The 57671-nt window shown below is 69.2% G+C and carries 48 protein-coding genes and 1 pseudogene (2 of these 49 cut by a window edge); 18 read left to right on the forward strand and 31 right to left on the reverse strand.

The window, feature by feature from the left end; genetic code table 11:
* A protein-coding gene (locus tag IPN47_21785) for an ABC transporter permease (GenBank protein MBK9410629.1) crosses the window boundary here: on the forward strand, nt 1-946 show its 3' portion. Its footprint begins 329 nt before the window's first position; 946 of the gene's 1275 nt are visible here — the last part of the coding sequence; its start codon lies beyond the left edge, outside the window; the stop codon is at nt 944-946.
* On the opposite strand, the gene IPN47_21790 is transcribed toward IPN47_21785, so the two are convergent.
* The 15 genes from IPN47_21790 to IPN47_21860 form a co-directional block, all read right to left on the reverse strand.
* Entirely contained in the window at nt 930-1490 is a 561-nt protein-coding gene (locus IPN47_21790; GenBank protein ID MBK9410630.1) for a hypothetical protein, read from the reverse strand. The two genes, IPN47_21785 and IPN47_21790, sit on opposite strands and share 17 nt — an antisense overlap.
* A gap of 88 nt (nt 1491-1578) precedes the next feature.
* On the reverse strand, nt 1579-2025 hold the full coding sequence (locus tag IPN47_21795) for a BrxA/BrxB family bacilliredoxin (GenBank protein ID MBK9410631.1): 447 nt from the start codon (nt 2023-2025) through the stop codon (nt 1579-1581).
* A gap of 56 nt (nt 2026-2081) precedes the next feature.
* Nucleotides 2082-2480 (reverse strand): co-chaperone GroES, encoded by a 399-nt coding sequence (locus IPN47_21800; GenBank protein ID MBK9410632.1) that lies wholly within the window; start codon nt 2478-2480, stop codon nt 2082-2084.
* Between the two features lie 79 nt (nt 2481-2559).
* Nucleotides 2560-3960 (reverse strand): M24 family metallopeptidase, encoded by a 1401-nt coding sequence (locus IPN47_21805; GenBank protein ID MBK9410633.1) that lies wholly within the window; start codon nt 3958-3960, stop codon nt 2560-2562.
* A 230-nt stretch (nt 3961-4190) separates the two neighbouring features.
* Nucleotides 4191-5207: an aldo/keto reductase gene (locus tag IPN47_21810; GenBank protein ID MBK9410634.1), complete on the reverse strand. Its 1017-nt coding sequence runs from the start codon at nt 5205-5207 to the stop codon at nt 4191-4193.
* A gap of 15 nt (nt 5208-5222) precedes the next feature.
* Complete coding sequence (locus IPN47_21815; protein ID MBK9410635.1) at nt 5223-5765, reverse strand: hypothetical protein; 543 nt, start codon at nt 5763-5765, stop codon at nt 5223-5225.
* 129 nt (nt 5766-5894) lie between these two features.
* The gene (locus IPN47_21820) at nt 5895-6908 is read right to left on the reverse strand and encodes a prolyl oligopeptidase family serine peptidase (GenBank protein MBK9410636.1); all 1014 of its coding nucleotides are present in this window, start codon (nt 6906-6908) and stop codon (nt 5895-5897) included.
* Complete coding sequence (locus IPN47_21825) at nt 6905-7387, reverse strand: RidA family protein (protein ID MBK9410637.1); 483 nt, start codon at nt 7385-7387, stop codon at nt 6905-6907. The genes IPN47_21820 and IPN47_21825 overlap by 4 nt, the downstream gene beginning before the upstream one ends.
* A gap of 127 nt (nt 7388-7514) precedes the next feature.
* On the reverse strand, nt 7515-8585 hold the full coding sequence (locus IPN47_21830) for an aromatic ring-hydroxylating dioxygenase subunit alpha (GenBank protein MBK9410638.1): 1071 nt from the start codon (nt 8583-8585) through the stop codon (nt 7515-7517).
* Between the two features lie 69 nt (nt 8586-8654).
* Nucleotides 8655-11042, reverse strand: coding sequence for a penicillin acylase family protein (locus IPN47_21835; protein MBK9410639.1), 2388 nt, complete (start codon nt 11040-11042; stop codon nt 8655-8657).
* A gap of 175 nt (nt 11043-11217) precedes the next feature.
* Nucleotides 11218-12000, reverse strand: coding sequence for a signal peptidase I (gene lepB, locus IPN47_21840; protein MBK9410640.1), 783 nt, complete (start codon nt 11998-12000; stop codon nt 11218-11220).
* 193 nt (nt 12001-12193) lie between these two features.
* On the reverse strand, nt 12194-12568 hold the full coding sequence (locus IPN47_21845; protein MBK9410641.1) for an SWIB/MDM2 domain-containing protein: 375 nt from the start codon (nt 12566-12568) through the stop codon (nt 12194-12196).
* 399 nt (nt 12569-12967) lie between these two features.
* Complete coding sequence (locus IPN47_21850; protein MBK9410642.1) at nt 12968-14623, reverse strand: alpha/beta fold hydrolase; 1656 nt, start codon at nt 14621-14623, stop codon at nt 12968-12970.
* A gap of 194 nt (nt 14624-14817) precedes the next feature.
* Nucleotides 14818-15708 carry a deoxyribonuclease IV gene (locus tag IPN47_21855; GenBank protein MBK9410643.1) on the reverse strand — a complete coding sequence of 297 codons (891 nt, stop codon included), beginning with the start codon at nt 15706-15708 and terminating at the stop codon, nt 14818-14820.
* A 179-nt stretch (nt 15709-15887) separates the two neighbouring features.
* Nucleotides 15888-18500, reverse strand: a complete 2613-nt coding sequence (locus tag IPN47_21860) for an Ig-like domain-containing protein (GenBank protein MBK9410644.1) — start codon at nt 18498-18500, stop codon at nt 15888-15890.
* A 255-nt stretch (nt 18501-18755) separates the two neighbouring features.
* Between IPN47_21860 and pruA the strand changes: the two genes are divergently transcribed.
* From pruA to IPN47_21875, 3 genes are all read left to right on the forward strand, one after another.
* Nucleotides 18756-20414, forward strand: coding sequence for an L-glutamate gamma-semialdehyde dehydrogenase (pruA, locus tag IPN47_21865; protein ID MBK9410645.1), 1659 nt, complete (start codon nt 18756-18758; stop codon nt 20412-20414).
* Nucleotides 20415-20628: 214 nt separating this feature from the next.
* The gene (locus tag IPN47_21870) at nt 20629-21546 is read left to right on the forward strand and encodes a PhzF family phenazine biosynthesis protein (GenBank protein ID MBK9410646.1); all 918 of its coding nucleotides are present in this window, start codon (nt 20629-20631) and stop codon (nt 21544-21546) included.
* Nucleotides 21547-21589: 43 nt separating this feature from the next.
* Nucleotides 21590-22042, forward strand: coding sequence for a DUF2721 domain-containing protein (locus IPN47_21875; GenBank protein MBK9410647.1), 453 nt, complete (start codon nt 21590-21592; stop codon nt 22040-22042).
* A 122-nt stretch (nt 22043-22164) separates the two neighbouring features.
* On the opposite strand, the gene IPN47_21880 is transcribed toward IPN47_21875, so the two are convergent.
* The 3 genes from IPN47_21880 to IPN47_21890 form a co-directional block, all read right to left on the reverse strand.
* Nucleotides 22165-22611 carry an MscL family protein gene (locus IPN47_21880; GenBank protein MBK9410648.1) on the reverse strand — a complete coding sequence of 149 codons (447 nt, stop codon included), beginning with the start codon at nt 22609-22611 and terminating at the stop codon, nt 22165-22167.
* A gap of 137 nt (nt 22612-22748) precedes the next feature.
* Nucleotides 22749-25232: a hypothetical protein gene (locus tag IPN47_21885; protein ID MBK9410649.1), complete on the reverse strand. Its 2484-nt coding sequence runs from the start codon at nt 25230-25232 to the stop codon at nt 22749-22751.
* A 36-nt stretch (nt 25233-25268) separates the two neighbouring features.
* Nucleotides 25269-26657 carry a hypothetical protein gene (locus IPN47_21890; protein ID MBK9410650.1) on the reverse strand — a complete coding sequence of 463 codons (1389 nt, stop codon included), beginning with the start codon at nt 26655-26657 and terminating at the stop codon, nt 25269-25271.
* Between the two features lie 196 nt (nt 26658-26853).
* Here IPN47_21890 and IPN47_21895 point away from each other — a divergent pair, with 196 nt between their 5' ends.
* The 4 genes from IPN47_21895 to IPN47_21910 all read left to right on the forward strand — a co-directional run bounded on the left by IPN47_21895 (nt 26854) and on the right by IPN47_21910 (nt 30331).
* Nucleotides 26854-27789, forward strand: coding sequence for an ABC transporter ATP-binding protein (locus IPN47_21895; GenBank protein MBK9410651.1), 936 nt, complete (start codon nt 26854-26856; stop codon nt 27787-27789).
* A 1-nt stretch (nt 27790) separates the two neighbouring features.
* A complete protein-coding gene (locus IPN47_21900; protein ID MBK9410652.1) occupies nt 27791-28903 on the forward strand; it encodes an ABC transporter permease in 1113 nt (370 codons plus the stop codon).
* On the forward strand, nt 28900-29859 hold the full coding sequence (locus tag IPN47_21905) for an EamA family transporter (protein ID MBK9410653.1): 960 nt from the start codon (nt 28900-28902) through the stop codon (nt 29857-29859). Before IPN47_21900 ends, IPN47_21905 begins: the two co-directional genes overlap by 4 nt.
* A gap of 88 nt (nt 29860-29947) precedes the next feature.
* Nucleotides 29948-30331, forward strand: a complete 384-nt coding sequence (locus IPN47_21910) for a response regulator (protein MBK9410654.1) — start codon at nt 29948-29950, stop codon at nt 30329-30331.
* Between the two features lie 74 nt (nt 30332-30405).
* On the opposite strand, the gene IPN47_21915 is transcribed toward IPN47_21910, so the two are convergent.
* The 6 genes and pseudogenes from IPN47_21915 to IPN47_21940 all read right to left on the reverse strand — a co-directional run bounded on the left by IPN47_21915 (nt 30406) and on the right by IPN47_21940 (nt 38641).
* Nucleotides 30406-31032 carry a VTT domain-containing protein gene (locus IPN47_21915; GenBank protein MBK9410655.1) on the reverse strand — a complete coding sequence of 209 codons (627 nt, stop codon included), beginning with the start codon at nt 31030-31032 and terminating at the stop codon, nt 30406-30408.
* A 6-nt stretch (nt 31033-31038) separates the two neighbouring features.
* The gene (locus IPN47_21920) at nt 31039-31647 is read right to left on the reverse strand and encodes a hypothetical protein (GenBank protein ID MBK9410656.1); all 609 of its coding nucleotides are present in this window, start codon (nt 31645-31647) and stop codon (nt 31039-31041) included.
* Between the two features lie 348 nt (nt 31648-31995).
* Entirely contained in the window at nt 31996-35181 is a 3186-nt protein-coding gene (locus IPN47_21925; GenBank protein MBK9410657.1) for an efflux RND transporter permease subunit, read from the reverse strand.
* Nucleotides 35182-35193: 12 nt separating this feature from the next.
* Entirely contained in the window at nt 35194-36300 is a 1107-nt protein-coding gene (locus tag IPN47_21930; protein MBK9410658.1) for an efflux RND transporter periplasmic adaptor subunit, read from the reverse strand.
* Between the two features lie 50 nt (nt 36301-36350).
* Nucleotides 36351-37985 (reverse strand): TolC family protein, encoded by a 1635-nt coding sequence (locus IPN47_21935; protein ID MBK9410659.1) that lies wholly within the window; start codon nt 37983-37985, stop codon nt 36351-36353.
* A gap of 31 nt (nt 37986-38016) precedes the next feature.
* A pseudogene (locus tag IPN47_21940) lies at nt 38017-38641 on the reverse strand (TetR/AcrR family transcriptional regulator).
* Between the two features lie 565 nt (nt 38642-39206).
* Between IPN47_21940 and IPN47_21945 the strand changes: the two are divergent.
* Entirely contained in the window at nt 39207-39629 is a 423-nt protein-coding gene (locus IPN47_21945; protein MBK9410660.1) for a prepilin-type N-terminal cleavage/methylation domain-containing protein, read from the forward strand.
* Between the two features lie 91 nt (nt 39630-39720).
* Here IPN47_21945 and IPN47_21950 read toward each other — a convergent pair whose 3' ends face one another.
* Nucleotides 39721-40200, reverse strand: coding sequence for a DUF3052 family protein (locus IPN47_21950; protein MBK9410661.1), 480 nt, complete (start codon nt 40198-40200; stop codon nt 39721-39723).
* A gap of 297 nt (nt 40201-40497) precedes the next feature.
* On the opposite strand from IPN47_21950, the gene IPN47_21955 reads away from it, so the two are divergent.
* The 8 genes from IPN47_21955 to IPN47_21990 all read left to right on the forward strand — a co-directional run bounded on the left by IPN47_21955 (nt 40498) and on the right by IPN47_21990 (nt 50997).
* The gene (locus IPN47_21955; protein MBK9410662.1) at nt 40498-43023 is read left to right on the forward strand and encodes a protein kinase; all 2526 of its coding nucleotides are present in this window, start codon (nt 40498-40500) and stop codon (nt 43021-43023) included.
* A 198-nt stretch (nt 43024-43221) separates the two neighbouring features.
* Nucleotides 43222-43395 (forward strand): hypothetical protein, encoded by a 174-nt coding sequence (locus IPN47_21960; protein MBK9410663.1) that lies wholly within the window; start codon nt 43222-43224, stop codon nt 43393-43395.
* A 68-nt stretch (nt 43396-43463) separates the two neighbouring features.
* Nucleotides 43464-44387 (forward strand): hypothetical protein, encoded by a 924-nt coding sequence (locus IPN47_21965; GenBank protein MBK9410664.1) that lies wholly within the window; start codon nt 43464-43466, stop codon nt 44385-44387.
* Between the two features lie 865 nt (nt 44388-45252).
* Nucleotides 45253-46143: a TonB-dependent receptor plug domain-containing protein gene (locus IPN47_21970; protein ID MBK9410665.1), complete on the forward strand. Its 891-nt coding sequence runs from the start codon at nt 45253-45255 to the stop codon at nt 46141-46143.
* Nucleotides 46140-47297, forward strand: coding sequence for a TonB-dependent receptor (locus IPN47_21975; protein ID MBK9410666.1), 1158 nt, complete (start codon nt 46140-46142; stop codon nt 47295-47297). Before IPN47_21970 ends, IPN47_21975 begins: the two co-directional genes overlap by 4 nt.
* A gap of 192 nt (nt 47298-47489) precedes the next feature.
* Nucleotides 47490-48380: a lysophospholipid acyltransferase family protein gene (locus IPN47_21980; protein ID MBK9410667.1), complete on the forward strand. Its 891-nt coding sequence runs from the start codon at nt 47490-47492 to the stop codon at nt 48378-48380.
* A complete protein-coding gene (locus IPN47_21985; GenBank protein MBK9410668.1) occupies nt 48358-49797 on the forward strand; it encodes an MFS transporter in 1440 nt (479 codons plus the stop codon). Before IPN47_21980 ends, IPN47_21985 begins: the two co-directional genes overlap by 23 nt.
* Nucleotides 49798-49857: 60 nt before the next feature.
* Nucleotides 49858-50997 (forward strand): glycosyltransferase family 4 protein, encoded by a 1140-nt coding sequence (locus IPN47_21990; protein MBK9410669.1) that lies wholly within the window; start codon nt 49858-49860, stop codon nt 50995-50997.
* 24 nt (nt 50998-51021) lie between these two features.
* Here the strand turns inward: IPN47_21990 and IPN47_21995 are convergent, their stop codons facing one another.
* The 6 genes from IPN47_21995 to IPN47_22020 form a co-directional block, all read right to left on the reverse strand.
* The gene (locus IPN47_21995) at nt 51022-52149 is read right to left on the reverse strand and encodes a glycosyltransferase family 4 protein (protein MBK9410670.1); all 1128 of its coding nucleotides are present in this window, start codon (nt 52147-52149) and stop codon (nt 51022-51024) included.
* Nucleotides 52146-53606: a CHAD domain-containing protein gene (locus IPN47_22000; GenBank protein ID MBK9410671.1), complete on the reverse strand. Its 1461-nt coding sequence runs from the start codon at nt 53604-53606 to the stop codon at nt 52146-52148. The genes IPN47_21995 and IPN47_22000 overlap by 4 nt, the downstream gene beginning before the upstream one ends.
* A 3-nt stretch (nt 53607-53609) precedes the next feature.
* On the reverse strand, nt 53610-54122 hold the full coding sequence (gene sixA / locus IPN47_22005) for a phosphohistidine phosphatase SixA (protein ID MBK9410672.1): 513 nt from the start codon (nt 54120-54122) through the stop codon (nt 53610-53612).
* A gap of 69 nt (nt 54123-54191) precedes the next feature.
* Nucleotides 54192-55166: a ChaN family lipoprotein gene (locus tag IPN47_22010; GenBank protein MBK9410673.1), complete on the reverse strand. Its 975-nt coding sequence runs from the start codon at nt 55164-55166 to the stop codon at nt 54192-54194.
* 122 nt (nt 55167-55288) lie between these two features.
* Nucleotides 55289-56062 (reverse strand): ZIP family metal transporter, encoded by a 774-nt coding sequence (locus tag IPN47_22015; protein MBK9410674.1) that lies wholly within the window; start codon nt 56060-56062, stop codon nt 55289-55291.
* The gene (locus IPN47_22020; protein MBK9410675.1) at nt 56059-56598 is read right to left on the reverse strand and encodes a transcriptional repressor; all 540 of its coding nucleotides are present in this window, start codon (nt 56596-56598) and stop codon (nt 56059-56061) included. The genes IPN47_22015 and IPN47_22020 overlap by 4 nt, the downstream gene beginning before the upstream one ends.
* Nucleotides 56599-56716: 118 nt before the next feature.
* Here IPN47_22020 and IPN47_22025 point away from each other — a divergent pair, with 118 nt between their 5' ends.
* On the forward strand, nt 56717-57671 hold the 5' portion of the coding sequence (locus IPN47_22025; protein MBK9410676.1) for a DUF4403 family protein. Its footprint extends 563 nt past the window's final position; the window shows 955 of its 1518 coding nt (coding positions 1-955); it begins with the start codon at nt 56717-56719; its stop codon lies off the right edge, out of view.

Here is a 57671-nt window from a genome sequence, read left to right on the forward strand (position 1 = left end):
CGTCGTCGACCTGGTGACGAAGGCGGGCGAGCGGGCGCGCTACGCCGGGCGCAACGCGAGTACGCTCCCCGACGTCGACAAAATCCAGGATGCGGTGAAGACGGCCGTGCTGGAGCTGCGCTTCGAGGCCGCCGGCCTGGATGCGCAGAAGGTGCAGGCACTCTCGACGCTCAAGGTCAAGGTGGACGCCGAGCGGCTCACCGAGTCGGGGCGCGGCGGGGGCGGCAAGGGGAACGCGGCGCTCGCGTACGCGGTGGCGCTGCTGCTGTACATGAGCATCGTGCTCTACGGGCAGTCGATCCTCATGGGGGTCATCGAGGAGAAGTCGCAGCGCGTTGCCGAGGTCGTGGTGGCCGCGGTCCCGGCCGACACCCTCCTGGCCGGCAAGGTCATCGGGGTGGGGGCGGTCGGCCTCACGCAGCAGCTGGTGTGGATCGCGAGCGCGATCGGGCTGATGCGCTTCCAGCAGCCCATCATGGCCTCGCTGGGACTGCCGGCGACGCCGATCAACATGCCGCAGGTCACGTTAGGCACGGCGGTGGCGTACTTCTGCTTCTACATCCTCGGCTTCGTCTTCTTCACGTCGCTCTTCGGCGCCGTGGGGTCGATGGTGAGCAGCACGCAGGATGCACAGCAGGTGTCGACGCCGCTCACGATGCTCATCGTGCCGAGCATCCTCCTGCTCATGCCGGTGCTCATGGCGCCTAACGGTGGACTGGCACGCGCCGTCTCCATCATCCCGTTCACCGCGCCGATCCTCATGCCGGTTCGCATGAGCCTCACCTCGGTCCCCTGGTACGAGCTGGCCGCGTCCATCGGGCTGCTCCTGCTCTCGTGTGCCGGGGCGATGTGGCTGGCCGCGCGCATCTACCGCGTCGGGGTGCTGATGTACGGCAAGAAGCCGTCGTTCGCCGAGGTGGCGCGCTGGGTCAGGTTCGCGCGCTGAGGCGCTCGGCGAGTCCGGCGTAGGACGAACGACGAACCTCCCCGGCGGCGCCGCCGCCGGGGAGCACCCAGAAGATCTCGCGCCGCAGCACACCCGCCGCCTCGCCCGGGGCGAGCGGTGCGTCGTCGGCAAAGCCGTGCAGGACGACCGAGACCTTGTCGATCCCGTAGCCCAGCGATGTGCACAGCTTGAGCGCGCGCTGCGTGGCGCGCAGCGACGCGACCGACGGATCGCTGACGATGAGGACGCGATCCGAGGCATCGCAGGCCGCGAGCATCTGCTCATCCGGCGCCCCCGACCAAGCGACGAGGATGACCGGGTACTGCGTGACGAGCTGCTGCAGCGCCTGCGTCACCTCGGCAGGCCGTCCCCCGTCGGCGATGATCACGCGCGACACATCGTCGCTCAGCTGTTGGGCGAGCGCGCGGGGGGTCGCGACGACCACGCCGGGCGAGGGGACGCGCGGCGCCAGCGCGAGCGCGAGACGTCCGGCGATGTCGGCGATGTCGAGGGTGCGGCGGTCGGCGAAGAGCGTAATGACCATCGCGACGTGGGCCGCCGGCCTGGGCGAGTGGGCCGGCGACCTTTCAGGAGGGAGTCAGCAGGAGGGGGCGAACGAACTCACAACGAACTCACGTCCTCGGGGCGCAGTGGGTCTCGAAGGCGGCCACGAGGTCGGCGCTGATCGCCTCGGCGTCGCGGCTCTCGATCTGCCAACGCTCCATGAAGTAGACCAGCTTGCCGTCCTTCATGAGGGCGATGGAGGGTGACGACGGGGGATACCCCACGAAGTACGAGCGGGCGCGCTCCGTGGCTTCGGCATCCTGGCCGGCGAAGACCGTCGTCAGGTGATCGGGCTTCACCTTGGCCTGCTCGACGGCGTGACGGACGGCGGGGCGCGCCATACGGGCCGAGCAACCGCACACGGAGTTCACGACCACCAGCGTGGTACCGGTGCTGTTGGGAACAGCCGCATCGACATCGGCCGCCGTGCGAAGCTCGGTGAAGCCGACGCGGGTGAGGTCCTCGCGAATCGGCGCGACGAGGCGTTCATCGTACATCATGCGGGGCATCGACATCTGTACAACCTCTGGAGACAGGAGACGGGTGAGGGGAGACGGGCGGACAGGCCAGTCTACTCGTCGTCGAACTCGACTTCTTCCCGCACGAGTGCGAGGATCGCGCTCTGCGGGACGACCAGGTAGCGCTCGTTCTCGAACGTGATTTCGACCGCGGCCTTCCGGAAAAAGAGGGCGTAGTCGCCGGTGCGGGCCTGCATGGGGACGAAACGCGTCTCGCGTGAGGCGCCGGTGGCTTGGCGCCATGGCTCGTCGCTGGCATCGGCAAGGTCGGGCATGGGGAGCCCGGGTCCGGTCGCCACGATGTTTCCCCCCTGCACTGCCTGCGAATCGATCGCGGTCGACGGCAGGTACAGGCCGACCTTCGTACGCTCCTCGCCCTCTTCGGACTTCACGAGGACGCGGTCACCGACGACGATCAGTCGCTTGTGCTCTCTCTTCACGTGCACTCTCATCCCGGGGTGCAGCCCCACGGAGAACCGTGGAGGGGCCGATGGTTCTCGCACGAATATATCGTGCTGAAGACGGGAAGACTCACTGCGTGACCTTCGGCCGCACGAGGTGGTACTCGCTCTGCCGCTTGAAGGCCCAGCGCGGCTTGCCGTCGGCGCCGAGGATGAAGTCCTCTTCCTGGGCCAGGCTCACCTTCTGGTTCCCCCATTCGGGGACGGTGGAGGTGGTCTGCAGCTCCGACGAGAACCACATGCTGGGGATGACGGTGGCGTCTCCGCGGCCCGGGACCCCGTCCTGGTAGTCCCAGAGTCCGAAGATGGGGCCGGCGCCGTGGCCGTGCATGCCGATGGGGTGCGAGTACATCGTCCCCTCGACCCCTTCGGCCTTGAGCTTGGCGCGCGTGGCGCGGAGGATCTCGTTCCCGCTGCGACCGGGTCGCGTCTCCTCGAACAGGATGTCCTGGAAGCGGTTCGAGTTCGCGAGCGCCTTGATGAGTCCCGGCGACGGGGCGGTCTCGCCGTCCTTGAGGACGTAGGCGTTGTGCTGCGTGTCGGTGTTGAGGCGCATGGCGGTGATGCCGACATCGCAGTGCAGGACGTCACCCGGCTGGATGACCGGGTTCTCGCCTAACGTGGCGCCGGTGGCGCCGCGGCGCTGGATGGAGACCGACGGCTGGAACCAGGTGCCGAGCCCGAGGTCATTGACCTGCTGGCGCCACCACCAGACGAGATCGTCGGTGCGCGTGACGCCGGGGGTGATGACCTCGTTGGAGAACATGCGGGCGATGAGCGAGTGGACCAGCTCGTTCATCTTGCCGAAGACGACCTCCTCCTCGGGGAGCCGGGCGGCGATCAGCTGCAACGGGAGTGCTTCCGCCTTCTTGAAGCGCGACGTCCACTTCTTCCCGAGCATGGCGGTCATCCCTTCGAGCTCGCCAGCCGAGAGGCCATCGGAGAAGGCATGCGTGCGGGAGACGTCGATGCCGATGACCTTGGGGTTGCGCTCCTCGAGCACTTCCTTGAGGAGGAGCCACTGCTGGTCGCCCCACAGCTCGGCGTTGCGCCCGCCGGCGGGGTTGTCGATCACGGCCTTGGCCGTGTAGGCCTTGTAGATCCCGCCCTGCGAGGTGCCGCCTAACGCCAACCGCTCGACGCAGGAGCCGTCGCCGGGGTCGGCCTTGCCCGAGGCGGCGCACTTGTCGAAGAAGACATAGATCGTGCGCCGACGCGCCGCGAAGGTGGTGGGCGAGACGATGGACGAGAAGACCGGATCCTCGTTGTACTCGCGCATGGACACGACCCAGAGGTCGATGCCGTGCGTGCGCAGGAGCTTGGGAAGGACGGTCTCCATGCGCTGCTTGAGCCAGCGCTGTTGCGTGGCGGCCTGCTCGCGGAGCGTGCCGAGGGGGCGCGACTGGGCGTCGCCGGGGGCGGCGGCGAGGGTGAGGGCGGCGAGCGTGGCGAGGGCGGCGCGGGACGTCATGAGACGGGAGACGGGGGTCGGGGGGGCGAGCGGCGGAGCTGCTCGGGGGGGGGGGGACGAGGCGGAGGGCGGAGCGCGTCGAGGGTGCGACGGGGGTGGAAACGAAATGGTACGCGGTGCGGTGGAATGATGCTGCGAGTTGGGGCGGCAGGTGAGATGTTGTGGTTCGGGGGGGGCCCCCCGCCACGACCACGTCGCTCCCCCCGCTCGCTCGTCGCCCTGCCGCGTCGCTACCGCTTCATGTTCGTCAGCACCAACCCGCCGTCCAACCAGCCGCGCACCGGGTGTGGCTGGTACGGCGACTCCAGCTCCGCACACTCCTCCGCCGTCAGCACCAGGTCGCACGCCGCCGCGGCCGCGTCGAGCTGCTCGAGCTTCGTCGTCCCGACGATCGGCGCGGTCACCCCGGGACGCGAGAGCAGCCACGCCAGCGCCACCTGCGCCGGCTGCACCCCTCGCCGCGCGGCCACCCGGATCGTCGCCTCGACCACGTCCCAATCGGCCGGATGGTCGTACAGCTGGTCGGCCAGCACGCCATCGCCGTCGTCGCGCGGCGACATCCCGTGTCCCCCGCGCTGGCGCTTCCCGCCTAACAAGCCGCGTGCGAGCGGCGACCACGGGATCACGCCGAGTCCCTGGTCGAGACAGAGCGGGATCATCTCGCGCTCCTCTTCCCGGTACACGAGGTTGTAGTGGTTCTGCATGCTCACGAACTTCGCCCATCCGTTGCGCTCGGACACCGAGAGGGCCTTCATCAGCTGCCAGGCGAACATCGAGCTGGCGCCGAGGTACAGGACCTTCCCCTGCCTGACGAGATGATCCAGCGCGGCCAGCGTCTCCTCCACCGGCGTCTCGGCGTGATGGCGGTGGATCTGGTACAGGTCGATGCGCTCCACCCCAAGCCGCCGCAGCGAGTCCTCGCACGACTGGATGATGTGCTTGCGCGAGAGCCCGATCCGGTTGGGACCGTCGCCCATCTTGAGGCGCACCTTCGTTGCGATGACCACTTCGTCGAGGCGCGCGTACTCGCGCAGCGCCCGCCCGGTCACCTCCTCGCTCACCCCGAGCGAGTACACATCCGCGGTATCGAAGAAGTTGATCCCCAACTCCACCGCCCGCCGGAAGAAGGGGCGTGCCTCCTCCTCCTCGAGCACCCAGGGGCGCCATTGCCGGGTGCCATAGCTCATGCACCCCAGGGCGATGCGCGAGACGACGAGGCCGGTCTGGCCCAACCGTGTGAACTGCATGAAGACGAGAGGACCTCAGCCCTTGTGGTGCGTCGAGGCGTCGTGATGCACGGCCGAAAAGGTGTGGTCGCGGTGCGCCCGCTTGAGTAGTTGGTAGCGCACGAGCTGCACCACGCCAGCGAGGACGAGGGCGAACGCCCCCACGGCGATCACGCGCCAGAACAGCGTCGAGCTGGCCATCGACGGCCAGTCGTCGAAGGTGGCACGCGCCGACCCCATGGGCTCGGCACGCATGGCGATCAGGGCGAGTGAGGCCAGCGACTCGGCCACCGCCTCGAGGACCGCGAACAGCGGGGCGCGCCAGAGCCAGTGCCGCAGCGTGTAATTCCCCAGGTGCAACGCCGTCATCCCGAACAGGAGGATGAGGCGCACGGCGAACATCGCGCCGGCAAAGACGAGCGAATCGTTAGGCCCCTGCGTGAACACCACCGCCCAGAACAAGCGCAGGAAGACGCCCGTGACCAGCGCCATCGCCACGATCGACATCGAGAACCGCCGAATCGCCGGCGGTTCCTCGAGCTTGAACGTCCCGGTGATTGCAGGAAAGAAGGGAGCCATGTCGGGGAAGCTAGGGCTCGGAGCGAGGCTCCGACAGCGTGGCGGCGCACACATTCCGTGTGCGCCGAGGGACACCGCGGCAGCGGCGGAAGATCGGCCGTCGCCACGCCTGTCGTCCGACAACCGTCGCTAGCGCACCGCGACCTGCTGCGCGAGCCAGGCAAGGCTCTCACGCGCATGCACGCGCCAATAGTCCCAATCGTGCTTGCCGGGCCACTCGGCATATGCCGGCGCGAACCCCAGCCGGGTCAGCTCGGCGCGGAGCACGCGACTCTGGTCGATGAGCCCGTCCTCGGTCCCGCAGTCGAGGAAGATCGCGGGCACGAGGTCGCGACGTGTCGCCGCCAGGCGTTGCGCCCGACGGAGCGGGTCGCGGGCATACCAGGCGGCGGTGTCGGCACCGAACGCCGGCGCGATGAGCGGCCACATGCGATCGCCCCAGCTTTCGCGCAGCGCGGCGTCGCTCTGCGCGTACCGCGGCACCCCGTCGAACGGATGTGCGCCCGTGTACGCCGGGGAGACGACGCCGGAGTGGCTTGCCGCGGCGCGAAAGACCTCGGGATACTGCAACGCCATCGTCAGCGCGCCGTAGCCACCCATGCTCAACCCGGCGATCGCGCGCTGCGCGCGGCTGGCCACGGTGCGGTAGCGCCGATCGACCGCCGTCACGAGATCGTGGGCGATGTAGTCGTCGTAGTGCGGCCACGGCACGCAGTACGAGGCGTCGGTGTCATCGCCGGGGCGCGGCTTGAACTCGCGACGGCAGACCGAGATGTCGAAGAGCCGGTTCCAGGTGGTGTACCACCCGTCGTCGCCATCCGGCATCACGACGACCATCTCCGGCAGGCCAGCGGCGGTGAGCGAGTCCAGCGTCTCGTCGAGCCTTCCCTGCTTCGTCCAGTCGGTCTCGCTCCCCCAGAGCCCGTGCAGGTAGTAGACCGACGGAAAGCGACGCGCCGGCTGCGTGGCGTATCCCGGCGGGAGCCAGACGATGGCGCGCTTCTGCGTGCCTAACGCCTGCGACCAGAAGGTGAGCGTATCGACGGTGCCGCGGGGCACCACCTGCGCCGGCAGGGGGCGCGCGAGCAGCCCCCCGGCGAGCACCGCCGCGACCGGGAGCAGGGCCCGGGCGGCGCGCCTCACGGCACCGCCGCGATGCACTCGATCTCCACCCGGGCGCCGAGGGCCAGCCCGTTCGCCCCGAGCGCGCTGCGCGCCGGCTTGTTGCGCGGGAAGAAGGTCGTGTAGATCTCGTTCATCGCATCCCACTCGCGCATGTCGGCCATGAAGACGGTGCACTTCACCACGCGGTCGAGCGAGGATCCGCTCTTCTCCAGCACGTCCTTGATGTTCTCCATGGTTTGCCGAGTCTCGGCCTGGATCCCGCCGGGTACGACACCCCCCTGCGCGCTGGCCGAGGTCCCGATCTGCCCGGCCAGGAAGAGGAGGTTGCCGACCTGCACCGCCGGCGAGAAGGGGCGCGTCGGCTTGCCGTAGGGGAGGTGCCAGGTGACCCCGTTCTCGGTCACGGAGGCGGGCGACGGCGCGGGGGCAGGCGTCGGCGTGGCGCGCGAGCATGCCCCAACCACGAGCAGCGGGAGAACCAGCAGTCGAGCGTTCATCGGTATGGAGAGGTGAAGGGGAAAGGTGTCGGGAGCGTCCACGACCGCCTGGTCGTCACTCGGCCTGCGTGACTGCGGCGCCCCGGCCGTCGCCGGGGTGCCCGCGGCCCGTGCATCGTCCCGTCGCTCACGTCAGCGACTCGTGCAGCAGCGAATGAAAATGGTGCACGCCATTTTCCCTGGTCGCCGAGTAGCGCCCGCGATCGTAGATGCGCGATCGCAGGTTGCGCTGCACGGCTTCGCAGATCGCGATGTCCTCGTCCTGGATCTCGAAGCTGAAGTCGGTGATGCGCGCCCAATCCGGGTCGTTGTCGGCCGGCGGGTTCACCGCGTACCAGTCGAAGCGGACGCGCGTCGTGTTGTGGTCGATGGGGAGGACGATGTTGGTCTGCATCTGCCCCTGGTAGATGTTGAGCATCCAGTTGGGATAGATCCAGTAGTAATGCGCCTCATCGTCACCGGCGCGCGGGATGTACTTGCGGTCGGCCGCGTGCGCCGCGAGGGGGCGCAGCGGCGCGTACTGGCGCGAGTAGTACCGATGCGGCTCGACGACGTACCGGTCCACATCGAGCTCCTTGTGCAGCCCGGGGTGCACGACCGACACGTGATACCCCTCGAGGTAGTTGTCGACGTAGACCTTCCAGTTGCAGTGGATCGTCCACTCCCGCGACATGACGTAGCGCATGCGCTCGGCGTGGAAGCGCTCGCACTGCTGCGGAATGTCCTCGATGAAGTGCGCGAGCGGCGGCGCCTTGAGGTCGAGGTTGGCGAAGACGAGGGGGCCCCACGTGGCGACCTGCACCGGGAGCAGCTGGAAGTCGCCGGGGGAAAAGTTGGCGGTCCCTTCCATGCCGGGCGCACGGACCAGCGCCCCCTGGAGGCTGTAGGTCCACCCGTGATACTTGCACTGCATGCTTTGTCGTCGACCGCACCCGGTCGCGACCGGACCCGCGCGATGCAGGCAGACGTTGTGAAAGCCGCGCAAGACCTCGCCATCGCGCACGATCACGATCGACTCGTTGGCGATCTCCGCGGTGAGGTACGAACCGCTCTCCGCCAGCTGCTCCGTCCGCCCCACGAGCTGCCACGTCTTCGCGAAGATCTTCCCCACCTCGAGCTCGAGGTAGACCGGATCGTTGTACAGCCTCGCCGGGATCGTGGAGGCGTGGGAGACGTCGAGGTTGAACGAAAAGGGCATGCGCGCGACCCTACGGGAGGGAACGACGGCAGCAACGCGTGAGACGCGACGGCACCGACCGTCTCGCACTCATCGCGTCGCCCGGCGTTGTGGTTGCAGCCAGAGGACCTGCTCGGTTTCCTGCTCGACACGCTTGCGGCTGTAGACGAGGGGGAAATAGTCATCCTTGCCCCACAGCGGCAACAGGTCGCCGTAGTGCGCGCTGCGCGGATCCGCGGACTGGCCCGGGACGTTGGTCACGACGGAGCGGTCGAAGTCGCCCAGGTCGATGATTTCGCGGAAGGACGCGCCAGCGGTCTGCTTGAAGTCGCGCCCGCCGGTCGCGTAGACCGTGTTCCCGTCGCCACCGCGGGAGGCCGACGGGAGGTCGTAGCGCGAGGAGAGCGGATGGCGGAAGACCGCCAGGTGCACGTCGCCGTACCGCCAGGCGGCGCGGTCGGCCCCAAAGCGGCGCGTGAGGTCGGCGACGGCGTCGTCGAGCGCGCCGAGGAGGAGGGAGTCGCTGGCCGGGGTCGCCGACGTGGCCAGCGTTCGTTCCAGCCACTGGTACTCGGGGCGCAGCGCGAGCGCCGCGCTCGTCTCCCGATCGTCGGGGAGCTGGGCCGCGATCGCTCGGCGGTAGACGGCCGGGGCCCACGCGGCGAAGAGCGTCGGGGCCACCTGGTCGCGCGACATGCGCAGGTTCCAGTCGGCCAGGAGCCTCACGTCCGCTCGTCCCGAGACCCCCCACCGGTTCGCCGCCGCCGTGAGCGAAGGAACGAGCGCCTCGGCCAGCTTGGAGTGGTCGTCGTGTTGCAACTGCCGGAAATCGTCGACGGTGAACTTGCGCGGCTGGCGCAGGACCTCGTGCACGCGATCGATGCGATAGCGCGAGGCCCACTCGTACGAGAGCGGGATGGGGTAGCTGTCGGGGAGAATGTTGTGGTTCGCCGTGGCGATGTAGCCCTCGGCCGGATTGAAGGCGCGCGGCAGCTGCATCCCGGGGACGAAGCCCGACCACTCGTGGCTCCCTTCGCCGGGGACCGGGAGGAGCCCGGACCAGCTGCGCGTGGGCATGAGTCCGCCGGCCACCCACCCGATGTTCCCGTCGACGTCGGCGTAGATCATGTTCTCGCTCGGCATGAGCCAGCGCGTCATCGCCGCCTGGAACTGCGGCCAGTTGCGCGCACGGTTGAGCGAGAGTGAGGCGAGGTAGGAGGCGGTCCCCGGCTCGGCGTGCACCGAGCGGATGGCGAAGGCGCGCCGGCGCGCGGTGTCGACGGAGACGATGGGGCCGTGCACGGTGTAGCGCAGGGTGACGACGCGCGGCGCCTCCCCCTTCACGCGAATCGTGTCGGTGATGGACTGCACATGGCGCCAGGCGCCCTTGTGGCGGTAGCAGTCGAGCGAGGATTCGGTCCGGTGGGGAACCGATTGGTTTGGCGAGGACGCGGCGGCGGTGGCACGTTGTTGTTGGGGGGGGCCCCCCGGTCGCGCCGGGCAGGCGCCTAACGTCTCCACGTACACGTCCTGCTGGTCCATCCCCACCACCGTCAGCCCGAAGGCGATGCGGTCATTGTGCCCGATCGACACCCCCGGGCTCGCCGGCTCCCCTGCCCCGATCACGTTCCACCCCGGTGCCACCAGGTGGGTGAGGTATCGCACCGCCGGGTTCGTGATGACGCGGTGCGGATCGTTGGCGAGGATCGGCCGCCCGGTGGCAGTCTTGCGCCCGCTGACGGTCCAGTTGTTCGACCCTTCGATGCGGTTGTACGCCACGTCGGCAAAGGCCGACCCGAAGCCACCTAACGATGCGGCACCGATCCCGGCCAGGTCGAGCCCCGGCGCCGGGTCGAGTGCGCGCACCGGATCGACCGGGAGGAGTGCCTCGACCCGCTTGGCCCCGAGCTTGGCGACCAGCTGCGCACGGAGCACCTCCGACGACCCGTTCGAGACGCCGGAAAGCCCGGTGGCACGAGACAGCGGCACCTCGATGCTCCACGGCTCTGGGCGAAAGCCGAGCATCCCGAACTCGGGCGGGAGCGAGTCGCCGGCCTGCGCGATGTACGCGTTCACCCCGCTCACGAAGGCGGTGACGATCGCCTTGGCGTCGGGCGCGTAGGCCGCCCACTCCTTCTTCATGTCGCCGCGGTACTTGAAGGTGCGCGCGAAGCGATCACGATCCACCGCCGAGGGCCCCAGGACCTCCGCCAGCCGACCTTCGCCCGCTCGCCGCCACATCTCCATCTGGAAGAGGCGATCCTGCGCCACGACGAATCCCTGCGCGAAGAAGAGGTCGTGCGTGTTCTTCGCGTAGATGTGCGGCACCCCCCACCGATCGCGGCGCACTTCCACGGAGGCCGTGAGCCCCGGCACCTGCAGACGCCGCTCCTCCACCGCACGCCCGCGCCAGGCGACCGCCCCCGAGGCTGCCAGCGCTGTCACGCCAGCGAGGATCCATCCGCGATGTGCCGCCATGCCCGTCTTCGTCCGCGTCGGTGGTGTTCGCCCTCGCGCCACTCGGCGCGCGCCCCTACAACGTTGCGTCGCGACAACGGTCGCGCGGAAGGGACGCGCCCCAACTCGAGGCCACTGGTCAGTGCGCGGCGCCTGCGGCGAGGGCGCGCACGCCGAGAGACAGGCGACTCACGCCTTACTTGATCCAGTGTCCGATCCGCCCCCACCGAATCGCCGTGATGAACGCGAGCGGGCGATCGCTCTCGGCGTTCCACGAGTAGTACACGAAGAGCGGGCGCCCACGAAAGTTCTCGCGCGGCACGACGCCCCAGTAGCGCGAGTCCTTCGAGTTGTAGCGGTTGTCGCCCATCATGAAGTAGTGCCCCTGCGGCACCACGAGCGGTCCCCAGTAGTCGTGCGTCGGCTGCGCCGGTGCCGCGCCGAAGCGCGAGGCGGTGAGTGCGATCTCCTTCTGCCAATCGAAGAGCGGACTCACCTCGTTGGGATCGCCCGCCTCCGACGACGCACCATAGCCCTGCCGCTGCTCGATCCCGTTCACGAAGAGTTTCGCGTCGCGCATGTGCAGCGTGTCACCCGGCATCCCCACGATGCGCTTGACCAGCGTCGGCGTGGGATCCCACGGCTGGTCGACTTGAGGCGGCGACACAAAGACCGCGATGTCGTAGCGCGCCGGCTCGGCGTAGCCGGGAAGGTTCACGTTGCTGAAGGGGACGTGCGGACCGAAGCGCAGCTTGTTGACGAAGAGCCAGTCCCCCACGAGCATCGACGGGATCATGCTCCCCGAGGGGATGCGATACGCCTCGAAGAAGAAGGCGCGGATGAAGAAGAAGAGCAGGATCGCACCGCCGATCCCCTTCACATTCTCCCACAGTGCGCTCTTCGAGAACGACGAGCCGCTCGACTTCTTGCGTGACTGGGCGACGACGTTGTTGGGCTTGGATGACTTCTTGGCGCTCATGCGGCTCGGGCGGATCGGGCGACGTGAGTGGGTCGGGAGGCGGCGGAGCAGGCAATTTAACTACGACGGCGCGCGCGTCGTGTTCCATCGTTCGAGCGCGCGGGGGACGAGTGGGACGCGCGGGGGCCCGATGCACGAGAGGCGCGCCTCCAGGGGAGACGCGCCTCTCGCGAGGTCGGCGTGGTGTCGCCGCTTACTTCTTGAGGTGCTTGTTGACGAGCGCCGTCATCTCGAACATCGAGACGGTCTTCTTGCCACCGAACACCTTCTTCAGCGCCTCGTCGGCGTTGATGTTGCGCTTGTTCTTCGAGTCCTGCAGGCCGTTCTTGTGGATATAGCCCCACAGGTCCTTGGCAACCTGGGAACGCGGACGCGGCTTCGGGCCGATCACCGCCGCGAGCTCCGTGGTCGGCGTCATCGGCGCCATGAACGCCGGATTCGGCTTCCGCTTCGCAGCGGGCTTCTTTGCAGCAGCCTTCTTCGCAGGCGCCTTCTTGGCGGCAGCCTTCTTCGGAGCAGCCTTCTTCGGCGCGGCCTTCTTCGCAGCGGCCTTCTTCTTAGCGGCCATCGTTCGACTCCTGAGTGATGGAAACGTGAATTCCCCCGGTGGAAACCACGAATTCTTCGCGGCAAAAACTAAAGGCGAACGTCGGAGACGCAATAGGGAAGTGCATCGCGCCCCCTATGAAAATCGACGTTTTCCCTAGGAGAACGCGCCACGGAGCCTCTTCAGCACCGCCATTCCCCGGGGAGAAACGTGTCGTAGCGCACCGTGCATGCACGCTGCACACGGTGCATTTGCCCCATCGTTTCCCCTGAGAAACGCCGCGTTCGCGCACGCGCTCCCCCCATAAGCAACGCGCGCGCGCACCATTCGTGAAGCAGCGTTTCCCCGGGAAAACGTCGCGTCTCCCTAGGGAAACGCCGGAATGCGACCGCTGCGCGCACCGCCGGTTGCAGCCCGCTGCTACTTGAGCGTCGTGCGCAGCCAGTCGAGCAACGCCGCCATCACGTCGGCGCGCACGAAGCGATCGGGGAGCGTGGTGTAGCCCGCCGGATTCCCGTTGGCATCCTGCACGAAGAGGTGATTCGCCTCGGGAAAGACGCGCATCGCCACGCGACGATTCCCGCCGTCACGCATGGCCTTCTCGAGTGCCCCCGCCTGCTCCGCCGTCACCTGCTGGTCCGTTGCCCCCTGCAGGATCAGCGTCGGCACGCGCACCTTGCGCGCGGTGACCAACGGATCGTAGTCGAGGAAGTACTTCAACCACGTCGACGTGCTCGCCAGCGAGTCGATCGACGCGTCGAGCGTCGCTAGGGACGAGTCGCGCCGCGCGGGCGTGAGCGACGTGTCGCGACGCACGGCGTTCCCCAGCTGGAAGCGCAGGATCTGTCGCCCCGTCTGTGACGGCCCGGCCATCAGCACGATGCCGCGCAGCGACGGATCGCTCACCGCCACCATCGGTGCAATGAGCCCGCCCTCGCTGTGTCCCACGAGTGCGAGTCGCGACCCGTCGATCTCGGGGCGCGCGCGCAGGTAGGCGAGCCCGGCGCGAATGTCATCGGCGAAGTCGGCGCTCGTCGCCGAAGCGTGATCGCCCGTCGACGCGCCGTGGCCGCGATCGTCCAGGCGCAACACCGCAATGCCGTGACGGCCGAGCGTGTCGGCAATCTGCCGGAAGGGACGATATCCCTTCAGGGGGGGAATCGCCTCGTCACGATCTTCGGGTCCGCTCCCGGTGATCGTGACCACCGCCGCCACCTTCCCCTTTCGGTCGCGAGGCATCGTGAGCGTCCCGGCCAGCGTGTGCCCGCCCGGGGTGCGGACGGTGACTTCTTCCGCCGTGTAGGGTGCGCCGGCGGGGGCGGAATAGTCCGGCTTCTCCACCGACATCGCGCTGGCACTGGCACTGCCGCCGCGCACACGCACGAGGCGCAGCCCCTGCGCCGGAATGACACCGCCCGTGATGTCGCCTGCCGCATTCACCGCCAGGCGCGCCGGGACGTTGCCCAGCAGCACGACCACCGAATCGCTCCCCCGGCGCACGACGCTCGCGAACGCGGTCTGCCCGCCCTGCAGGTTCCAGATGGGGACCGGTACGGAGTCACCACCGATGGCGCGGGCACGCTGGATCACCAACTCGACGATGGCAAACGACGGATTGATGAACGGCACCGCCCCCGGGCTGGTGGCGAAGCGCTGCGTCGCGGTGCGCCCGCCCCCACTGATGTCGACGATGACGCTGTCGCCCGTGAACCGCGCCTCGGCGTGCTGCGCCGGGGCGCTGGTCACGGCGGCCGTGGCCGCGCGATAGTCGTTGAGCAGGCGCGTCGCTCGGCCCTGCGCGTCGACGTCGACACGCAGCGTGAAGCGTGCGCTGGCCGGCTTGATGAGCATCTCCACGTCGAGCCCTGCCCGCGAACGGGTGAAGCGCTCGATCGCGATGGTGTCGTTCCCTGCCAGCAGGACGAGAAGGTCGCTGCCGGGCGCGCCCTGCGCGCGCGTGGGCCGCGGTGCGAGGACAACCAGCAGCAGCGCGACGAGGATCGGGAGGGTGGTGCACAGCAGGCGCGCGGCGCGCGCCGGGACGCCGTCTTGACGGCGCGGTCGTGGTGCGGACATGGAGAGTGCCAGAAGTCGTGGAAAAGCCGGTGATGACGAGACGAGCTGCACGAGGAACAACAGGTACACGCGGTGCGAGGCCACGGTGCCACAGCGCGATTCCCGACGAAACATCCCACGGCGTTCCGCCGCGCCACCACGCGGCAAACCGGTGCCGCCGATGTTGCGCGTCGCGCCGGGCGCCCCGCGGTTCGTTAGGCGACCAGCGACTGCAGCAACGTGATCATCCGCACGTCGAACGGGTCGGCCGAGGCGTCGCCGTCGGCGATGTCCGGGTTGGCCTGCGGCGTCTCGAGGATGAGCGGAATCTCCTGCGTGCGCGGGTCCTGCAGGAGCCAACGGAACGGCTCGACCCCGATCTTCCCCTCCCCGATGAGGGCGTGTCGATCCTTGTTCGACGCGAAATCTCCCTCGGAGTCGTTGAGGTGCAGGAACGACGGCGCCTCGCCGATCACGTCGCAGAAACGATCGAGGAGCGCACGCGCCGCGTCAGGCCCCGACGTGAAGTCGTGCCCGCTGGCAAAGAGATGGCAGGTGTCGAGCCCGTAGCCGGCGCGCGCGCGCGACGCCGCCGGGACGCGCGCCAGCATCCCGGCAATCTCCTCCGGTGCGCGCCCCATGGTGCGCCCGGCCCCGGCCGTGTTCTCGATGAAGATCTTCGCGCCCTCGGGGACCTTCTCGAGCGCGAAACTCATCGCATCCCCCACACGCGCGATCGCCCCGGCGGGATCGCTCGTCCCCGCCGAGCCGGGGTGGAAACAGAAGCCGAGCACGCCGAGCGCGGTCGTGCGCTCGAGCTCCTTGGCGAGGCCGAGCTTGGCACGCTCGTACTTCTCCGGCTCCGGCGACGCGGTGTTGAGGACGTAGGCCGCGTGCACGATGCAGTGCCGCTTGTCGATGCCGGCCGCCGCCATCGCCTCGGTGAAACGCTGCGCCTTCTCCGGCTTGACGCTCGCCTTCTCGTTGTAGAACTGCGGCATCCCGCTAAAGATCTGCAGCGCCTTCATGCCGGCCGCGCCCGCACGCGCCGCCGCCATGTGGACGCCACCGGTGCCAATCGTGTGCGCTCCGAAGTAGTGGGTCATGCCGGGACGGGAGACGGGAGGGTGGCGTGCTGGGGAGGAGGGCGATGTCGCGCGGCAACAGCAGCGCACGAGCGTGCAAGTCTATTCGCACCGCGCGCACGGCGCACGCCCCGGCCCCAACGCAAGAGTGGCGCGCGGCATCGCCGCGCGCCACTCCCGCCTCCCGTCGCCCAGCCCTGCTACTTCACCCGCACCACCGCCATCCCGACGTTCGCCGGTGGTGTGCCGCCGGTGATGCCGCGAATCCCCAGGGCCTGCGGCGTCGTCTGCGTGCCCGAGATCTCCCAGGCCGCGAAGCCGCCCCCGGGAAGGGTGAAGACGTTGCTGATCGTCGACGGGAACGTCCCGAACGAGACCGCGCGCATGTTGATGGGCCACGGCTTCGGGAAGGCCGAGCTCCCGTCGCCGAAGCGCAGGCTCGCGCTCATGTTCGCGAAGATGTCGCGCGTGTTCCAGCTCTGCAGGCGCGCCCGCGGGTCGGTGATCGTCCCCGCCGGATAGTTGTCCGAGGCCGAGGCGAGGGAAAAATACCCCATCATCTCCGCCCACGTCTTCCCGGTGCGGTTCTGCAGGTTCGTGATGCCGCGATCGTTTTGCTGCTGCACCAGCGAGCGCAGGAAGGCCCCCTCGTCGGCGCCGCCGTAGGTGTCGGTCACCCAGCGGGCGAACGACCACGACGAGCCGTAGATGACGTTATCGCTGCTGTTGATGATCGACTTGGACTCGTTGGCGTTGTAGTGCCGGTACAGGAAGCCCATGTGGTGCCCGATCGCCTCGACGGGATCGGTGCAGCCGAAGCGCGAGTCGGGGGGACGCACGTAGTCGCAGATGATGCCGTCGCTCCACCGGATGTCGCTGCGCTGCGGCTTGTTGGAGTACAGCTTGCGCGCCCACAGCTCGGTCGCCTGCTGCGCCGTCGCCTCCTCCAGCCACCCTTCCTCGGCGAAGTTGGCGTCCCGGTCGATGCGCTCGGCGAACATCACGACATGCTTGAACTCGTGCAGGAGCGTGCCCCGCACGTAGTGGCGCCAGTCGACGAGCGACCAGTTCGAATTGCCGGTGGCGTTGGGATTGGGGACGAAGGCGTAGAAGTACTCGCCCTCGTTGCTGGGCAGGCAGGCGTTGTTCGGGTTGGGGTCCGACTGCGGCGCGAAGTCGCACGACGTCACGAAGCCGAGCAGCGACCCGCCGCTCCCGATCGTGTAGTCGTTGACCTTCTTGGAGAAGATGGCGATCACGCGCCCGTTGGCGTCGGTCTCGCCGTCGAGCACGAGCGGGTCGCCAAAGCTCGAGAGGTAGCCGAACATGTCCCGGTCGAACTCGGTCCCGATCGCCTGGTACTCGGCGTCCATCGTCCCCGCGAGCGGCGAGAGCGAGTCTTCCATGATGATGAGCTTGGGCCCCACGTACACCACGCGCACGCGCACCGAATCGAACGTGGTGTAAGTGCCGAACGTCTTCATCATGCGCTTCCAGAACTTGTCGCCGACGTTAGGCAGGTCGGCCACGGCGCTCGCCAGCGAGACGCCGGCGCGGCTGGCCGCGGCGCGCTCTCGGGCGCGCTTGGCCTGCATCGCGCTCCGCAGGTTAGGGTGCCGGTTGAGGAAGTCGAGGTTGGCCTTGAGCGCCGCGGCATGTCCCCTCGCGAAACTCTCATCGCGCGTGGGCGCGGGGAGCGCGACGGGCCCCATCACAGGGGCGGACGGCGCCGAGAGGGCGTACGTCCGGGCCGGCGCAAGGAGCGCCGACGTCGCCGAAGCGCGCGCCGCACCCACCAGCTGGAAGTTCACCGCCTGCGCCGCACTGGTCGCATGGTTGAAGGCCGTCACGACGTACGTACCACCGGTCGTGCTGAACTCGTTGCACCCCACCTCGCCCGCCCCCGTCAGCAGCATCGACTCGCCGACGGCGAGCTGTCGCGGCGTCGCCATGGCGAGGTTGGCGCTCCCCGAGGCCGAATCGCCGGCGACGGAAACGACGATCGGCACGGGGCCGTTCGGCGAGCATGGCAGGATGGTCGCCGCAGGCACAACGAAGCTGATGGAGGTCGTGGTGGCGGCGGTGACCGTCGCGCGCGCGCCGTTCACGAAGACGGCGTTGTTCGACAGATCGCCGGCGAAGTTGGTCCCCGTGATGGTGGCCGCGATCCCCGGGGTCCACGTGGCCGGCGAGACACCCGCGATGGTCGGTGCGTTGAGCGAGCGCACGAGCATCGGGACCGAGTCGGTCTTCCCTTCGCTCGTCGCGCGGATGTAGGTGCTCCCCGACGTCACGCCGGTCACGAGCCCCTGCTGCGTGACGCTGGCGATGGCCGGGAGCGCGCTCGACCAGGTGATGGTGCGGCCGGCGAGCGTGCGCCCGAGGGCATCGAGCGCCGTCGCGCTCAGCTGCGCCGTCCCACCCTGCCTAACGCTGGGCGTGCGATTGTCGATCGTGACGGTCGAGACCGGCACCGGGATCACGGTCACACCGAGGGTGCCGGTCACCCCTTCGGACGTCGCCGTGATCGTGGCCGCTCCCGGCGCCACGCCGGTCACGATCCCCGAGTTGTCGACGGAGGCGATGGCCGCCGCCGATGACGTCCAGGTTACAGCACGCCCGGTCAGCGGGTTCCCCTTGCCGTCCTTCGGGCTCGCTGAGAACTGGAGGGTCGCCCCTACCTCGACCTGATTGGCGAGCGACGAGACGTCGACGCGCGCCACCTTGGCCGGACCACCGGAATCACCACCACAGGCCGTGAGCAGGGCGACGACCGACACCACGGCCACGGCTGACCACCGAAATTCACGCATGCAACGCCTCGACAGGGGGAAAGACAGCGCTCACAACCTACCTGACACGTGGTGGGTCCCGCGATACCTACAGACCACCCTGTGACGCCCCCGTGTCCCGGACGCACCCCCCGGGACGACTCGTTGGCGCCTCATTTTGCCTCGGACTATCTTGCCCCCGCACGCGTTACGGCGCGCGTGTCCGACCGTGCCGCGGCGCACAAAATCTCTCCGCGGCAACCCCCTAAAGACCTTTCCACCGCCCACAAGGTTCCCATGACCGATTCCGTCCTGCGCCCCGGCGCAGTCGGCTTCAACGGCGTTCGGCGGATCCCGACCGTCGTCAACGAGCCCGTCCGTTCCTACGCGCCGGGCTCCCCTGAACGCGCGTCCCTCAAGCGGCGTCTCGAGTCGATGAGCGCCGAGCGGGTGGAGATTCCGGTGATGATCGGCGGGAAGGAGTTCCGCACGGGTGACGTGGGGCACGCGGTCATGCCGCACCAGCACGCGCACATCCTGGCCGACTACCACAAGGCGAACCCGGCGCAGGTCGACCTGGCCATCAAGGCGGCGGTCGACGCGCAGCGTGAGTGGTCACAGTGGAACTGGGAAGATCGCGCCGCGGTCTTCCTGCGCGCCGCCGACCTCCTGGCCGGCCCCTGGCGTGACACGATCAACGCCGCCACGATGCTCAACCAGTCCAAGACGGTCTACCAGTCGGAGATCGATGCCGCCTGCGAGCTGGCCGACTTCTGGCGCTTCAACTCGCAGTACGCGCAGGAGATCTACCACGAGCAGCCGATCTCGAGCGCGGGCGTGTGGAACATGAGCGACTATCGCGCGCTCGAAGGATTCGTGTACGCCATCTCGCCGTTCAACTTCACCGCGATCGGCGGCAACCTCGCCGGCTCGCCGGCGTTGATGGGGAACGGCGTCTTCTGGAAGCCCGCCGCGACGGCGGTGCTCTCCGGCTACTACATCATGAAGATCCTCGAGGAAGCCGGGCTCCCGCCGGGGGTGATCAACTTCGTCCCGGGCGACTCGCAGATGATCAGCGACAAGGTCCTGACGCATCGCGATCTCGCTGGCGTGCACTTCACGGGGAGCACCGGCGTCTTCAACTCGATGTGGAAGACGATCGGCGGCAACATGTCCAACTACCGCACGTATCCGCGCATCGTGGGCGAGACCGGCGGCAAGGACTTCATGATCATGCACCCCTCGGCCGACGCGCAGGCGTTCGCCGTCGGGCTCGTGCGCGGCGCCTTCGAGTACCAGGGGCAGAAGTGCTCGGCTGCGTCGCGCGCCTATGTGCCGCAGTCCCAGTGGGGCGCGGTGAAGGACGCGATGGTCGCGATGATCGCCGACATTCGCATGGGCGACACGCGCGACTTCCGCAACTTCATGGGCGCTGTCATCGACAAGAAGGCGTTCGACAAGATCTCAGGCTATCTCGCCGACGCCAAGCAGAACGCCAGGATCGTCGCCGGCGGCGGTGCGCGGGGCGAGGAAGGCTACTTCATCGAGCCCACGCTCATCGAGTCGCCCAAGGCCGACTACCGCACCATGTGCGAAGAGATCTTCGGCCCCGTGCTGAGCGTCTTCGTCTACGACGACAACAAGTGGCAGGAGACGCTGGAGACCGTCGACCGGACGTCGCCCTACGCCCTCACCGGCGCGGTCTTCTCCAACGATCGACAGGCGGTGCGCGAGGCGATGGTGACGCTGCGCAACGCGGCCGGCAACTTCTACATCAACGACAAGTGCACCGGCGCCGTCGTGGGGCAGCAGCCGTTTGGCGGCTCACGCGCCTCGGGGACCAACGACAAGGCCGGCTCGAAGCTCAACCTGCTGCGCTGGGTGAGCCCGCGCTCGATCAAGGAGACGTTCGTTCCGCCGACGGCGTATCAGTACCCGTTCATGGGCGACGCGTAGAACGCCTGAGGTCGGGAAGACGGGAAGACGGGAAGACGGGAAGACGGGAAGACGGGAAGACGAGAGGGCGAGAGGGCGCGCACGCGAGAGCGGCGCGCCCTCTCTGCGTTCACGGCGACGCGGGGAGGTCGTACATTCACAAACGCCGCCGCATCGTAGTTCATCTCGTCTTCTCGTCTTCTCGTCTTCCCGTCTTCCCGTCTTCCTTGGAACAATGCCCCTCCGCGAGTACACCTTCCACACCACGGACGTCTTCACGTCCACGCGCTTCGGCGGCAACCAGCTCGCCGTGCTCCCCGACGCGCGCGGGCTCACGACCGAGGAGATGCACGCCATCGCCCGCGAGTTCAACTACTCGGAATCGACCTTCGTCCTCCCGCCTGACGATGCCGCGCACACGCGGCGCGTGCGCATCTTCACCCCCGGGGGCGAGGTGCCCTTTGCGGGGCATCCGACGGTCGGGACGGCGTTGGTGCTGGCGGAACTGGGGGAGATCCCACTCACCGGCGACGAGACGGCGATCGTCTTCGAGGAAGGGGTTGGCCCCGTCCGCGTCAGCATTCGCGCGACCGACGGGGTGGCGACGTTCGCCGAGCTCTCGGTCGCGAAGTTGCCGGAGATCCTGCCGCCGGTCCCCGGCCCCGAGGTGCTCGCCCCGATGCTGTCGTTAGGTGAGTCCGACCTGGCGGGCGGGGCCTTCCACCCCCAGGCGGTGTCGTGCGGGCTCCCGTTCACCTTCGTCCCGCTGCGCACGCGCGACGCGGTCCGGCGCGCGCGCCTCAAGCTCGACCTGTGGGAGTCCGCGCTCTCGCGCACGCCGGCGCACATGGTCATGGTCTTCGCCATGGACGCCGAGGATCCCGCACACCAGGTGCGCGCGCGCATGTTCGCCCCTGGAGAATCGGTCCCCGAGGACCCGGCCACCGGATCGGCGTGCGCCGCGTTAGGCGGCTACCTCGGCCTGCGCGACGCGACGGTGAACGGGACATTGCGCTGGATCGTCGAGCAGGGCTACGAGATGGGGCGCCCGAGCCTGCTGCACGTCGCCTGCGACAAGCGCGACGGGACGATCGCCGCGGTGCGCGTGGGTGGGGCGGCGGTGCTGGTGTCGTCGGGAACGATCAGGCTGTAACGGCGCCGCCACCACGCGCGCCACTCTCTGTCACGGGGGATCCATGCAAGGCGAGCCGGTCGTCTCCGACATCGTCCACGTCATCCAGCTCGCCGTCGCACCGGTCTTTCTCCTGACCGGCGTGGCGACGTTGCTCAGCGTCCTCGCCAACCGCCTCGGGCGCATCATCGACCGGGGGCGACGGATGGAACACGAGTTCCACGCCGCCACCACGGGAGAGACACAGGAGCTGCGCGTCGAACTCGGCTTCCTCTCGCGGCGCGCCAAGATGGTGAACGTCGCCATCACGCTGGGGACGATGTCGGCGCTGCTCGTCTGCCTCGTGATCGCCGTGCTCTTCGTGGGTGCCTACTTCTCGTTCGACGTCCGCGGCGCCGTCGCCGCGCTCTTCGTCACGTGCACCTTCTGCCTCATCGGGTGCCTCGTCACCTTCCTGCGCGAGATCTTCCTCGCGGTCGGGAGCCTGCATTTCGGTCCCGGTCGGGAGCCGACGTGACGCGCTGATCGCGTCGCCGACTGGCCACGGCCATTGGGAGAAACAACGAGGGCGCGGCCACCGGCCGCGCCCTCGTCCCATCTGCAACTGCAGCTGCCCAGACGCTGCTCGTCGCGACGCGCCTACAGCTGCGACGTGCAGTGTGCGCAACGCGTGGCCGCCGCCGGGATCGTGCTCACGCAGAACGGGCACGACTTGGTGGGCGGCGCCGGCGGTGCCGGCGGCTCGGGCTTCATGAACAGCTTGCCGATCTGCCACGCGATGAACGAGATGATCGCGAAGTTGATGAAGACGCCGACGAAGTCGCCAACGCCGAACTTGATCGACCCCACATCCAGCGTGTACTTGCGCCAATCGCCATCCGGAAGCGCCGCCCCGATGATCGGCATCAGGAAGTCGTCGCTCATCGCCTTCACGAGGCCACCCGCGGCACCGCCCACGATCACGGCCAACGCCAGCCCCACGACATTCGCCTTCTCAAGGAACTTCTTGAAGTCCTCCCACATGGTGCACGTGCTCCGCCACTCGAGGTCGCCACCTAACGCGCCGAGGTGTTTGCGCGGGGGCAATGTGAGAAGTTTCTGAGAATTCGGCAAGGGTCGCGCGCACATGCGCGCGCGCCGACGCGCGATGCGGGCGATTCACCGTGCCAACATCCTTCGTGGCGCGCGCGTGAAGGCGCCTTTCTCGTTTTAGGATCCGGCGTCTAGAAGCGCGCCTCGACGTAGAGGTCCAGGCGCATCTGCTTGCGCGGATAGATGCCGCGCGCGAGGTCGAGTCGCACGAGGCCATCGAGCACCGACGCCCCGATTCCCGCCCCGCTGATCGGGCGCCCCGGATGCTGCCAGTCAGCGCGCCGGCCGGCCCATCCCAAGTCGCCGAACACCACGGGGCGCACCGCGCGCGCCGACAGCGCGAGCTCGCCCCGCGTGAGCCAGTAGGCCTCGCCACCCGTCACACCGCCAGCTGCACCGAGCTGTTGACCGCGCACGGTCTGCGCCCCGCCAAGGAAGAAGCCGCGCTGTGGCAACGGCGCGTTGGCACTCGTGCCACCGCCCACGGTGAGCGCCGCAGCCAGGCGTTCCCCCAACCCGCGGCTCACCGTCGCCTCACCCGCCACCCGCGCGTAGCCGCGCGACAGGCTCACGTCGACGCTGTCGAACGCCGCCCACCCGCCCTCGAGGCGCAGGTCGGAGAGCAGGCGCCACCCGCGTGGGTCGAGCCCCGCCGAGCGCTGGTCGCGCAGCGCAACGCCGGCGAGCGTCGCATCGACCGCCTGGATGTTCGGGGCGAACTCGCTCCCGCCGCCCAGGGCACGCGACAGGTTGAAGCGCGTCTCGTTGGCCACATCGGCATGACGCTCGACGAAGAGGCGCGTACTCGTCGCCCCACCGCGGTTGAGTCCGTTCGTCAGCTGCAAACCGGTGGTGCGGTAGTAGTACCCCTCGTCGCGCCCGTACAGCAGCGCCCCCAGCGACGCCCCGAACGAGAGCGGCGACCCCCAGTCATCGTTGGCCACCGCCAGCTTGTGATAGCCCGCCACGCGCCACGTGGTGCGCCCGTTGGTGCGCGCCACGCCGAGTTCGGCGTTCGGCACCAGGTCGGCCACGCCAAGGCGCGCCGTGGCGTCCCACGAGTAGCCGCGCCCCAGCTGCTGCGTCGCCGTCGCCCCCAGCGACAGCCCTTCCACGCGGTTGAAGCGTGTGTGGCCCAGGCCGTACGAAAGACGCACCGGCATCGGCGCCCACACCGGCTGCAACGAGAAGTCGAGTTCCTTCAGGAGCGCGTCGCGCTCTCCGGCGCCGAAGAGCTGCTCCCCCGGCTCGTAGATCGACGGCGGCAGCTCCTTCGCGGTGGCGAGCACCGTGCTGTCGCACGGAATGCGAACCGCCGTCACGAGCGAGTTCTCGTTGCGTGTCTCGACCCGCGTGTAGTAGCCCGTCCGGGCGCAGTCGTCGGTCCGCACCGTCGCCAGGCGCGCGCGGCGCGTCGAATCGGCTTCCACCAGCCTGGCGATCCGCTGCTTGCGCTGATCGGCCGTCAGCTCGCTCCACTTGAGCGAATCGCCGAAGAGGGAATCGCGCAGCTGGCGGCGCGTCATGAGCGCGGGAACGGTCGGCATGGAGTCGGTCCCGTTCACGCTCGCGTACTTGAACCCTTCCTCCATCTTGAACGGGATGCGCATGAACGACGCGCGCGCCCACCCTTCGGCATACTGTGCACGCGGCAGCCAGAAGCGCCCGCCGTACAACCCGTACTCGATCGTCACCGCCTCGAGCTGCGCCTGCATCGGCGTCATCATCCCCTTCACCCAACCGGGGGGCTCGTCATCCGGATCCGGCTTCTCGCCGCGCGCCTTGGCCTCCTGCTTCTCGCGCGCCACCTCGTCGTCGACGATCCCCCAGATGTCGAGCGGCGCCGCCAGCCGATAGGCCGCACGCACGAGCTGCCCGGTCGAGACATCGAACCAGAACGACCCCACCGAGAGCTTCCACTCGGGGCGCCTCGGCTCGATGCGCAACTCGCGCAGGCGAATGGCCCGGCCATCCGGGAGGGTGATGGTCAGCGAGTCGCCGGTGGCGTACCGATAGTACGCCTCGGCGCCTAACGCGATCGGATGGATCAACTCCCCCTCGTCCACCTCGGCGCGCGCCTGCCCTGAGCCGATCCAGAGTGCCTCGCGCCCCGGGTAGTACGGGATGGGCGTCGCCTCATCCATGTTCACCTCGCCCGCCTCCTGCTCGGCCGCGGGAAAGACCGAGCGCGCCCCCTTGAGGTCGACGTGTACGCCGCCGCCGCGCGACCAGCGCACGCGCGACGCGTTCTCGGTCCGGAACAGGAGCCGGTCGCGCCCCATGGCACGGAACCCCATCCCCACCGAGAGACGCTGATACGCGCTCGCGTCGTAGTTGAGCAGCGCCGAGTCCTGGCGCAGTCGTGCCTCACGCGCCTGCAGGAGCAACGTCCGCGCGTCGTTGTCGAGAAAGGCCGACCGCTCGAGCTCGGGGGTCAGCGCAATACGCCGGGGAGCCCGCTTTTCCCGGTCGAGGCGCCGCTCCAGCGCCTCGTACCGGATCGAGTCGCGTCGCGCCTGAAGTCGCACACTGTCGGCCTTCGCCTTCTCGCTGGGTGCGCCCATGCGCACGGTGACTTCCTGAAAGGCGAGGGCGAGCGTGAGAACGGCCAGCATGTGCAACACTCCGTGTCAGAAGAACCGTGCGAACTTCTACGACGCCTGGCCCGGAAGGTTTCGTGCGGAGTCGCCCGTCGTCGGCCCGGCCGGCGGCCGCCGGGGGGGGCGATCGACCCCCTTTCGCGACGCGACCGGTGTCGAGCCGCTGTGCTGACGCAGGAGAGTGAGTCTGGCGAGGAAGGCCGCCTGGGTGCGCGCCTCCTCACGCTCCGCGCTCGCGACGACGGCCATGACGAGCGCCACGAAGAGCGGGAGCGCCGCCATCGGCGGGCTCCAGGGGAAGGGCCGCTCGTCGCTCCCACGACTGGCCTCCAGTCGGTCGACGAGCGCCGGGAACCGGGTCTGCGTCCAGACCGTCGCGAGGATGACGAGGATCCCGAAGCCAGCAAGGAGGATCGGGAACGAGAGATAGTCGCGGAAGACGTCCTCGGCGAGGAACCCCAGGTAGCCCAGGATGCCGAGGACCCCAACGAGCAGGAGCGTGCGACGACGCACGTAGAGCGAGAGCGCGACCAGCCCGAGCGAGAGCAACGGGAGGAGGTGCTGCCAGGGGGAGTCGTCGGCGCGAACCCAGATCATGAGGTACGCGATGGCGGTGGTGATGAGCCCCGTCACCCAGAAGGCGTTGGCCACGTCGCCCACGGAAGGCCCCACGGTCGAGCCGTCAGCCGCAACCCGCGCACGTCGGGGCGCACGGCGTTGCCACCGCTCCACGCGCTCGGCGACGAACAGGATGAACAAGCCTCCGCTCAGCATCATCCACCGTTCGAAGCCCAACGGTCCATCGTAGCCGCGCACGAGCTGGCTCAGGTGCAACCAGCTCCCCCAGAGCGCGACGGCGAGCGGCCACGTGACGGTGACGATCGGCCGTTGCCGCAGGACGACGAGCGCGGCGAGCATCGTCACCCCCTCGAGCACGAGCCACTGCCACCCCATCCACACGGTGTCGCGCAACAGCGGGTCGCGGCTCACGACGTCCGGCCAGCGCCCAGCGAGGGAGAGGAATGGCCACGCCACGAGCGGGGCCAGCGCGACCACGAGCATGGTGGCGACGTCGGCCGCGAGCGAAAAGCCGCTACGGCGCAGTCCGCGCGCGGCCAGGACGAGCACCGCGACATAGCCGAGCGCCACACCGAGCACCCCCCAAGGGCCGAGACGCGCCCAGCGATCAAGGAGGAACCAGCCGCAGGCGAAGACGACCAGCAGGGCGCCGACCGCGTATGCGACGGTCACGACCGACAGCGCGGATGCACGGGGGCGCGCCTCGTCGCCGACCGACGTGGCACGCGGTTCCGTGACGGACGGGGCGAGCGCGGCGAGCCGATCACGCTGCTGCGGCGTGATGATTCCGTCCTCGACGCCCCGAGCAAGCAGGCGGAGCACCTCGGCGTCAGGACGCGTCGACTCTGGAGGGACAGTCATCCCGGATAACAATGGCGTGCGCGCCACGCGAGATGCGTCGGCGCTGTCGTCACCTCCGTGCAATCTGCGCTACTGCATCATGCGCGGGAATCCACCGAGCCCCGCCGAGGCGACAGGCGGCCGGGGGTGTCCCGACTTCTTGTCTTCTCGTCATCCGATCTTCTGCCCCTGACGACGGGAGCCTAAACTCCCCTGTATGCCCCCCTCCCCCCTCGCGCTCGACGTCCGGGCGCTGCAGAAGCGTTATGGCGACGTGGTCGCCGTCAACGGACTCGACCTGCAGGTCCGCGCGGGCGAGTGCTTCGGCCTCCTGGGCCCCAACGGCGCCGGCAAGACGACGACCATCGAGATCTGCGAGGGGCTCCTCGAGCCCGATGGCGGCGACGTGGTCGTGCTGGGCCAGCGCTGGCAGACCGACGAGCACGCACTGCGCCAACGGCTCGGCGTTCAGCTGCAAGAATCGCAATTCGCCGACAAGCTCACGGTCGCCGAGACCGTGCGCCTCTTTCGTTCGTTCTACGCCAACGGGCCGACGGTCGAGGCGATCATCGAGCGGGTACAGCTCGAGGAGAAGCGCGATGCGCGGGTGAGCGCCCTTTCGGGGGGGCAGAAGCAGCGCCTGTCGGTGGCCTGCGCCCTGGCCGGCGATCCCGACCTCGTCTTCCTCGATGAACCGACCACGGGGCTCGATCCGCAGTCGCGTCGCCAGCTCTGGGAGCTCGTCGAGCACCTGCGCGCCGGCGGCACGACCATCATGCTCACCACGCACTACATGGACGAAGCCGAACGCCTGTGCGACCGCATCGCCATCGTCGACCGCGGGCAGGTGATCGCCCTCGGCACGCCACGCGAACTGATTCGGTCGTTAGGCGCCGAGCAGGTGGTGGAATGCGCCGTGGGCGACGGCGAGACGCTCCCCGCCGACGAGGTGGCCGCCCTCCCGGGGGTGATCCGCGCCCGCAGCGACGGCGCGCTCCACACGCTGCAGGTCACCGCGGCCCACGAGACGATCCCGGCGCTCCTCGCCCTCATCGCCCGGCGCGCCCTCACGCTCACGGAGCTCCGCACCCACTCGCCGACGCTCGAGGACGTCTTCGTCTCGCTCACCGGGCGCCACCTCAGGGAGGCATGAGATGAGTGCGACTCTCCCCCCGCCCGAGGCGACGGGCCACCGCCCTGCACGCCGCGCGCCGGCCACGCCGGACCGCCCCCTCTCGCCGCTGGTGCAACTCACGCTCGCCCGCTTCCGGGAGTTCGTGCGCGAACCCGAGGCGGTCTTCTGGACCTTCGTCTTCCCGATCCTGATGGCGTCGGGGCTTGGGATCGCCTTCCGCTCGCGTCCCGCCGAAGTGGCCAAGGTCGCCGTGCTCGCGACGGCTCCGGGCGCCGACTCGCTCCGCACGGCGCTCGCCCGCGATTCGTCGCTGGCCGTCGAAGTCCTCGACGACACGGCGGCTACCACGGCGCTCCGCATCGGACGCATCGCCCTCCTCATCGTCCCGCAGGACGGCGCCAATGCCGAGTACCGCTACGACGACGCGCGCACCGAGGCGCGGACCGCACGACTGCTCGTCGATCGCGCCCTGCAGCGCGCCGCCGGGCGACGCGATCCGGTCGCCGTGCGCGAGACGCTGGTGAGCGAGCCTGGCTCGCGCTACATCGATTTTGTCCTGCCGGGGCTCCTGGCGATGAACCTGATGGGCGGCGGCATCTGGGGACTCGGCTTCGGCATCGTCGACGCGCGACGCAAGAAGCTCCTCAAGCGCTTCCTCGCCACCCCCATGTCGCGCGCCGAGTACTTGCTGTCGTTCCTCCTCATGCGCCTGGTGATGATGGTCGTCGAGGTGGCGGTCGTCGCGGCCTTTGGCTCGCTCGTCTTCCAGGTGCCGATGCGCGGCTCGCTCTTCGTCTTCACCGCCATCTGCACACTCGGCACGTTGACCTTCGGGGCGCTTGGCCTGCTCATCGCCTCGCGAGCGCGTACGCTCGAGGGGGCGTCGGGGCTCATGAACTTCGTGATGCTCCCCATGTGGGTCGGCTCCGGCGTCTTCTTCGCCGCCACCAACTTCCCCGACGCGGTGCAACCGCTCGTGCAGGCACTGCCGCTCACCGCAGCCGTCGATGCCATGCGCGTCAACATGCTCCAGGGCGGGGGCTTCGCCGCCGTCGGCGGTGAACTGGCCATTCTCGCGGCGTGGCTCGTCGCCTGTTTCGCGGTCGCGCTCAAGATCTTCCGGTGGCGATGACCGGCGCCCCCCGCTCGAAAGTCATCGCCGCCTTCGCCGCCGTCTACCTGCTCTGGGGCTCCACGTACCTGTTCATCAAGTACGCGGTGGCCTTCATTCCACCGTTAGGGATGGCCGGGGCCCGTTTTCTCATCGCCGGCGTCCTGCTGTACGCGTACGGCCGCTGGCGCGGCGCCGAGCGGCCGCGCGCCCTGCATTGGCGCTCCGCGGGACTGGTCGGCGTGATGCTGATGACGTCGAACGCCGGGGTCGCCTGGTCGGAGCGCCGCATCCCCTCGGGCGTGGCGTCGCTCCTCGTCGCCATCACCCCGTGCTGGATGGTGCTCTTCGATTGGCTGGGTCACCGCGAACGACGGCCGAACGCGGGGGTCATCCTTGGCCTGCTGGCCGGGCTCGCCGGCGTTGCGATCCTCATCGGTCCGGGTGACCTCATGGGCGGCGGCGGCGGGATCGATCCCGCTGGGGCGCTGTCGATCATTGGAGGAACGGCGGTGTGGGCCGCCGGCTCCCTCTACGCTCGCAAGGCGCCGCGCCCCACGTCACCGCAACTGCTGAGCGGGATGCAGATGATCTGTGGTGGCGGCGCGCTCACGGTCGTGTCGGCGCTCACGGGACAGTGGGACGGATACTCGATCGCCGAGACGCCAGCGATCGCTTGGTGGTCATTCCTCTACCTGTTGACCTTCGGCTCGCTCATCGCTTTCTCGGCGTACATGTACCTGCTCACCGTCTCCACCCCTGCGCGTGTCTCGACGTACGCGTACGTGAATCCGGTCGTCGCCGTGCTGCTGGGCTGGGCATTCGCCGGCGAGGTGCTGACACCGCGCATGATGGTGGCCTCCGCCGTGATCGTGGGCGCGGTGGCCTTGATCGTGAGCTTCGGGGCATCGGGACCGCCGCAGCAAGCGGCGCTCAAGACGGATGAGTTTCCCGTCGCGTCGACCGACGCCGCATAGCGCATGCAGTCACTCGCTCGTGTAGATTGGTCGATGTGACTGTGCTGGGCCGAGACCGTTCGGCAACCGTTGGACGCACCTCATCTGCATGCAGAAGATTCTGGTCATCGAGGACGACGAGTCGCTCCGCACGTTGATGTCGCGGTCGCTCCGATCGAAGGGGTTCGAGGTCGTGACGGCGCGCGACGGCGGCGAGGGGATCGCCATGTGGGACTTCGAGCGACCCGACCTCGTCGTGACCGATCTCTACATGCCGAATGTCGATGGCATCGAGGCGATCATGGCGCTGCGCGCGCGCCAGCCCGACATCCCGATCGTGGCCGTCTCGGGGGGTGATTCACGCGCCTCCTTTCTCGCGCTCGACTCGGCCGGCGATCTCGGGGCCACCGTCCTCCTGGCCAAGCCGTTCCTGCCGGACCAGCTCTACGAGGCGGTGGTGAAGGCGCTGTCGCATCCGCCAGGCGGCGCGTAGCCGGCGCGGCACCAACATCCGGGGCCGCGCCCTCGAGTGACCCGTCTTCCCATCCGTGTGTTCCGGAGGGAGGCCTAGGGCGCGGGCGGCGCGGCCCCCTGCGCGGCGAGGCGTTGCCGCCGCCGGAGCCACCAGTACACCCCACCGCCTAACGCCACGAGCAGCAAGGCGATCGGCGTCTCGAAGCGGCGCACCTCGCCCACCAGCAACACCGCCGCCTCGCCAAAGACCCAGCCGAGCCCCGCGACGAGGGCCGCCCACACCACCGAGGCCACCGCGGTCCCCGTGAGGAAGATCCACGGCGGGACGTGCGCGGCCCCGCACGCCAGCGGGAGCGCGATGCGACCGCCGAAGGCCACGCGCGCCAGGATCGTGCTGCGCCACGGACTCCAGCGCATCGCACGCAGGAGCTTTTTCACGATCGGGGGCGACTTGCGGAGCTTGAGCCGCACCCACGCGGCGCGCCACCGCCCCACGAAGTACAGCACCGCCGAGAGGACGAATACGCCGGTCGCGCAGGCCACGACGACGGCGGGGAATCGCAGGTGCCCCTGCTCCGCGGCGAATCCGCCCACCAGGGGGGCGAACTCCTCGGTGAGGATCGACGAGAAGCCTAACGTCACATACGCCCACCGCTCGCTCAGGTCGCTGAGCGAGAGAATGTCGAGCAGGGCCGGTGGGAGCTGGAGCACCAGCGACACGCCCCCCTAGAGGCGCGCCTCCGCGGGAAAGGTGACGGCGATGTCGGTGAAGACCTTCTCCCCCACCTCCACGCGCTGGACCACCGCGCGAAAGCGCCCGCGTCCCTTGAGTTCCGGGACGAACGCCATGAACGTCGCCGTGTTGCCCACGGTCTCCCCCGTCTTCACGCTCCCCTTGGCAGCCAGCACCGTGTAGACCTCCACGTTCCCCTCCATGAGGTCGAGCATCTTGAGGTCGATGCGGGGCTGCGTCAGTCGGACCGGTTCCTTCGTCGCGCCGTCGAGGACGTAGGCCGTCAGGATCGTGGTCGCCGTGTCGAGCACAAACTCGAGATGGTATGCACCGCCACCAAGGGCCACCAGCGTACCGCCGTGGGGCGGCTCGTCACTCGGGCGACCGACGGCACCAGCGGCACCGGCTGCACCGGCTGCACCGGCACCAGGAGCGGCGACCGCTGAATCGGACGGTGCGGCGTCGCGGCCACCGGCGCAGGCCACGAGCGACGACAGAAACACCAGCGCGAGCAGCGACGCCACAGGGACGCGCGACGCGATGCGCTGCAACAGGAGCGGCAAGAGCGGAGTGGTCGTGGGAGTGGTGTAGTGGGACAGCATGACATGGCCTCGTAACGCGGGTCGTTCGGATGCAACGTGCAGGAAGAACATTAAGGGCGTCAGTCCCCCCTCGGGACTCCCGGGAAGCGGCACCGTCGTCAGGGCAATTGCCATGGCGCGGGAGGCACCACCATCACAGGCGGTTGGCGCACGCCGGTCCGAGGTGGGCGCCAGCGACGGCGCTCGCTGTCGCCCGCTTTCTCCCCTGAATACTCGGCGTCGCCGCCGGAGTGCCCATCGGCGCACGTCCCGCCCACCCTCAGCAGGCGCGCGCGGTCGTCACGCAACAGAAAGGCCCCCAGCCGCACCGCGGCCGGGGGCCCTCCCGTCGTCCGACTCCCAATGGCCCTAGTCGCCTGCCACCGGCGCCACCCCCTGTACCGGATGCTCCCCCGTCTGCTGCGAGACGCGGAAGCCGAAGATGCGCGCAAACCGACTGCGCATCTGGTCGAGGATCTCGTAGAACGTCGGAATCGCGACGAGTGTCAGGAGCGTCGAGGTGATCACCCCCCCCATCACCGCGATGCCTAACGGGGCGCGGAACTGCGACCCTTCCCCACGCCCGAGCGCGACCGGCAGCATGCCGGCGATCAGCGCGAAGGTCGTCATCAGGATCGGGCGCAAGCGGATGGCCCCGGCCTCGATGAGCGCCTCGCGCAGGGGCATCCCCTGCTTCTCCCGCGCCCACTTGGCGAAGTCGATGAGCAGGATCGCGTTCTTGGCCACGATCCCCATCAGCAGGATGACGCCGATGAGCGACATCAGGTTGATGGTGTTGTTGGTGAGCGCGAGGCTCAGCATCACGCCAATCAGCGACAGCGGGAGCGACATCATGATCGCCATCGGGTCGAGGAACGACCCGAACTGCATGACGAGGATGAGGTACATCAGCATGACCGCCGTCCCCAGGGCCAGGAAGATCTGCCCGAAGACTTCGTTCTGCTGCTGCGCCTCGGCCCCGAGCGTGATCCGGATGTCGGGACCGAGGTCGAGGGCGGCGATCGCCGCCTGCGCATCGGTTGTCACCTCACCCACCGACCGGCCGGCCACGTTGAACTCCACGTTCACCACGCGGTCACGATCCAGGTGGTTGATCACCGCCGGCCCCACGCCGTTCTCGATCTTCGCCACCTGCCCCAGCGGGAGGGTGGTCGGCGCGCCGCCGTTGGGCCCCTGCACCACCAGCGGAAGCTGGCGCAGGTCCTGCGCGCGGCGACGGGCCTCGGGCGCCAGGCGCACGACCACGTCGCGCATCTCGCCGCTCGGATCCTCCCAGTCGCCGGCGTCGATCCCGGCAAACGCCGGGCGCAACGCCTGCGCCACCTGCCCCACCGTGATGCCTAACGAACCGGCCAGCCCGCGGTCGAGGTCGACGTTGAGTTCCGGCTTCTGCCCCTTGGACGAGAGGCTGACGTCCACCGCGTTGGAGACGCCGCGCACCGCCGCAATCGCACGCTCAGAGGCCGCGGCGAGCTTCACCCCATCGTTGGAGCGCATCTCGATGGCCACCTGCTTGCGACCTCCGCCCCAGTCGGTCGCGAACACCGCGATGTTCGCCCCGCCCACCGACGCCAGTTCGTCACGCAGCTGGTTGCAGAACGCCTCGACACTGAGCGGACGCTTGTCCTTGGGCACCATCTTCACGTAGATGCTGCCGACGTCCACCGCCGAACTTCCCTCGGCGCCGAGCGACGACATCGAGTACAGCACCAAGTCCTTGTGCTTCGAGATCGTGCGCACGACCTCCTCGGTCTTGAGCCGCGTGTAGTCCAGGTTGGACCCCGGCGGCGTCTCAACCTTCACGTTGAACTCGGCATTGTCGTCGGTGGGGAAGAACTGCACGCCGACCAGCGTCCGGTTGCCGATCTTGAGGACCGGCATCGCCAGCGCGAAGACGAACGTGCCGACGGCGATGGCCACGACGGCGACGCGATGGTCGAGCGCCCACGCGATCACGCGACGATAGCGATTCGACAGGTTGTTGAACCAGGCGTTGAACTTGTCGAGCGCCTTGGTGACGAAGCTCTTCTGGTGCTCCTCGAGATGCGGATCGGGCCAGTATGCCGAGAGCATCGGGTCGAGCGAGAACGACACGAAGAGCGAGACGAGCACCGAACAGGCAATCGTCAGGGCGAACGGCTGGAACCACTGCCCGCCCACGCCCGGCATGAAGGCGATCGGGACGAAGACCGCGAGGATCGAGAAGGTCGTCGCCGCGACGGCGAGCCCGATTTCGTCGGTCCCTTCACGCGCCGCCGTGTAGTGATCCTTCCCCATCTCCACGTGTCGCACGATGTTCTCGCGCACCACGATGGCATCGTCGATGAGGATACCGATCGCCAGCGACAGCCCGAGCAACGACATCGTCTCGAGCTTGAAGCCCAGCACCCACACGGCGATGAACGACGCCAGCACCGACACCGGGAGCGCGAGCCCCGTGATGACGGTCGAGCGCCACGAATTGAGGAAGAGGAAGACGACGAGCACCGTCAGGAGCGCCCCTTCAATCAGCGTCTCCTGCACGTTCCTGACCGAGTTCTCGACGTTGCGTCCCGAGTTCTTGATCACGTCGAGCGTCGTCCCCTTCGGCAGCGTCTGGCGGATCTTCTCGACGCGCGCCAGGATCTGCGACGCCACGTCGGTCGTGCTGTACCCCTTCGACTTCTTGATGTTGATCCCGACCGCTTCCTTGATGCGGCCGTCGGCATCGGTGTAGAGCGCCAACGAGCGTTGTTCCTCCGTGGCGTCCTTCACCTCCGCCAGCTGCCCCAGGCGAATGAGCTGCCCGTTGCGCTCGGCGACGACAATGTTGGCAAACTCCGCCGGCGAGGCGAGGCGCCCCTTGAGGCGGATCGACCGCTCGTCGAGCGTCCCCTTCACGTTGCCAACGGGCGCCGCGAGGTTCTGCAGCTGCAACGCCTGCACCACCTGCGAGACGCCGATCCCTGCCCCCTGCAGTGCCTCGGGCTTGAGCTCGACGGTCAGTTCGCGCTCCAGCTTCCCCGGAACGCTCACCTCGGCCACACCGCCGATCGACCGGAACTCGCGCGTGATGCCGGGATCGGCCAGGCGCGTGAGCTCAGCCGGCGACAACGTCGACGAGTTGAGCGCCAGCGACACGATGGGGAGATCGGTGTCGTTGAACTTCTTGATGATCGGCTCCTCGAGCTCCGACGGGAGGTCCTGACGGATGCCGCTGATGGCGTCGCGAATGTCCTGCGTCGCCTCCGGCAGCGGCTTGTCGAACGAGAACTCGACCATGATGAAGCCGAAGCCGTCTTCGGCCCGGCCGTTCACGTGCTTCACGCCGGCGATCGACGAGATCGCCTCCTCGATGGGATCGAGGATCTCGCTCTCCACACCGTCGGGCGAGGCGCCGGGATAAACGAGCCCCACCGTGACCACCGGCGGCGCGACGTCGGGGAACTCGTCGGTCTGCAGCTTGAACAGTGCGACCAGACCGAACGCGACCAGTGCCACCATCGAGACGATGGTGATCATCGGTCGCTTGATCGCGAAATCCGAGATTAGCATGGCTCTCCCCGCCTAATTCTTCGTAACCGCACGGTCGTTCGGCACGCTGACACGCACCGCAGTTCCCGGCGTGATCCCCTGGGCGGCGCCGAGCAGGAGCGTATCCCCCGTCATCACCCCCTTCAGCACCTCGTACTTCTCCGTCGCGTCGTCCTTGAGGCCCAGCTCGACCTCGACCTTCTCGGCGCGCCCCCCCTTGAGGCGGAGCACCCACGGACGAACGCCGCGAACGTCGACCGCGTTCGCACCAACCACTGGTGCCTCACGCGACTCCGACTGCGCCCGCCCCTCGGCGAAGAGCCCCGACACCAGCGCGTTGCGCTCGTTGGGAATCGACGCCACGATGCGCACCTGTCCGGTGCTGGGATCGGCCGACGGGTTGATGCGCGTGACCTTGCCGGTGAAGGCCTTGCCCGGGTAGCCCGTGACGCTGAAGGTCACCGGCGCACCGATCCGGATCGCCGACAGCTGCGACGCGGGAACGTTCGCCTCGAGGCGCATGCTGCGCGGATCGATCACGGTGAACAGCGCGGCCCCCGGCTGCACCACATCACCCGCCGAGACGGAACGCACGCTCACCACTCCCGCGAACGGCGCACGCACCTGCGCGTCGTCGAGCTGCTTCTGCGCCAACGTGAGTCGAGCCTTGGCATCGTCGAGCTGCGATTGCGCCGCCAGGTTGGAGCGGCGCGCCGACTCGAGGTCACGCTCGGCGATCGCGCCGGCCTCGGCCAGCTTCTCGCTGCGCGACAGCTCGCGTGCGGCGATATCGGCCGCCGACTGCGCCGTGGTGACGCCTGAGCGCGCCCCCAGGAACTGGTCGCGCACCGTGCGGTCGTCGATACGGGCCAGCAGCGTCCCCGCGCCCACGCGGCTCCCCTGGTCGGCGTGCGTCGACAGGACAGGCCCCGACAGCTGGGCACGCACGGTCGCCTCGCGCTCCGCCGCGAGTGACCCGGAGAGTGCCGGTCCGGACGAGATCTTCTCCAGCCGGACGACGGTGAGGTTTTCGGCACTGACGGCCGTGGGGGCGGGAGGCGCCGCCTCGCCCTTGGCCTTGGCATCGGCCTCCGTGCCGCCGCACGCGGCGACGAGGAGCAGCGCCGTGGGAACGAGCACGCGAGGCATCGAACGGTTTGGTATGACGGACATGGGAGGAAATGGCTCCACTATTGGGGAATCTGTGAGGTCGATGCCTGCTGCGTCGTGCTGCGCGTGCCCTGCGTGGCGGCGCCACCGGCGCCAGATGCACCACTCGCCGCACTGGCCCCCATCGCGGCACTGGCGGTGCCTAACGGGAGATCCCTGAGCAGCGCCAGTCGCATGCGGGCGACCTGCAGGTTGCGCGCGGCCTGCGCGCGATTGATGCGCGCCTGGTCGAGGTTGAGCCGCGACTCGGAGAGCTCGATCTGCGTCGAGAGTCCCTCGCGATAGCGCACGTTGGCGATGGCGAACGCCCGGGTGGCCTGCTCGGTCGTCCCGACGCTCGCCGCCAGCGCCGCCTCGGCCTGCTGCAACTGCGCGATCGTCTGTGCCGCGTCGAGCGCCGCCAGCTCGCGCGTCTGGTCCAGGCGGGCGCGGGACTCCTCCACCCCGGCGCGCGCCACCAGCTGTTCGCCGCGAAGGCGCCCGCCGGTGAAGATCGGGAAGGAAGCGCCTAACGCCACGGTCCAGTTGTTGAGCCAGTTGCCCCATGCCGGGACCCCGCCCGAACCGAACGCCACGCGGCTGTACGCCGACGACACGCTGATCGTGGGGAGCCACTCACTCTTCGCGATCTTGAGCTGGGCCTCCTGGGCCTTGAGCGCCTCATCGAGCTGGCGCACCGGCGCACGACTGGAGACACTCGTGTCGACACCAGCGGCGAGCGCCCCCGTCACCGACACCGCGCGCACGTCGCGCACGTCGGCCGGTTCGTTGATGTCGCTCGTCAGCTGCACAGGCTCCGCGTAGGGCAGGTTGAGCAGCTGCTTGAGCCGCAGGAACGCCAGCTCGCGATCCGTGCGGCGCTGCAGCACCACGGGCACCTGGTTGTCGCGCGTGACCCGCGCCCGCAGCAGCTCGAACTCCGACTGGTTCCCGACCTGACGCGCCAGTGTGGTCTGCCGCAGCGTCCCCTCGGTCGTCGCCAACGACGACTCGGCGATCGCCACCAGGCGGTCGGCCAGCACCGCGTCGTAGTACGCCTCGGTCACATCGAGGGCGAGCTTGGCGCGCTGCGAGCCGAGCTCGATCTCCGCCGAGCGACGGCCAGCCGCCGCCGAGCGCACCTGCGCCTGCACGCGCCCGGCCGACCAGAGCGTCAGCGAACCGTTCGCCGCGAGCTGGTACTGGTTCTTGGCGCCGAAGCCCGCGCGCGAGAAGTCGATTCCTCCGCCGCTGGAGGCGCATCGCGAGTACAGCTCGAGCCCGGACAGGCGCTGCGCCTCCGTGGCCCCCACGGTCGCGAGGTAGCGTGTACAGGGCTGGAAATAGGTCGTGGTGTCCGACGGTGGGACCGGCGGGACGCTCGGCCCAGGCTGTGCCGTTGGGCCGCTGGACTGGAAGACCGAGAACTGCGTGGCGAGCGTACGGGTGTACCCCGCCGTGCCATTCACCTGCGGCAGGTACTGGGAGCGCGCCTGCATCTGCTGTCCTTGCGCGCGCGTGACGCCAGCCTGCGCGATGCGCAGCGCTTCGCTCTGCGTCTGCGACAGCCGCAACGCATCCTCGAGCGAGAGGGATCGAGGCCCCTGCGCGCGAACCGGCAGGGCCAGAATCGCCACCGCCAGCGCCGTCGAGAGGACCTGGTGCACGGACTTCATAGAAGAAGGTAGGAGGGAATCGGTTGGCATCTCAGGCCGCCTCGCTGTCGGTCACGTGCGACACCGGCGCGCGGGCAACGAGGTCGTTTGACTCAGGAACGCCGAGTGCGCGAAGGAAGACGCGGACGTATCGCGTGGACGCCTCGTGTTCGGGCTGTGGGTAGATGGTGGGGACGACATCGCGCGACATCGCGTCGGCGAAGATCGCGCTGAACAGCATCGAGCACGCGGTGACGACGTCGCCGCCACCTGCCGTGGAGAATTGCGCCACGACTCGCGTGGAGTAGCAGACCAACTCGTTGAAGTGCGGTGTCTGGCCGTTGCAGAGGTGCGGCGCCATTTCGGGGTGCTCCTCCAGATCGGCCATCGTCTTTCGGATCATCGCCCGCATCTCGCGCAGGACCACCGTATGTCCATCGCACCATGCGGCCAACTCACGGAGCGGATCGACGGGGTGCTCCGGCAGGGAGACCGTCCCCATCGGGTCCTGGCAGGAGATCGCCTCTGCGATGAGCTGGGCCTTGGAGCCGAACAGGCGAAGAGGTCACCTCGTTCACCCCGGCCTCATCGGCGATGCGGCGCGTCGTCGCGCCGCGAAAGCCGACTTCGGCATAGATCCGACTCGCCGCGAGCAGGAGTTTGTCTCGGTTGTCCATAGATCCTGGAAATGAATTGCCGGGATATCCCGGCACGCAAGCAAGTACTTGCATCTAACGAACGACCTCGGAGGCGAGTTTCAGCGAAGTTGGACGTCCCGCGCGTCGAACTCTCATCGGTCCGGGCAGACCACGCATCGGTCGAACGACTCATGGGGCCCGCAGCGGGGGCCGCCGAGGCTCCACGTGGAAGCGATTCCATTGCCGAGTCGGCACGACAGGCGTGACGATTCGTGGCGGTGTCGTAACGCCTGCCACGCGGGCCGCGCGCCCAGGGCGGTCGGTCCCAGCGTCCTGCCACCCAGATTCTTCAACGCGGTGTGCAGGTCGCCAGAACCGAAACATTCGTTTGCTACACTTACCGCAACTCAATACTGCCAATGCGCTTGGGCATGTTCTTCATGTGCAACTGGACCGACTGTCGGACGGAACGGCTCCCGAAAGCCCGGCCTCATGTTCCGGCGAAATGAGCCGAAACTGTGTGTGTTGGATCACCTGTGGCACCGCTCCTGCTTTTCCAGCGGGCATCGGTTCCACCCTCGAATCGTCCCCGTCGGAGCGCATCATGACCCGCAGAACTGGATTCACCTTCGTCGAGATCCTCGTCGCGATGGCTGTCTTCAGCGTCCTCACCGCGGTCGCCGTCCCGAAGTACCACTCCATGCGGGGTAAGGCCTTCACGGCGGCCCTCAAGGCCGACCTCGCGGAGCTCAGGATCGCCGAGGAGGGGTTCTGGGCGGAGAACCACTTCTATACGACGGACCCGACGCAGCTCGACTGGCGCGCGACGAGCGACGTGCGCATCACCATCACCGCGAGCGACCCGTTCGCCGGCTTCGACGCGACGGCGCTCCACGTGAAGCTCACCGGGACGCAGTGCACCATGTCGGTCGGACGGGTCACCGCGGCCGGAACGCCTTCAGGCGACATCAGCTGCGGCGCCGCCACGGGACTGCCGCCGGGCGCGGGAGCGCCAATCACGCCGTAGTCCACCGCCTGGCGGACGGCCCCTCGTCACACGAACGCCGCGCTCCGATCACGGGCGCGGCGTTCTGCGTATCACGCGAGTGGGGCGGTGCCTAACGTTCGGCGCGCGGAATCACGAGACGCTCGGCGGTGTGCGTCGCCGAAAACGACGCGACCTTGTTGTCGACCAGTCCGGCGCGGCGTCCGGCCGCGAACACCTCGACGTCGCGTAGCGTCGCCTCCTTCCCCTTCCGGTGCACGACCCAGATGGCGCCATTGGGGACCAGCGTCCCCTTCAGGGCTTCGAGGCGCTCCAGCGCGGTCTGGTTCTCGGCACCGTACACGATCACGTCACTCTTCGGGGTCGGTCGGGTCGCGTACGAACCAATGCGGCGTTCGAGCTGCTGCAGGAAGTCCGCGTCGTCCACGTTGATGACGACGACCTTCATCCCTTCCGAGACCCCCAGCTTGTCGAGCAGCGACCGGGGATTCCGAATCTTGGCCAGCCACTTCGCGGCCATCCCTTCTGCCAGATGCAAGAAGGCCGGCCCTTCCGGGTGCTCCAGGACGAGCGCGTTGCCCTGGATCTCCACGCGCGACAACTCGGAGAGGAGGAACTTCGCGTTCTTCGTCTTGCCACGGAACGCGATGTGGTCACTTCTCCGGGAGCGCCTTGCCCACGAGTTTCCGCCGGGCGCGTTCGAGGGTGCAGTTGGTCTCTAGACCCATTGCCGGGGACGAAGGAGAGACGGGACGACGACACAACGACGACAGGACGACGGGAATCATGGTGCTCGGGTACCGCTTCCGGAACCTCTTCCCCGCTTCGGCATAGCAGGGTCGGGGCCGCCGGTTAGCTTCCGCGTCGTCCGCCACCCTCCCTCCCCCCCGTGAGCGAGCTGCAGGAGCGCGTCCAGGCTGCCGTCGGAAGCGGATACCGCGTCGAGCGCGAGCTCGGCGGCGGCGGCATGAGTCGCGTCTACCTCGCGACGGAAGTCGCCCTCGGCCGTTCCGTCGTCATCAAGCTGCTGGCCCCCGAGCTCACGAGCGAGGTGCTCGCCGCCCGATTCCGGCGCGAGTTCCAGGTGACGGCCGTCCTCGGGCAGCACCCGCACATCCTCCCCGTCCTCTCCACCGGGACCAATGGGGGGCTCCTCTACTTCATCACGCCCTACATCGAGGGGGAGTCGCTGCGACACCGCCTGCGGCGCGAGGGACGGCTCCCGGTCGAGGACGCCGTGCGCATCCTCACCGAGTTGGGGAGCGCCCTGGCCTTCGCGCACGAGAAGGGGATCGTGCACCGCGACCTCAAGCCCGAGAACGTCCTGCTCTCGGATGGACACGCCGTCCTTGCCGACTTCGGGATCTCGGCGGTGCTGGCGCGCCCCGCAACCCCTCCACCAGGCGGGGACGACGCGCCTGACGGAGGAGGGATCGCCGTCGGGACCCCCGGCTACATGTCGCCGGAACAGGCCGCAGGCGACGCCGACATCGACGGGCGCTCGGACCTCTACTCGCTGGCGATCATCGGCTACGAGATGCTCACCGGCGCCCCGCCGTTCACCGGTGACTCACCCATGGCGGTCATGTCGGCGCACCTCCACGAGCCGCCAAAACCGGTGCGGGGGCTCCGCGCCGACACGCCGCGAGGCGTGGCGGACGCGTTAGGCAAGGCGCTGGCCAAGCGCCCCGCCGATCGGTTCCAGGGGGCCGGCGCCTTCGGCGACGCACTGGCGACTTCCCTGTCGGGGGGGCGCGCGGCGGCGCCCGTGCCCGCCCGGCGCCGGCTCGCACTCGTCCTTGGCGTCGCCACCCTCGCGACGCTGGCCGGCGTCGCCTTCCTGCGCCGAGAGCGCCCCGAGGCCCCCAACGCCAACCTCGTGGCCATCGCCCCGTTCGAGGCGTTAGGCACCGACCTCGGCGTCTGGCGCGAGGGGTTGGTCGACCTCCTCACCAGCAACCTCGATGGCGCGGGGCCGCTGCGTGTCGTCCCGCCCTCGGTGGTGCTGCGCCGTGCCCCCGCGCGCATGGACCGCACCGGCGCCCGCCAGCTCGCCGAGCGCACACGCGCCGGCATTACCATCTACGGGAGCCTGATCGCCTCGGGGCGCGACTCGGTGCGGGTGACCGCGACGATCGTCGAAACGGCGACCGGACGCGCGACCGACGTGCAGTGGCGTGACGAGACGGCGCGCATGGATCGCCTCGCCGACTCGCTCTCGATGGCCATCCTGCGCGAGCTCGGGCGCACGCGCGCCATCGGGGCCACTCGCCTCGCATCGTTAGGCTCGTCCTCGCTCCCCGCCCTCAAGGCCTACCTCCAGGGGGAGCAGTCCTACCGGCGCAGCGACTGGGACTCGGCCGCCTCCCACTACCAGCGAGCCGTCGCCCTCGACTCCACCTTCGCCCCCGCCCTCCGCCACCTCAGCAACGCGCTCGGCTGGCGCCTGACGCCGCAGCTCGAACTCTCCAACGAGGGGTACCGCTACGCCCTGCAGGCCGGGGCGCTCAATCGGGGACTCGCCCCTCGCGAGTCGCTCCTCGTCGCCGCCGACTCGATCTTCGCCGCGTTGCAACTGTCGGATCCCCGGCAATCCATCCCCCCCCGCACCGCCCTGGTCCGCCGCGTCACCGCACTCCTCGACGACGGGGTGCGCCGCTTTCCCGACGACCCGGAGATGTGGTTCAAGTTCGGCGACGTGCACTATCACTTCACCCGCTTCGTCTTTCCCTCGCAGAGCACGATGCGAACGGCCCGCGACGCCTTCGAGCGCGCCATCGCCCTCGACTCGGCCTTCGCCCCGGCCTACATCCACCACCTCGAACTCGCCGCGCACGACCAGGACGTGGCGACCATGCGCCGGTCGGCACTCGCGTACCTCGCCCTCGGTCCGCACGACGTGCATGGGCGCAGCGTGCGCCTCGTGCAGCAGCTCATGGACTCGCGCGCACGGCCGTCTGCCACTGGTGACTCCGTCGTCGCGAGCGCCGGCGCCGAGGTCTTGCAGTCAGCCTTCTCCATGCTCGTCCCGCTCATGGACTCGGCCGAGACGCAGGTATCCATGTCGCGCTCGCTCTGGCAGGGGCATCTCGTGCCGGTCGTGCCCCCGCCAGCCTGGCACGCGCGAGGCGCGCACGGCCTACGCCTCCACGCTGTTGCTGCGCGGTCATGTGGCACAGGCGCTGGCGCTGGCCGACTCGACGCAGGCCATCGCGCTACTCGAGGCGACGCTGTTGCGCGCCGTGCGCCCCGACAGCGCCGCACGAATCTTCGATGGATGGCTCGACGACCCGCGCCCGCCGGGTCGGATTGCCGCCGCCTCGGTCTATTGGTCGCTGAGCGGCGACGGCGTGCGCCTCGAACGCGCCATGCAGCTGGCGGCGGCCGGCGGGATCCCGGGCTTCCTCGCCGCTGATCCCGGGACTGCGCGCCTTGGCACGCGGCGACACCAGCACCGCCATCGTCGCGCTCACCTTCGCCGACTCCGCGTGCGCAGGTGGTGCTGGGAAACGCGCCTTCCGCTCGCCTTCCTCCTGTCGGCCACGAAGCGTGACAGAGAAGCCGCCGCCATCCTCGACCAGGACTTTCTGGCGTGGCCCGCGCTGCGGATCCTGTGGATGCTCGAGCGCGCTCGCGTGAACGAAAGGCTGGGGTTCGCCCCAAGGCCATCGACGCGTATCTCTATGTGGCCAACGCGTGGCGTCACGCCGATGCGGCGCTGCAACCGTACGTGAGCGAAGCGCGGCGCGGATCGACGCGACTCAGCAGCGATCCGTCGCGCAGCTGACGTCCGCGCAGCTGACGTCCGCACCGCCATCACCCTACCTCGACCCGTCATCGTTTCGCCCACGCCGAATGCGCATCGCCTTCGTCACGTATCGCGCCCTCCCCCAACTCAGCGAAGACGACCGTCTCGCCGTGACCGAGCTCCGGCAGCATGGCGTGGCGGTGGAGAGTGCGGTGTGGGACTCACCGCTCGTGGACTGGTCGCGATACGACGGCATCGTCGTCCGGTCCGCGTGGGACTATCATCTCCGTCCGGACGACTTCGAGGCCTGGCTCGCGCACATCGAGCGCCTCGGGATTCCGCTCTGGAATCCGGCCGGGGTCCTGCGGTGGAACATGGACAAGCGATACCTGCTCGACCTCGCGGTTCGCGGGGTATCGACCGTCCCCACCGTGGCGATCGAGCGCGGCGATCCGGCGACGCTCGCCGAGGTCCTGGGCGACACCGGATGGACCGACGTGGTCTACAAGCCGTGCGTCTCCGCATCGGGGTTTCGGACCGCGCGCGCCCGCGCCGGAGAGCACGCGGCGCACGAAGCCGACTTCGCGGCGCTGGTCGCCGCCCGCGATACGATCGTACAGCCCTTTGTCCCCGCCATTCTCGACGATGGGGAGTGGTCGCTCATCTACTTCAGCGGGCAGTACAGTCACGCCGTGAAGAAGCGCCCTCGCGCCGGCGAGTTCCGCGTGCAGTCGGACTTTGGCGGGAGCGTGATGGCCGAGGCGCCGCGCGCCGGGCTGGTGGCGCAGGCGGAGGACGTGCTGGCGCACCTCCCAGGACAGTGGCTGTACGCCCGCGTGGACGCGTGCGAGGTCGACGGCGAGTTGATGCTGATGGAGCTGGAGATGGTCGAGCCCGACCTCTTCCTGGCCTTCCACCCTTCGGCGCCGCGTCGGCTCGCCGCGGCGATCCGTCAGCTGGTGGCGGGGCGGCATACTCCGATCTCGTTCACGCCGCGCTCGATGACGCCACCCGGTGGAGCAACGAGCTGATGTCCGCCGGATCCAGATCCTCACAGAGAAAGTGGAGGAACTGATACAGGAAAGGTCGGACACGATGCTCCGGGTTCACCCCACGCGAGATGATCAGCAAGCTTCGACTATTCTCGCATGACGTTCCTCGCTCGCACGCGTCAGGTGGTCTCGGTCGTCACAGCGCTGACAACCCTTTACGGGATGTCTGCCGGGCCGTGCCGCCATGGCGACGCGCATGTGACAGCCGCGGACCGGGTCGCGCTCGAAGACCCGGGCAGTCGCGCATCGGGCGGGAAGTGTCATCGGCACGACGCGAGCGCGGATGCAGCGACGCCGTCCGCGTCGCACGACGTGCCGGCTGAGGGCGATGCCTCCCTCTGTCATTGCCTTGGTGCCTGTTGCTGCACCTCGGCGCCCGGCCTTGCCACGCGGGTCGCAAGCGAAGGCGCACAGCTTGCGGCTCATCGCGTCACCTCCTACGTGCTGTCCACGGGGGTCCAGCGGACGCGCTTCGCGCATCTCCTCCCGCCGTCCACCGCCCCACCGAGATTCCTGGTCGCTACCTAACACGCCACTGCCGGCAATCCGCCGACGGCGCCGTCGCTCACCAGGAGTCATCATGCGTTCCCTCAGCAATGGATGGGCCTCTCGCACGCCCAGGCCTCGTCGCGTCCTTCGCTCGATTGTTCTACTCGCCCTCGTACTCGGTACTCCGCACTGGTCTGCGCTGGCAGCCCAGCGCGTGACGCGCCGTACCGGGATTGTGCAGTCCGCTGACACACACCTGCCGCTCTCCGGGGTCCTCGTCGGAAGCGGCGGCTTCCACTCGTATTCGGATTCCGCGGGTCGATTTTCCGTCCGCGTCACGAGTGACACCGCGCTCGTGACGTTCCAGCGCCTTGGCTACACGACGCTCGCGCTGGGGGCCGACGCCGTCCCCGCCGTCGTCTCACTGGCTCCGAAACCAACCCTGCTCGACGCCATCGCCGTCAGCAGCGTCAACGCGAACGACCTTGGCGAGGGCTCTGCGCTCACCACCTCGCTCCTCCGTCGCAGCACGATCGCGACGCGCGGCGGCTCGTCGCTGGCGGAGCGCATGGAGGGCATCGAGGGCATCTCGCTCCAGCGCATGGGCGAATGGGGATCTCGGGCGCTGCTGCGCGGACTCGGCGGTGAGCGCGTGACGGTCATGGTCGACGGGGCTCGAGTAAACCGCGCCTGCACCTTCGGCATGGACCAGGGACTGTCCACCGTGGATCCCGCTACCGTGGAACGTGTTGAGGTCCTTTCGGGGCCTGGTTCGACGCTCTACGGATCGGGGAACATCGGCGGCGTGATCAACGTCGTCACGAAGCGACCTGCTGTCGCCGATGGATGGCACGGCGAGTTCCGGGCCGCCGGGGCGACGGCCACCCCTGGCGCCTCGGTCGGTGCGAGTCTGGCGCTACGTCGCACCCGATTCGACGTGTCGGCGGCGGTCGACGCCTCCGACTACTCCGACTACCGCGCGCCGATCGGGCGCGTCGTCGGCTCCGGGTACCGCGACGGCACCGCCGCGCTGACGTTTGGCGTTGCCCCGACACCGTCGCAGCGCCTCGCACTGAGCACGTCACTGTATGAAGGACGCGACATCGGCTGGCCCGCGATGACCGGCGCCGCAATCCCGAGCGAGCGGCGGCACTCCGTGGCCCTCGACTACGGTTGGCAGGTCGCGCACCCGCCGTGGATGCGCTGTCGGCACGGGCCTTCGTCCAGCGACTGGACCACTACATGACCATCGACATGACGATGCCGATGACGTCGCCAACCGGGATGCCCATGACGATGCGATCGCAGACGGACGCGCGTTCGCATTCCATCACGTCTGGCAGCCGCGCGCAACTGCGGCTCGTACCCACGAGACGCAGTCACCTCGACCTCGGCACCGACCTGACGCTGTGGGATGCCGAGGCGACCCGCTGGAACGAGACGCAGCGAATCTCGTCGTCCGGTGGAGCAGTCGGTACGCCGAGCACGATCGCGTTTCGCACGTGGCCAGGCGTGCGGGTGAGCGACCTCGGGCTGTTCGGCCAGGGGGAATTCGCCCTGACTCCGCGGTTCAGCACGACCGCCGGACTGCGACTGGACCGCACTGGTCGGCAGGCCGATGCGGAAAAGTCCTCGACCGACTGGATCACCACCGGTAACATCGGCACTCGCGCAGCACTCGGCGGCGGCTTCGACGCCCGCGTTTCGTTAGGCTGGGGCTACCGCATCGCGGACCCCACGGAACTGTACGGATTGGCCCTGCGTCCGGACGGCTTCGTCTATCGCGGATCGCCGACGCTCGTGGCGGAGACCAACCGCAATCTCGAAGCGACACTCGCGTTTCGAACGGGGAGGCTGTGGGGCGGCGCGGCGGCTTCCGTGACCGTCTTCCGCAACGAGCTGCGAAACCTCATGTCCCCACGATTGGCGCTCGGCGACTCGCTGAACGGCAGACCCATCCGCGAGTATGCCAACGTCAGTGAAGCGCTCCTGCAGGGCATCTCCGCCTCATCTGAACTGGGTCTCGGACCACGCGTGCGGGCCCGCAGCGCCCTGACGTACGTGCGTGGCGAGAACTTGATCGCGTCGTCACCCTTGGCCGCGACGCCGCCGCTCGAGGGCAGTCTCGCGATTCGTCTGACGCCCGGAGCGATCCATCGGTGGCTCGAAGTCGAGGGACGCGCTGCGGCACGCCAGGAGCGTTTCGCACTCGACGCCGGCGAACGGGTAACGCCCGGATATGGGGTGCTGAACCTTCGCGGGGGCGTCACCATCGCCTCCGTGCAGGCGACCGTCGGAATCGACAATGTCCTCGACCGCGCCTATCGGGCGCACGTCGATCCGATGCTGCTCATTCGCCCCGGGCGCAACGGGTACCTGCGCCTGAGTCGAGCGTTCTGAGTCGGCGCGTCAGCTCCCGTTGCCGCTGGGCGGGGGCGTGCCACAGCATGCTCCCGCCCATGCGGCGTCCCTTCTCGCGGTGCGCGCCCGCTTCGAATTCGCGAACCAGGGACACACCACTCCGAATCGTCGCCCCTCCGGTGGGGAGGACGGCAGTGCCGCCCTCCCCGCCCGCTCGGCATCTTTGGGCGCATGATCCCCTCCGCCCCGGTGGTGCGGCTGGCCGTACGCTTGCTCGGAGTCGTCCCGGCGGCGCCGGTGCACTGGTTGGCACGCCTCGTCGGAGCGCTGGCCTTTGGTCTGGCCCGCGGCCGACGGGCGGTCCTGCTGGAGAACCAGCGGCACATCGCCCCTGACGCGTCGCCCGCCGCGCAGCGACGGCAGGCACGGCGCACCATGTGCAACCTGCTCGATGCCGCCGTCGACCTGTTTCACCTCCCCACGATGCAGCCGGCGGAGATCGAGCAACTGATCGGGATCGAGGGGCGGGAGCACCTCGACGCCGCGTTGGCGCTCGGCAAAGGGGTCGTCGTTGCCACGGCCCACCTCGGTCCGTACGAATTCGGGGGAGCCTGGTTGGCGCTGGCGGGGTATCCCGTGCATGCCATGGTCGAAGACATCGACCCGGAGACCAACGCGGCGATGGCGCTTTATCGCAAGGCGACCGGGATGAAGCTCATCTCCCGCAGTGGCGGGTTGCGCGCCGCGATCCGCGTCCTGCGCGATCGCGAGATCCTGCTGCTGGTCGCCGATCGCGTGGTGGGGCGCGGTTCCGAGGGGCTCGCCGTCCCGTTCGGCGACGGGGTGCGCGCAGTGCCCACCGGGCCGGCGGCACTCGCGCTCGCTACCGGTGCCCCGATCGTTACGGGTCACATCGCACGAAACCGCGGACGCGGCCCCCGCTATCTTGTGCGACTGGAAGCGCCGATCTCCGCGACGCCGACCGGCGACACGTCGCGAGACCGGGATGCGCTCACCGGCCAGGTCGCCCAGCGACTGGCGGCCGCAGTACAGGCACACCCAGATCAGTGGTTCGTGTTTCAACCCGAGTGGATCCGGCGTGACACTCCCTCCCGAGACTGACCTCCTCGTCGACCCGACGCCCCCCGCCGCGCGCGAGACCGCGCGCGGCGGGGGAGCGTCGTCGTCAACGGCGCCAGGGGCGGAGGAGTCGGGCGAGTCGCGGGCGACGATCGCCACCGTGTTGGCCCGTCCGCGTTTCGCCTTCCTGGTCACCGGGCAGACGGTCTCGCAACTCGGCGACAAGCTCCATCACATGGCGCTCATCGCGCTCGTCGGGGCGGCAGCGGCCACGAATGCCGGGGGGCTCGAGCTCGCGAAGCTCTCCGTCGTCTTCACGGCCCCGGTCGTCCTGTTCGGCCCGATCGCCGGCGCGCTGGTCGACCGCTGGAACAAGCGGACCGTGATGATTGCCTGCGACGCGGCGCGAACGCTCCTTGTCGCCGTGATCCCGTCCCTCTTTGCGGCAACCGGACGACTGTGGCCGGTCTATCTCGTGGCATTCGTTGTCTTTCTGCTCGGAGTCTTCTTCAATGCCGCGAAGATGGCGCTCATCCCCGAACTCGTTCCGCGCCCCCACCTTCTCGCGGCCAACGCGGCGCTCACCTTTGTCGGGCGCTTCGCCACCGTGGCGGGGATCGTCGGAGGCGGGGTGATTATCGGGATGACGTTCTGGCATCGGTTCGGGTGGAGCGACTACGCCGCCGGCTTCTATCTCGATGCCGGGTCATACCTCATCTCGGTCCTCACCCTCCTGGCGATCGTGGTGGGCGGGAGTCGCTCGGCGGCGCCCGTGGCGTCGCCAGCCGCACTACCGCCCGAGCTGCGGCTGAAACGGTCGCTCCGGACCATCGTAGGAGACGTGGTGCGTACGCTGGCGGTCGTCCGGACCGATCGTGCCATGCGTTTCGTCTTCGGCTCGCTCATCGCCCTCGCCCTCTTTGCCAGCACGATCTACGTCGTCATGACCTACTCGGTACAGACCGTGATGGGACGCGGCACGAAGGGTGTGGGGTATCTGGGCGGGACCCTCGGCGCCGGCATGATCGTGGGATCGCTGCTGGTGGGGACGGTCGGAAGCCGGTGGGACAAGCGGCAGACGATTCTGGTGGGGAACACGATCATCGGGTTGCTGATGATCGTGGCCGGGGTGTTTTTCTCCTTTGGGATGTTCGCCCCCGTCGCCTTCCTGGGCGGGGCGTTGCTCGCCCCGGTGATGGTATCGCAGGACACGTTGTTGCACGAAAACGCGCCGCCGACGGCGCGCGCGCTCATATTCTCCACGAAGGACCTCATCCTGGCCGGCGTCTTCATGCTGTCGGCGCTCCTGGTTGGGGGGACGATCTACCTGCTCGGGCTGTTTGGAGTGGCCGAACCGTATCGCCTGGCACTCGCCGGCGTCGGGTTGGCCATCCTGACCGCCGGGGTCGCGGGGCAGCTTTCGCTGGTTGCCGACCGACGACGCAGCGCGCAGGGGTAAGGCGAAGCGCAAGCACGTGACCTTCACCGACTGACGTTCCCCCCTTTCTCCACCTCCCGCATGCGGATCATCCAGGTCTCCCCCTATAGCTGGGACGCCCCAGGCGGTGTGCAGATCCACATCCGCCAGCTGACCAGGCACTTGCAGGAACGCGGGCACGAGGTCCTCGTGCTTGCACCTGGCGACGTCCCCGGGCGGCACGGACACGTGCACATCGTCGGCCGCACCTTCACGACCTGGTCCAACGGGTCGACGGCGCAGATCTCGATGTCGCCGCGCACCATGCGCAACCTCGCGCGGGCGATGCGCGCCTTCGCCCCCGACGTGGTGCACGTGCACGAGCCCTTCGCGCCCGGCCTCGGGCTCAAGGCGACCTGGTCGGCGCCGGCCCCTGTCGTCGGCACCTTTCACTCCTACTATCCGCGCGAGACGCGGGAGGGGCGCGTCTACACCGCGCTCGCGCCGCTGCTGCGCCCCACGTGGCATCGCGTCCACCAGCGCATCGCGGTGAGCCAGGCAGCGCGGCATTCGGCCAAGGGGCGCATGGGCAAGGGGGACGTGAAGATCCTCCCGAACGGCGTCGAGGTGGATCGCTTCGCCTCGGCCGAGCCCGCGCGCGACGTCCCCGCCGGGCGCAAGCTCCTGTTCGTCGGCCGGCTCGACCCTCGCAAGGGGCTCCCGTTCGCGATGCAGGCCTTTATCAAGCTGGCGCCGCGCTATCCCGACCTGAGCCTCATCGTCGTTGGCGACGGTCCGCAGCGTGACGCCGTACACGAGATCCCGGCCGACCTGCGCTCGCGCGTGCACATGAAGGGCAAGGTGACGTACGAGGCGCTTCCGACGTACCATCGGGCCGCCGACATCTTCATCTCTCCGGCAACGGGGGCGGAGTCGTTCGGGATCGTGCTGGTGGAGGCAATGGCGGCGGGGCTGCCCGTGGTGGCCAGCAACATCCCCGGCTACCGCGACGTGGCGCGCGACGGACGCGAGTCGCTCCTGGTCACCCCCTCCAACGCCGAGGCGCTCGCCCAGGGAATCGCGCACCTGCTCGACCATCCCGAGGAGTGCACGCGCCTCGGGGCCAACGGGGCGATGCGCGCGCAGGCCTACGCGTGGGACAGCATCATCGACGAGCTCGAACTCGTGTACGAGAAGCTCGCGGGCATCCAGCGTCGCGAGCCGGTGCTGGCGGGGGCGTAAGCGGCCAGGCGCCGGGCGACGACGTTAGGCGGGGAGCGACTCCGACAGGAGGCGCTGCAGCCGGCGCGTCATGGCGTCCCAGCTCCACTCGTCATGCACCCAGGCGGCGCCGGCCCGCCCCATCTGCCCGGCGCGGACCCGGTCGATGAGGAGCGGCGCGATCGCGTCGGCGATCGCGTCGGGCGAGTCGGGATCGACCACCACGCCGGTCTCGCCGTCCTTTACCGCCTCCGGGGCCCCGCCGGAGTTGCCGACCACCACCGGGCGCCCCACTGCCTGCCCCTGCAGGAAGACCGCGCCTAACGCCTCGATGTCGAGCCCGCCCAGGCGTGAACGGCAGGGCATCGCGAAGACGTCGCCGGCACGAAAGTACGACGGGAGCTCGGCGTACGGGACGGCGCCGGCAAAGGTGACGCGGTCGTGCACCCCGGTTCGCTGCGCCAGCGCGCGCAACGCCGCGTCGTAGGGCCCTCCGCCCACGACCAGGAGCCGCACCCCCGGCACCGCCTGCGTCAGGCGCGGCAGCGCCCGGATGAGCATGTCCTGTCCCTTGCGGGCCACCAGGCGCGACACGCAGCAGACGACCGGGGCATCGCCTAACGCGTGCCGCTCGCGCACGAACGCGTCCGAGACCGCCGGATGGAAGGCGCCGGTGTCGATCCCCGACGGGAGCAGGTGCATGCGCTGCCCGAACGCCGGTTCCAGCTTGCGGCGCGCCCAATCGCTCACCGCCGTCAGCAGCGACGCCCGGCTCCCGACATGCCCCAGCAGCCCGGGCACGAGCGCACCGGTGAGCTCCAGCCCGTGCGAGAAGCCGCCATAGCGGATGTCCAGCTTGCGGCTGACGGCCGGCCCCATGTGCCCCAGCGGCCACAAGGCGCCGAAGAGCACCACGTCGGGGCGGCGCTCGCGCAGCACGGCGTGCAGCTGGCGGCGAACGGCCGGCGTGGGGAGCATCATCTCGGTGTCGAGGCGGATGACCTCCTGCGGATAGCCCCGGTCGAACTCCGCCGCGCCGCGATAGGTCGACGAGAAGAGGGTCACCTCCCCGGCCGGAAGGCGCCGAAAGAGCTGGGCCACGTAGTCGTTGATCCCGCCCACACGCGGCAGGAAGTCGTTGGTGACGACGAAAACGCGCACGCCGCGCTTCAGCAGGCCAGGCGCGCGTTCACGTACGCCGCATCGTCCGTCACCTCGCGCTCGATCGCCGCCATCAACCAGGCGGGGAACTCGCAGGTGATCCCCGCTGCCGGCAGCTCGATCTCGGCCAGCACCAGCGCGCGATCGGTGAACTCGTCGATCTCCCAGTGCAGCGCACCGTCCGCCACCACGTGCCGTCGCTTGGCCACGCGCTTCCCCTCCGTCAGCGGCCACAGCACGTCGAACAGCTCGCGCGAGCACGCCTCCTCCACTTCGGTGCGCACGAGCCCCGCCCCCAGCTTCACCGTGCGATAGTAGCGCTCGGCGTCGCCCACCCGCACCCGGCGCACGCGCTCGATGAGGCGCTCCCCGGGCAGGTACCCCTGCTCGATTTCCTGGATCGTCGCCTCGGGCATCGGGGACGGCAGGGCATGCAGCAGGTACTTCCGTTCGATCTCCAGTCCGCTCCGCGCTCGCAGGTCGAGCGCCTCCGCGATCCGCTCCACGCCGTCGAAGAGCGGCGCCACCGCCTCGCCGATCCACCTGGCTTGCACCTGCTCGAACATCGTGGCGGCGCGCTCCTGGATGTGGGCGATGATCGCCAGCATCCCGGGACGCGGGCTGCGCACGCGCGATCGCCGCGGCGTCGCCGCCGCGGTGAGGGTCGCCTCGGCGGCGAGCTGCTTCCCCTCCTCGCGCGCCGCCCGCTCGACGGCGTCGGCCACCACAAGCTGCCAGGCATGCGCATCGTGGAAATCGCCTAACGCGTCCTGCAGTCGCTTGAGGTGCCCCAGCACCTCGCTCCCGCCGGGGACGTGCGGGACGATGGGCTCCAACAGGTAGCGCAGCCGCTTGCCGGCGATGCGCGCTCGGTGCGCGCCCTCGACGTCGTGCACGGTGCGCACCGACTCCAGCCGGCGGCGCAGCGAGGCCGCATGCGATCGCACGAGCGTCGCCATCGCGGCGGCAAAGGTCGTCACGCGCGCCCCATCGTGCACATGCATGCGCAGCTCGAAGTGCAGGAGGCGCTCCTCGAGCAGTTCGCGCGCGCGCTCGAAGTCGCGGGCCACCTCCACCACCACCTCCGCGTCGGCCGCCGACTTCTGGGCGCCCAATCGCTTGAGCAGCCACGCCGCCCCCACGCGCTGCCGGTCGGTCAGCGCCCCCTTCTCCGCCGCCAGCCATCCGAGAAAGACCTCGGCGTCCCGACTGTGATTCGTCGCCCCCGCCAGGCGCCGCAGCCACTTCTGGGCGCGCTTGGGCGCCGAGCGGGCGAGCGTCCCGCCGTGCGCCCTGAGCCACGAGCGCAGCCGACGCACCGCCACGCGAAAGTCGTGCAACGCCTCCGGGTCGCCAGGCTGCGTCAGCCGTTCGCGATGGGCGGCCGCATCCGCGAGGAGCGCCAGCGCCACGAGACGCACCGCGCGCGCTTCGTCTTCGTCGAGAATCGACGGGGGAAAGGACGCCACGCGTTATTCCGCGAGCACGCGAAGCTGGGCCGGCGTGAGCAACCAGTGCAGCCGCCCCTTTCGCGCCGCCGGCTTCATCGCGAACTCGAGGAGCGCCGCCCCGCCCTTCTTGAACGTGACCGCCGAGTCGTCCACCCCGGCCACACACCAGCTCACCAACCGACCGACGTGCGGCTCGTGCCCAACCACCGCCACCGTTGCATCTGGCGACTGCGTCGCCAGCCAGGTGAGCAGTTCACGAGGGTGCCGGTCGGGGCGCAGCGCCTCCACCGTCTCGACGTCCTTCACCCGGTACTCGGTGGCGAGGATGCGTGCCGTCTGCTGCGCGCGCACCAGCGGCGACGCCGCCAGACAGTCGATGTGCGGCGCCGTGCGGCGCAGCCCCTCGGCGTTGCGGCGCATGCGCCGCTTCCCAAATGCGGTGAGCGGGCGCTCGTCGTCGTTCGCGCCAGTCTCGGCGTAGGCGTCGCGGTCCTCGGCGATCGCGTGGCGGATCACGAGCAGGTGCATGGTCACTCCCCAGAAGTCGAGCGGAACTGCAGGGCCGAAATGTAGCCGCGCCGTGCGACGCGCTGGCCCGGCGCGCTACGGCTTGGCCGGCGCCGCCGCCTTGGGAACCGCCGGCGGCTTGCGCGTGAGGATCACGATGTCGCCACGCTCCGCGTACTCGGTCGCCTTCGCCGTCGCCACACTGTCGACCGGGACCGCCGTGAGCACGACCGTGCGAAGCTCCGGACGCCGACGCTTCACACGCGCCGCCGTCCCGAGCCCGAAGTCCGAGTGGAAGGCGCCGTCCACGTGCAGGACGACCGCCCCTTTCGGGGCCGCCGCCAGCGCCGCGACGATCGACTCGGCCATCGTCTCGTCCTTGATGCACTGCGCCTCGTAGAAGCGCTCCGTCATGCTCTTCATCATCGCCGCATCCGCGGCACTCGGCGGGCCGCCACCGGCGCTGTGCCCCTTCATGCTCTCGGCAAAGCGCGCGTAGTACTGGTCGTCGCGAGGGCAGGCGATCTCACGCCCCACCATCGCGCGCTCGCCGGGCGGGAGCGAGTCGAGGGCGGCGAGTCCTTTGCGGCTGACGGCACTCGCGTGGCGGCGCGGCACGTTGGAGGCCACCACCGGCCACCCACGCGCGCGGGCCAGCTCGACCATCGCGCGGTAGTCGGTGGTGTAACGCTCCCACGGTCGCGAGCCGGCGAGGAACTCCGCCTCGCCGATCTTCCCCGCGAGATAGGCGTCGAGCACGCCCTGCACGTCGCGCTCGAACATCTCCAGCGAGAGGATCACCGGGCGTGATCCGCTCCCGAGGGCCGCGAGGACCGACAGCTCGGCGCGGTGCGTGCCAGGATCGTCATGCTGCTCGCCGAAGAAGACGACGTCGGCGCGCGCCGCCAGGCGCAGCGTCCCCTCGAGCCCCACGTCACGTCCCGACGCCGAGGCAACGTATCGGCTTTCCGGCGCCGGAGCTGGGGCGACGCTCGTCCCCCCAGCACGGGCGCAGGCCCCCAGGGTGAGCAGCGAAGCAAGACAGAACGCGCGCGGTGAGCGGGAAGTCATGACGACGGTGGGAACGACGGTGAAGGTCGACGCGCAGTGGGTGGCGAGCGAGTCTCGCCTACGGACGCGCCGCGGTCAATCAGGCGACAGGATCTCCAGCGGTGGCGCGCCGCGCCGCAGAATCAGTGCAGCCCCCGCACGAGCGCCGTGATGGCGATCCCGACCCCGACCAACGTCGCCCGCAGCCAGAGACTCCCGACGCGACGCTCGCCTCGCTGGGAGATGAGGATCGCCCCGGCAAGATACAGGAAGTTGCCGGCCGCGAAGGGGAGGAGGACTTGCCCGAACCGTCGCGCGTCGACCCCGATGCTGAGCGCGATGACCGCACCGAGCAGGGCCAGGACGCCGGTGGCCGCGTTCACGAGGATCGCACGCCGAGGCGACATCCCACCATCGACGCAGATCGCGAACGTCCCGAGCTCGCGGGGGAGTTCGTGCAGTGCAATGGCCGCCCCGGCGAAGACGCCGAGCGAAGGGTCCGTCATGAAGGCGGTGGCCACGAGCGCCCCGTCGATGGTGTTGTGCAGGGCGTCGCTGGCGATCCCGAGGGGCATGAGGTGGCTGCGATGGCCCAGCGCGCCATGCTCGTCACCGCGACGCGTCCCGGCCGCCGGCTCCATCATGTGGATGAAGCGCTCCATCAAGGCGAGCGCCGCGACGCCTACCGCGACGAGCGCCGCCACGCGCGACGGCGACGAGTCTCGAAGCGCCTCGGGGACAAGGTGGAAGACAGCGGCACCGAACAAGGCGCCGGCCGCGACCATGATGAGGCGCGGCACGAGGCGCGCCGTGAGTGCCGCCCGGCTGGCGAGGAACCAGGTCGCGAGCAGCGGGACAGCGCTGGCGACGAAGACGGCGGCGAGCGACGCACCCCAGGTTCCGAGGGCGCCAGTCATGACGCACACCGCGCACAGCGCCCGTACAGCACCACTTCATGGCCATCGACCGCGAAACCGCTCGGCGCCAGGGCCGCCAGATCCCCCGGACACCCCTCCACCTCGAAGACGCCGCCGCACGCCCGGCAGTGGAAGTGATGGTGGTGATGCAGGTGGGCCAGCTCGTAGCGCGGGGTGTCCCCGGGGAGGGTGACCACCGCGACGTCCCCGGCCTCGATCAGCGCCTTGAGCGACCGATAGACCGTGGCCAGTCCGATCCCAGGCGCCTTGCGGGCGGCGTGCGCGTGAATGTCCTGCGCGCGCATGGGGGCGTGCGTCGCTTCGAGGGCAGCGCGCACGGCGTCTCGTTGTCTGGTCCTTCTTTCGGTGGTCACTCTGCGTAATGATAACGCGTTCTCACTTCGACGGGAAGACGAGAAGAAGAGAAGACGGGAAGACGAGAGGGCGAGAGGGCGAACGACGGACACCGCGCTGCTGAGGTCGGAGGGGGAGGTCGAGCGCTCGTCCGGGGACGAGGGGCCGCGACCGCCGGGCATGGCGGCCGAGCCTACGGGGCTCGACAGCCTGTACCCGCGTGGTAGCCTTCACCGGATGACGAGGTGCCGCGGATGGGACGCTCGCCAGCATGCGGCGACGGGACGGCCGAGGGGGGCGATGCGAGACATGGGCATGGCGCAGCTCATGAGTCGCGCGCTGCGGCGCGCCACGCGGCGCCGGACTTTGCACGTGGCGGCGCGCGCGTTGATCCTTCCTGCGCTGCTGGCGGCGTGCGATCGCTCGCCCAGCATCGATGCCCCGCCTCCCGACGTCACCGCCGATGCCGCCGACTCGCTGGCGACGCTTCCGCCCTCGGTGGTCGAGTCGGAGATCCGCTACGAGCTGGCGCCAGCGCTGAATGCACTGGAGCAGTCGGTGCCGCGCACCTTCGGCGACATCGACACACGACTCCAGGTGCCGAACAACAAGCGGGTGCACATCGCCTTCGCCGCGCGGCGCTCGCCGTTCGTCATCGCGGTCGACTCGCAGCGGGTAACGGTGTCGAGCGTGGTGGAGTACGAGGGGCGCGGCTGGTACAAGCCGCCGATCGGTCCCGAGGTGAGCGCGGCGTGCGGGACGGGCAACGTGGCGAGGCCACGCGCCCGCGTGCGAATCGAGAGCACCTTGCGGCTCGAAGAATCGTGGGGGCTCGCCGCCCGGTCGCGCGTGACGCGGGTCGTGCCGTACAGCACGGAGACGCGTGACAAGTGCGCGGTGACGGTCTTCCGCATCGACGTCACCGATCGCGTGATGAAGGCGACGCGCGAGGTACTGGACACCCGGATGCGCACGCTCGACCGCGCCCTGGCGCAGGTCAACACACGCGCGCGCTTCGAGCGCTGGTGGCGCGACATCGCGCGCCCGATCCGGCTCACCGACTCGATCTACCTCACCATCAACCCCCGTCGGGTGCAACTGGGCGGGATCGACGTCGACAGCGGCTTCGCCGTCGCGCGCCTGCGGCTCGAGGCATCGCCACGCATCGCGACCGGGAACCGCCCCAACGACTTCGAGCTGTTCACCCCGCTCCCGCCGCTCACCCGCGCGGGGCTCACCGGGTCTGGGCTGCGGG

The organism is Gemmatimonadota bacterium (assembly GCA_016719105.1).
GTDB lineage: Bacteria > Gemmatimonadota > Gemmatimonadetes > Gemmatimonadales > Gemmatimonadaceae > SCN-70-22.

What these genes read in the sequence shown, in the direction of transcription:
- IPN47_21870 (MBK9410646.1), top strand. Translation starts at nt 20,629, where the DNA reads ATGCCCCTCCGCGAGTACACCTTCCACACCACGGACGTCTTCACGTCC.
- IPN47_21920 (MBK9410656.1), bottom strand. Translation starts at nt 31,647, where the DNA reads ATGCTGTCCCACTACACCACTCCCACGACCACTCCGCTCTTGCCGCTC.
- IPN47_21925 (MBK9410657.1), bottom strand. Translation starts at nt 35,181, where the DNA reads ATGCTAATCTCGGATTTCGCGATCAAGCGACCGATGATCACCATCGTC.
- IPN47_21825 (MBK9410637.1), bottom strand. Translation starts at nt 7,387, where the DNA reads ATGAACGCTCGACTGCTGGTTCTCCCGCTGCTCGTGGTTGGGGCATGC.
- IPN47_21935 (MBK9410659.1), bottom strand. Translation starts at nt 37,985, where the DNA reads ATGAAGTCCGTGCACCAGGTCCTCTCGACGGCGCTGGCGGTGGCGATT.
- IPN47_22010 (MBK9410673.1), bottom strand. Translation starts at nt 55,166, where the DNA reads ATGACTTCCCGCTCACCGCGCGCGTTCTGTCTTGCTTCGCTGCTCACC.
- IPN47_21895 (MBK9410651.1), top strand. Translation starts at nt 26,854, where the DNA reads ATGCCCCCCTCCCCCCTCGCGCTCGACGTCCGGGCGCTGCAGAAGCGT.
- IPN47_21845 (MBK9410641.1), bottom strand. Translation starts at nt 12,568, where the DNA reads ATGGCCGCTAAGAAGAAGGCCGCTGCGAAGAAGGCCGCGCCGAAGAAG.
- IPN47_21815 (MBK9410635.1), bottom strand. Translation starts at nt 5,765, where the DNA reads ATGGCTCCCTTCTTTCCTGCAATCACCGGGACGTTCAAGCTCGAGGAA.
- IPN47_21885 (MBK9410649.1), bottom strand. Translation starts at nt 25,232, where the DNA reads ATGCTGGCCGTTCTCACGCTCGCCCTCGCCTTTCAGGAAGTCACCGTG.
- IPN47_21905 (MBK9410653.1), top strand. Translation starts at nt 28,900, where the DNA reads ATGACCGGCGCCCCCCGCTCGAAAGTCATCGCCGCCTTCGCCGCCGTC.
- IPN47_21850 (MBK9410642.1), bottom strand. Translation starts at nt 14,623, where the DNA reads ATGTCCGCACCACGACCGCGCCGTCAAGACGGCGTCCCGGCGCGCGCC.
- IPN47_21965 (MBK9410664.1), top strand. Translation starts at nt 43,464, where the DNA reads ATGCGCATCGCCTTCGTCACGTATCGCGCCCTCCCCCAACTCAGCGAA.
- IPN47_21890 (MBK9410650.1), bottom strand. Translation starts at nt 26,657, where the DNA reads ATGACTGTCCCTCCAGAGTCGACGCGTCCTGACGCCGAGGTGCTCCGC.
- IPN47_21795 (MBK9410631.1), bottom strand. Translation starts at nt 2,025, where the DNA reads ATGTCGATGCCCCGCATGATGTACGATGAACGCCTCGTCGCGCCGATT.
- IPN47_21835 (MBK9410639.1), bottom strand. Translation starts at nt 11,042, where the DNA reads ATGGCGGCACATCGCGGATGGATCCTCGCTGGCGTGACAGCGCTGGCA.
- IPN47_21875 (MBK9410647.1), top strand. Translation starts at nt 21,590, where the DNA reads ATGCAAGGCGAGCCGGTCGTCTCCGACATCGTCCACGTCATCCAGCTC.
- IPN47_21945 (MBK9410660.1), top strand. Translation starts at nt 39,207, where the DNA reads ATGACCCGCAGAACTGGATTCACCTTCGTCGAGATCCTCGTCGCGATG.
- IPN47_21810 (MBK9410634.1), bottom strand. Translation starts at nt 5,207, where the DNA reads ATGCAGTTCACACGGTTGGGCCAGACCGGCCTCGTCGTCTCGCGCATC.
- IPN47_22020 (MBK9410675.1), bottom strand. Translation starts at nt 56,598, where the DNA reads ATGCCCGGCGGTCGCGGCCCCTCGTCCCCGGACGAGCGCTCGACCTCC.
- pruA (MBK9410645.1), top strand. Translation starts at nt 18,756, where the DNA reads ATGACCGATTCCGTCCTGCGCCCCGGCGCAGTCGGCTTCAACGGCGTT.
- IPN47_21975 (MBK9410666.1), top strand. Translation starts at nt 46,140, where the DNA reads ATGACCATCGACATGACGATGCCGATGACGTCGCCAACCGGGATGCCC.
- IPN47_21830 (MBK9410638.1), bottom strand. Translation starts at nt 8,585, where the DNA reads ATGCCCTTTTCGTTCAACCTCGACGTCTCCCACGCCTCCACGATCCCG.
- IPN47_21790 (MBK9410630.1), bottom strand. Translation starts at nt 1,490, where the DNA reads ATGGTCATTACGCTCTTCGCCGACCGCCGCACCCTCGACATCGCCGAC.
- IPN47_21980 (MBK9410667.1), top strand. Translation starts at nt 47,490, where the DNA reads ATGATCCCCTCCGCCCCGGTGGTGCGGCTGGCCGTACGCTTGCTCGGA.
- IPN47_22015 (MBK9410674.1), bottom strand. Translation starts at nt 56,062, where the DNA reads ATGACTGGCGCCCTCGGAACCTGGGGTGCGTCGCTCGCCGCCGTCTTC.
- IPN47_21990 (MBK9410669.1), top strand. Translation starts at nt 49,858, where the DNA reads ATGCGGATCATCCAGGTCTCCCCCTATAGCTGGGACGCCCCAGGCGGT.
- IPN47_21910 (MBK9410654.1), top strand. Translation starts at nt 29,948, where the DNA reads ATGCAGAAGATTCTGGTCATCGAGGACGACGAGTCGCTCCGCACGTTG.
- IPN47_21800 (MBK9410632.1), bottom strand. Translation starts at nt 2,480, where the DNA reads ATGAGAGTGCACGTGAAGAGAGAGCACAAGCGACTGATCGTCGTCGGT.
- IPN47_21900 (MBK9410652.1), top strand. Translation starts at nt 27,791, where the DNA reads ATGAGTGCGACTCTCCCCCCGCCCGAGGCGACGGGCCACCGCCCTGCA.
- IPN47_21805 (MBK9410633.1), bottom strand. Translation starts at nt 3,960, where the DNA reads ATGACGTCCCGCGCCGCCCTCGCCACGCTCGCCGCCCTCACCCTCGCC.
- IPN47_21860 (MBK9410644.1), bottom strand. Translation starts at nt 18,500, where the DNA reads ATGCGTGAATTTCGGTGGTCAGCCGTGGCCGTGGTGTCGGTCGTCGCC.
- IPN47_21855 (MBK9410643.1), bottom strand. Translation starts at nt 15,708, where the DNA reads ATGACCCACTACTTCGGAGCGCACACGATTGGCACCGGTGGCGTCCAC.
- lepB (MBK9410640.1), bottom strand. Translation starts at nt 12,000, where the DNA reads ATGAGCGCCAAGAAGTCATCCAAGCCCAACAACGTCGTCGCCCAGTCA.